The organism is Nonomuraea coxensis DSM 45129 (genome assembly GCF_019397265.1).
In the GTDB taxonomy this organism is placed as follows: Bacteria; Actinomycetota; Actinomycetes; order Streptosporangiales; family Streptosporangiaceae; genus Nonomuraea; species Nonomuraea coxensis.
Genome location: NZ_CP068985.1, coordinates 3,150,996 through 3,207,586, shown reverse-complemented (window position 1 = coordinate 3,207,586; position 56,591 = coordinate 3,150,996). Strand labels below are relative to the sequence as shown.

The following is a 56,591-nucleotide window of genomic DNA, read 5'->3' as shown; positions in this document are numbered from 1 at the left end:
GTTGGAGCGCAGGGGGAAGCGCTTGTCGCGGCGGCGCGAGCGGACCGCGAAGCGGGCGCCGCGTTTGGCCTCCTCGGTCTCGCCGACCAGCTCCACGCCGGCCTTGAGCACGGCCTCGGGGTCCTTGGCGACCCGCCAGGCCCGGTGGATCCAGACCAGCCCGGGCACCTCGGCGACGCGCTGCGCGACGGCCTCGGCCTGCTCGACGGTCGTGCCCTCGGGCAGGAAGATCGCGATCACGCCGTGCCGCTTGCGCACGTCGGTCTTGAGGTCGACGCTGCCCTCCAGCGCGTGGCGGATGTTGGCGATCAGGCGGCGCTCGAACAGCTCGCGGTTCTTGCCCTTGAGGACGATCTCGCCCAGCTTGAGCAGAACGCACGGCTCGCCCAGGGCGGACATCGTCATGGTGGAACCTCCGGGGAACGGGGATACGGCGGCCTTCATGGCAACGCCGTGGCCCACCGAGTTTAGTCCGCGCGGGGCCTGCGCCGTTTCCGACAGATCATTTGACAGATAGTTCAGATATCCATGCGAAAGGGACATCCGTGATGGCAGACTTCGGTGACCCCTAACCCCGAGGATCTTCGCTCCATGACCTCTGCTGTGAACCACTTCACCCACGGCCCGCTCACCCCGGCGCTCGCGTACGTGATGTCGTGCCTCGGGTCGATGCTGGGACTGCGGCTCACCGCCCAGGCGCACGCCTCACGCGGGGGCGCGCGGACCCGCTGGCTGCTCGGCGCGGCCGTCTCCATCGGCGGCACCGGCATCTGGGTGATGCACTTCGTCGCGATGATGGGCTTCGCCGTGGACGGCACCAGGATCAGGTACGACGTCCCGCTCACCGTGGCGTCCGCGGCCGTCGCGATCGTGGTCGTCGGCACCGGCCTGTTCCTCGTCACCTACGGCCGCGGCCGGCTCCCCGCGCTGCTCGGCGGCGGCCTGCTCACCGGCCTCGGCGTGGCCTCCATGCACTACCTCGGCATGTACGCCATGAACATGTCCGCCCACGTCTCCTACGACCGCGCCACCGTGGCGCTCTCGGTGGCGATCGCCGTGGTCGCGGCGACGGCGGCGCTCTGGTTCACGCTGCGGGTCAGGAAGCCGATCTGGATCACCGGCGCCGCCCTCGTCATGGGCCTCGCGGTCGCCGGGATGCACTACACCGGCATGGCCGCCATGCGCGTCACCGTGCACGCGACGGCGGACGGGCGGTCCGCCCCGGTGGAGGGGGCCGACGCCCTCGACTTCCTCGTCCCGCTCATGACCGTGATCAGCCTGATCACGCTCACCATGCTGCTCATGGTGCTGCTGTCCCCGTCGGAGGAGGAGCTGCACGAGGACGCCGAGCTCGTGGCCAAGCTGGAGCTGCGCCGGCGTACGGCCCGGCAGGAGCGCCTGGCCCGCCCGCGCCCGCCGGTCCCCGCTCCGGCGCCGCGGGAGCAGCGGGAGCCGGGAGTGCCGCACGTCTCCTAGGCACGTCTCCTAGGCACAGTTCTGCGACGGGCGGTTGCGCCCGCGGCGACTCCCTGTGCATACTCCCTTGTCTCTGCGTAAGGGACCGGTGAGTCATGTCACCTCTTGACCATTTCTCCTTCGGGCTGCTGACGCCTGTCGTCGCCTACCTCATCTCGGCCGCCGGCAGCATGCTCGGCCTCATGCTCACCTCCCGTGCGCGGCTCATGGGCGGGCGCGAGGCGACGTACTGGCTGCTCGGCGCCGCGCTCGCGATCGGCGGCACCGGCATCTGGACCATGCACTTCATCGCCATGCTGGGCTTCTCCGTGAGCGGCACGGTCATCCGCTACGACGTGCCGCGCACGGCCGCCTCCGCGGCGCTCGCGATCGTCGTCGTGGGGCTCGGGCTGTTCCTCGTGTCCCGGCGGGGCGAGCGGCTGCCGTACCTGCTGGGCGGCGGCCTGCTGACCGGGCTCGGCGTCGCCGGCATGCACTACCTCGGCATGTCCGCCATGAACATGTCCGCCCACCTCTCCTACGACCCGGCGGTCGTGGCGCTGTCGGTGCTCGTCGCGATCGGGGCGGCCACGGCGGCCCTGTGGTTCACGCTGCGGGTCAGCGGCGCGCTGCGGATCGGCGCGGCGGCGCTGGTGATGGGCGTGGCGATCTCCGGCATGCACTACACGGGCATGTTCGCCCTGTCGGTACGGGAGCACACGGAGCTGGTGACGCTGCCGGGCGCGCGCGGCATCGACTTCCTGCTGCCGCTGATCGTCGGCCTCAGCCTGGTCACCGTGGGGCTGCTGCTCGCGCTCATCCTGTCGCCGTCGGAGAAGGAGCTGCGCGGCGAGGCGGAGTTCCGCGAGCGGCTGCGCGGGCGCGCGGAGGAGGGCGTGCCGGAGATGAACCTGTTCGGCACGCCCCGGAGGTGACGTCGCTCCCCCGATATCTACGGGGTACGGCCTGCGACACGTGGTGGGCCGCCGACTCTCCGCGGCGCAAGCCGTACCCTTGAGCGGGTTGTAGCGGAAAACCCCGCTGGCTCAAAGGTACGGCCGGCGCTTGCAGGCGGCTTGCAGCCGGCGGTCTAGCCGAAGAAGACCTCGGCCTCGGCGTAACGCTCGACCGGCACCGTCTTCAGCTCCGACGTCGCCTCGTCGAGGCCCACCCTGACGATGTCGGTGCCGCGCAGCGCGACCATCGTGCCGTAGTCGCCCTCGTGGGCCGCGTCGATCGCCTGCAGCCCGAACCTGGTGGCGAGCACCCGGTCGTAGGCCGTCGGCGTGCCGCCGCGCTGGATGTGGCCGAGCACCGTGGTGCGGGCCTCCTTGCCGGTGCGCTTCTCGATCTCCCTGGCCAGGGTCTCGCCGATGCCGCCGAGCCGCACGTGCCCGAACGCGTCCAGCTCGCTCGCCTGCAGCGCCATCTGCCCCTCGACGGGGTGGGCGCCCTCGGCGACGACGATGATGGGCGAGTAGCGGGTGCGGAAGCGGGACTCGACGTATTCGCAGACCCGGTCGATGTCGAACGGCTTCTCGGGGATGAGGATGACGTTGGCCCCGCCCGCCATGCCCGCGTGCAGCGCGATCCAGCCGGCGTGGCGGCCCATGACCTCGCAGATGAGCGCCCGGTGGTGGGACTCCGCGGTGGTGTGGAGGCGGTCGATGGCCTCGGTCGCGATGTTGACGGCCGTGTCGAAGCCGAAGGTGTAGTCGGTGCCGGACAGGTCGTTGTCGATCGTCTTGGGCACGCCCACGACGTTGACCTCGCGCTCGTAGAGCTGCCTGGCCACGCCCAGGGTGTCCTCGCCGCCGATGGCGATCAGCGCGTCCACCCCGCCGGCCGCCAGATTCTCCTTGATCCGGTCGACACCGCCCTCGATCTTGATGGGGTTGGTGCGCGAGGAGCCCAGAATGGTGCCGCCACGCGGAAGGATGCCGCGGACGGCCTGGATGTCCAGCGGCATGGTGTCGCCCTCCAAGGGCCCGCGCCAGCCGTCGCGGAAGCCCACGAACTCGTGGCCGTAGACGCTCACCCCCTTACGCACGACAGCCCTGATCACCGCGTTGAGCCCGGGGCAGTCGCCGCCCCCTGTGAGCACTCCTATACGCATGGCGGGTTCCTCCCGTTGGGGTTCACGAACCTGACCTCAGTATTCAGACTCGCATTCTGCCCGTATCCCTGGCCAGTGGTCTAGACCAAACGCCGAACCAGCACGCAGGCGGGGCTCTCCACCGCGTACGACTCCCCGGTGGGCGCGGGCACGCCGCCGGCCAGGGCGAGGACGGTCACCGTGCCCGCGTGCTGGTTGGCGACGTAGAGGCGGTCGCCGTCGATGGCGAAGTGGCGCGGCCACGCGCCGCCGCAGGGCACCTCGGCCACCGGCGCCAGGTCGGCGGCGCTCAGCACGGCGATGGTGTCGGGGCCGCGGTTGGCGACGTAGACGTGGGCGCCGTCGACCTCGAGGTGCGAGGGGGCGTTGGCGACGTCCGCGACGCGGGAGGCGGGCGCGATCGTGCGCCGGCCGTCCTCCTCGATCATGGTGACGGTGCCGTCGAGCTCGCCCGCGACGTAGAGGCGGCCCCCGGCGAAGGCGAAGTGGCGCGGGCCGGTGCCGGGAGGCAGGGTGAGGGGCTCCAGCGGCGTGCCGTCGGGCAGGTAGCGCCGGATCTCGTCGGTGCCGAGGTCGGAGACGTGCAGCACGCCGTCGTGGAAGACGGCCTGGTGGGCGTGGGGGCCCTCCTGGCGCTCCCGCACGGGGCCGGAGCCCTCGTGGCGCAGCACGATCGGCTCGCCCTCGAACGCGCCCCGCGCGTCGAGCCGGTGGAGCACCGCCGTGCCGTCGCCGTAGTTGGCCGCGGCCAGCAGCGTGCCCGACGGGTCGACGGCCACGTGGCAGGGGCTGGAGCCCTCGCTGGGCCGCTCGTCGAGGGGCGCGAGCCCGTCGTCGCGGACGGCGAAGGCGGTGAGCCAGCCGCGTTCGAGCTCGCCGGCGGCGTAGAGCACCGGAAGCGTGGGATGGGCGGCGAGGAACGACGGCGCCGCCACCCGGGTGAGCTCACCCTCGCCGCCGCCGGCGAAGGTGAGGATGCCGGGGCCGTAGCCGCCGATGTGCAGGAGCTTCACAGGTCCCATCCAATCATGGTTGACTGTGGCAATGAGTTCGTTGACGGAAGCAAGGGTTTCTGAGGTCAGAGCGTTCAACCGCTTCTACACGCAGCTGATCGGCGTGCTGCAGGCGGGCATGCTGGACTCGCCGTACTCGCTGACCGAGGGCAGGGTGCTGTTCGAGCTGGCCCACGCCGAGCCGATGGAGACCGGGGAGCTGCGCTCGCTGCTCGACCTCGACGCCGGCTACCTCAGCAGGATCCTCACCCGCTTCGACGCCGAAGGGCTGATCCGGCGCGAGCGTTCGGCCGCCGACGCGCGCAAGCAGGTCGTCCGGCTCACCGACAAGGGCTCGGCCACGTACGCCGACCTCGACCGGCGCTCGGCGGCGCAGATCGAGCGGCTGCTGTCCGGGCTGCCCGAGGCCGACCAGGGGCGGCTGGTCGGCGGCATGGCCACGATCAGGTCGCTGCTGACCGCCGGGGAGCGCCGGCCGGAGCCGTACGTCATCAGGCCGCCGCGCACCGGCGACCTCGGCTGGGTCGTCCAGCGGCACGCCGACCTCTACAGCGGCGAGTACGGCTGGGGCACCGCCTTCGAGCAGACCGTCGCCGGCATCGTCGCGGGCCTCGACTTCACCAAGGACGCCGGCTGGATCGCCGAGGCGGGCGGCGAGCGCCTGGGCTGCGTCTTCTACGTGCGCGAGGACGACGGGCAGGCGAAGCTGCGGATGCTGCTCGTGGAGCCGTCCGCGCGCGGCATGGGCATCGGGCGGCGGTTGGTCGAGGAGTGCCTGCGGCACGCCAGGGCCGACGGCCGCGAGCGGATCACGCTGTGGACGCGCGACTGCCTGGTGAGCGCGCGGCGCATCTATCAGGCGGCCGGCTTCCGGCTGGCGGCGGAGGAGAAGGGCGCGGAGAACGGCGTCGAGGTCACCGAGCAGTGGTGGACGCTCGACCTGTGACACCCGCCGGTCAGGACTGCCCGCAGCCGCGGAAGGGACCGGCGATCTCGAACGTGCGGCCCTCCGCCCGGCCGCGCCGGGCCGAGAGGTAGAGCCGGTCGCCGCGCGGCGAGAACGCCAGCCCGGTCAGCTCCGCCCCCGCCTGCCCCTCCAGGCGCAGGAACGGCGTGACCTCCCTGTCGGGCGCGATGACGTCGATCTGGGTGCTGCGCCGGGCCGCGTAGAGGTCGCCGGAGGGCGCGGCGGTGATGGCCCGCACCCCCTCGCACAGCCGGTCGAGGGTGCCGCTCTGCCCGTCGTAGGCCCACAGGCCGGTGTCGCCCTTGGTGGTGAAGTAGCAGACCCCGCCCGCGTAGTGGCAGGCGTCGCCCCCGTCGAAGCGGCGCGCGTCGGCCACCTGGTGGCGGGTCTCCTGCAGCAGCCCGGCCGGCGACGGCACCACCCGCCAGTGCCCGGAGCCGCACAGCACCTCCAGCGTGCCCTCGGTGAGGTCGCCCCAGTCGGAGGGGCTGAAGCGGTAGAAGCAGCCGTCAGGCTCGTCCTCGGTCATGTAGACCACGCGCCGCTCGGGGTCGCAGGCGGCGGCCTCGTGCCGGAAGCGGCCCATGGCCAGGCGCGGCCGGGCGGCCCGCGCGCCGTACGGGTCGCACTCGAAGACCCGGCCGCGGTGGCCGAGCTCGCACGACAGCCAGGTGTGCCACGGCGTGGCGCCGCCCGCGCAGTTGAGGTCGGTGCCCGACAGGATGCGGTAGGCGTCTCCCACCGTGCCGTCGGCGCGGAAGCGGAGCGCCGACGCGCCGCCGAGCAGCGGCAGCTCGGAGTTGGAGACGTAGATCCAGCCGTCGCCGTCGGGGAAGCAGGCGCCGCCGTCGGGCGCGGCGTGCCAGGTCAGCCCGGCGACCTTGTGGCCGCTGCGGGCCACCACCCGGCCGGTGAAGCCCGAGGGCAGCGCGAGACCTTCGGCGTCCGGCAGGCCGAGCGGTCCGTACGGGCTGGTGCCGCCCTGCGTGAGCGGGCCCGTGCGGAGGAGAGTCTTGTGGGACATCGTGGGGCCTCCCTCTAGGTGCCACGCTAGTCGACCGCACGGACATGAATGGCAGGGATTCGCGAGTTCAAACTCTGCGCAAACCTCGCCAGGGGGCGGGCACGCGCGGAGCCCGGGGCCGCTTCCTCGGTCCCCGGGCTCCGGGCGTGTCGGGCGCCGTCCGCTCAGGCCATGGCCTGGAACATCCAGTGCTGCTTGTCGATCTCCTGGACCGCGGCGATGAGCAGGTCCTGGGTCGCCGGGTCGGACTCCTCGGTCTGCTCGATGCGCTCGTACATGCGCTTGCTGATCCCGCCGAGGCAGTCCGTGATGGTCGCGACCACCTTGCCGTCCTCCAGCCAGCCGCTTTCGAGCTGGGCCAGCTTGGTCGTCTTGGCGACCGTGGCGGCCCGGCCGTCGGGGTTGATCCCGAGGGCGGCGGCGCGCTCGGCGAGGGTGTCCATGTGCGTCCTGGCGAGCGCGACGACCTGGTCGAGCTGGAGGTGGACCGAGCGGAAGTGGCTGCCCACGAGGTTCCAGTGCGCCTGCTTGGCGACCAGAGACAGGTCGATCAGGTCGACCAGGGCGCCCTGCAGGCACTCGGCGACGGTGTGCCTGGCGTCGTCCGAGAGCGGACCTTTGATCGTGGCCATTGTCGAGATTCCTCCCCGTCCGTCGGTTTTGTTCCTTCTTGCCGTTGATTGGCAACGTCTGTCCCCATGCCCAGCTCGGCGGCGCCCTAACATTGACACTGCAACAGTGACAGTGTCATTGTGGAGGTATGAGCGAGACCTGGACCATCGGCGAGCTGGCCGAGCACGCGGCGCGCGCACTGCGCGACGGCGCCGCGCCGCTCAGCGGGCGGGTCCGCGACGTGCCCGGGGAACGGCTGATCCGGTGGTACACCACGATCGGGCTGCTCGACCCGCCGCTCACCCGGCGCGGCCGGGTCGCCCGTTACGGGCGGCGGCACCTGCTGCAGCTCGTCGCCGTCAAGCGCCTGCAGGCGGCGGGGCGGTCGATCGCCGACATCCAGGTGGCGCTCGCCGGAGCGACGGACCACACCCTGGAGGAGACCGCGTCCCTCCCGGCCCTTCCCCCGATCGCGCCCCCAGTCCCTCCGCCGGCCCCTCCGCCTGTCTCTCCCCCTGTCCCTCCGCCGGTCGTGCCCGGCGTCACGCGGCCCGCGCCCCCCAACGGCGCGCAGGCCGGGCGCGGGCGGTTCTGGGCGGATCGTCCGGCGGCGCCCGGCCCGGCGAACGCGGGCGCCGCGACCTCGGGAACGGCGGACACCGCGACCCCGGGGAGCACGCGCGCGGTCACGTCCAGGGAGGCGGGCGCGGCGGCCGGGGACACGGGGATCGTGACGGGGATCAGCTTGGGGGGCGGGGTCCGGGTCGTGTGGGACGGCGGGCGCGTCCCGTCGGAAGAGGACGTCCAGGCGGTGCTGGCGGCGGCGGGCCCGCTGCTCGCGGTGCTCGCAGAGAGGGAGCTGACATGAAGATCACTTCGCTGGAGCCCGCCCGGTGCCTGCCGGTGCCCGAGGCCGGGTTCGGCGCCTTGCTCACCGAGCGCGGCAACCTGCCGCTGGAGAGCGTGGACGTCACGGCGGACATCTCGGGCCTGATCGCCGGGGTCGAGGTCACGCAGGGCTTCCGCAACCCGTACGACGTCACGCTGGAGGCGACCTACGTCTTCCCGCTGCCCGACCGGGCCGCCGTGACCGGCTTCCGCATGGAGGCCGACGACCGCGTCGTCGAGGGCGTGCTCAAGGAGCGCGCGCAGGCCAGGGCCGACTACGACCGGGCGCTGCGCGAGGGCAGGCGGGCGGCCATCGCCGAGGAGGACCGTCCCGACGTCTTCACCATCCGGGTGGGCAACATCCTGCCCGGCGAGCGCGTCTCGGTGCGGCTGACGATGAGCCAGCCGCTGCCGTACGAGGACGGCGCGGCCACGTTCCGCTTCCCGCTCGTCGTCGCCCCGCGCTACATCCCCGGCGACCCGATCGACGGCCCGCCCACGGGCGGCGGCGTCGCGCCGGACACCGAGGCCGTGCCTGACGCCTCCAGGATCACGCCGCCGGTGCTGCTGCCCGGCTTCCCCCACCCGGTGCGCCTGTCGCTGGCCGTGACCGTGGACGCCGCCGGGCTGGAGCTGCGCGAGCTGGCCTCCAGCCTCCACGTCGTGGAGGAGGAGGGCGGCACCGTACGCCTGCGGCCCGGCGAGCGGCTGGACCGCGACTTCGTCCTGCGCCTGTCGTTCGAGGCGTCCACGTCGCTCCAGATCTGCGGAGGGACGGGCGAGGAGGCGCGGACGTTCGCGCTCACCGTCGTGCCGCCGCCGCTGCAGGCCGCCCGCACGCCGCGCGACCTGGTGCTGCTGCTCGACCGGTCGGGCAGCATGAGCGGCTGGAAGATGGTGGCCGCGCGCCGGGCCGCCGCCCGCATCGTGGACACGCTGACGCCGCGGGACCGCTTCGCGGTGCTGACGTTCGACTCGGTGGTGGAGCGGGCCTTCGAGGGGCTGGTGGAGGCGTCCGACCGCAACCGCTACCGCGCCGTCGAGCACCTCGCCCGCGTGGACGCCCGCGGCGGCACCGAGCTGCTGGAGCCGCTGCGCCAGGCCGTCGCGCTGCTGGGCGGCGGCGAGGCCGGGCGGGAGCCGGTCGTGGTGCTGGTCACCGACGGCCAGGTGGGCAACGAGGACCAGATCCTGGAGCAGGCGGGCGGCGCGCTCTCGGCCATGCGGGTGCACGCGGTCGGCATCGACCGGGCCGTGAACGCCGGTTTCCTCGGCCGCCTGGCCGGGCTCGGCGCGGGCCGGTGCGAGCTGGTCGAGTCGGAGGACCGCCTCGACGCCGCCATGGAGCACATCCACCGTCGCATCGGCGCCCCCCTGGTCACGGACCTCTCCCTCAGCGGCCTGGACGTCGAGCCCGGCACCGTCACGCACCTCGGCTCGATCTTCCCGGGCGTGCCGCTGCGCGTGTACGGGCGGTGCCGCGAAGGCTCGGCGGTGACCGTCCGCGGCACGGGCGCGGACGGTCCGTGGGAGGAGCGGGTCGAGGGCACGCCGGCCGGCACGCCGGCCCTGCGCGCCGTCTGGGCCCGCGCGCACCTGCGCGAGCTGGAGGACCGCTACGCCATGGGCGAGCACGACCTGGAGTCCCGCATCGTGCGCGTCTCGCTGGAGAACGGCGTGTTGTGCCGCTTCACGGCGTACGTGGCCGTGGACACCCGCCAGGTCGCCGGCGGCGAGCCCGAGCACCACGTCATCCAGCCGGTCGAGCCGCCGAGCGGGTGGGAGCTGCCGGCCCCGCCGGCGGGCGGCACCTTCGCCGCGGCGGCCCTGATGGCCATGCCGGCCGCCGCGCCCCGGATGCGGGCCCCGGAGCCGGGGCTGGGGGCCGAGAGCTTCGGCGGGCCGGACCTCCCGGACTTCCTCGCCTCCGGCCAGGACACCTCGGCGCCCGGCCGCCCCGCTCCGGGAGGACTTCCCGGAGGTCTTCCTGGAGGCGGCGGGCCCGGCGTCCCCGGGCGTCCTCCGATGCCGCCGCCGATGGCCCCCTCCCCCGCCGGTCCGCCCGCGGGCGGCCTGCGCGGGCGCGGCAGGTCGCGCCCCGCGCCGCGCCGTACGCAGGGGCTGGAGGCGGTGCGCCCGCAGCTCGTGGCCGAGCTGGACCGGCTCAGGGCCCTGCCCGTGCCCGACCTGACGTACCTGGCCGACCTCGGCACGCGGCTGGCGGCGCTGGCGGCGTACCTGGGCGGCGAGGAGCGGCTGGAGGCGCTGGCCCGCGACCTGGAGGCGGCCGAGCGGCCGGGCGCCGACGCCCGCGCGCTCCACGACCACGCCGTCGCGTCCCTGACCGCCCTGCTCGGCTTCCCGGCCACCCCGCCGGACGCCCCGGACGGCCCCGGCGTCCCGCCGCCGGGCACCCCGCGCCGCGGCCCCTTCTGGAAGCGCTCCTGAGGCGACCCCTCCGCGCCCGGGAACACGCCACGCTCCCGGGCGCGCAGGCTGGAGCGGGCCGGGGCGCAGATACCCTCGCCGGAGGGGGCCGGGACGCACATACGCTGTACGGGTGACTGCACTTGTCCTCGACGGCGGCCTGTCCACCCACCTCGAACGCCTCGGCGCCGACCTCAGCGACGAGCTCTGGTCGGCCCGCCTGCTGCTCGAACGCCCCGAGCTGATCCGCCAGGCGCACGCCGACTACTTCGCGGCGGGCGCCGACGTGGCCACGACGGCCAGCTACCAGGCGACGTTCGAGGGCTTCGCGCGCCGCGGCCTCGACGCCTCCCGCGCGGAGGCGCTGATCAGGCTGTCGGTGGAGCTGGCCAGGCAGGCCCGCGACGCGGCCGGGCGCGGCCTGGTGGCGGCGTCCGTCGGCCCGTACGGCGCCTTCCTCGCCAACGGCGCCGAGTACACCGGCGACTACGACCTCGACGAGGACGCCCTGTACGCCTGGCACCGCCCCCGCTGGGAGGTCCTCGCCTCCGCCGGCGCCGACCTGCTGGCCTGCGAGACCGTCCCCTCATACCCGGAGGCGCGCGCCCTGGCCCGGCTGCTGGAGGGCACGCCCGGCGTCAAGGCGTGGGTGAGCTTCTCCTGCCGCGACGGCGAGCGACTGAACGACGGCACCCCGATCCGTGAGGCCGCGGCGCTGTTCGCGGGCAACCCGCGGGTGGTGGCCGTGGGCGCCAACTGCACCGCGCCCCGCCACATGCCCGCGCTGATCGCGGCCCTGCGGGGCGGCCTGCCGGTCGTGGTCTACCCGAACTCGGGCGAGAGCTGGGACGCGGGCCACCGGCGCTGGCTGGGGCTCGCCGATCCGATGGAGTTCGGGCAGGCCGCGGCCGAGTGGCGGCAGGCGGGCGCGTCGCTCATCGGCGGCTGCTGCCGTACGACGCCGGAGCACATCGAGCAGATCCGCGCCCATCTCGGCTGAGCCCGCCCGGGGACCCGGGGGCCGATGGTCAGGTGGTGGCGGGCTGGGCGGGGCGGCGGCGGGCCAGGGCGTTGTCCAGGGCGAGGGCGCCGCCGCCGGTGAAGCCGACCGCCAGGCTCGCGGCGGCGAGCGCCAGGACGAACTCGTAGCCGCCGTCGCCGGCCAGCCCGTTGGCGCCGTGGACGAAGACGATCGCGCCGATCATGTCGAGCGCGAGCAGGGAGCCCGCGACCGGCAGCGCCGCGCCGAGCACGAGCGCAAGGCCGCCCGCCACCTCCAGCCCGGCCACGGCGGGCGCGGCCAGCCCGGGCAGCGGGATGCCGGCGGCGGCGAAGAACTCGGCGGTGCCCGCGATGCCCATGGTCACGAACTTCTGGTAGCCGTGCACCAGGAAGATCACCCCGATGGCGATCCTGGACACCAGCAGGACGACGGGACGGGTCTGGTCGATCATGCGATCTCCTCGGCTCCGGACAGCGCTCATCACTCTACGCCACCGGACCGCCACCGTCAGTTCACTGCTGCGCCGCGCCGCCCGCGCGGGCGGCCCGCTCCATCTCGATGCGGGCGCTGACGGCGTACTTGTCGACGTATTCCTGGCCGGACAGCTCCATGAGGGCGTACATGATCTCGTCGGTGACGGCGCGCAGCACGAGCCGGTCGTCCTCCATGCCGTAGTAGCGGGAGAAGTCGAGCGGCTTGCCGAACCTGACGCCGGGCCGGATGCCGAGCTTGGGCAGCGGCCGTCCGGGCGGCATCATCTCGTAGGTGTTGACCATGGCCCAGGGGATGACGGGGGCGCGCGACTCCAGCGCCAGCCGGGCGACGCCGGTCTTGCCCTTGTAGAGCCGCCCGTCGGGAGAGCGGGTGCCCTCGGGGTAGATGCCGAGGATGTGCCCTTCACGCAGGATGCGCAGGCCGGTGCGGAGCGCCGCCTCGCTGGCCTTGCCGCCCGAGCGGTCGATCGGCACGGTGCCGACGCCGCTGAAGAACAGCCGGGTGAAGAAACCCTTGACGCCGCGCCCGGTGAAGTAGTCGGACTTGCCGAGCGAGATGACCTTGCGCTTGAGGTGGAGCGGGCCGAAGAAGTGGTCGGCGAAGGACAGGTGGTTGCCGGCCAGGATCACCCCGCCCTCCCTGGGCACGTTGTCGACGCCCTCGGCCCACGGCCTGAACACGAGGTGGAGGAACGGCCCCAAGATGGCCTTGACCACCCAGTAGAACACTCCGGCACCTCTTTTCCAGCATGTTTGTCCGCGGGCAGAGTCATCTTCCCATCCCGAGCGCCTTGCAACTACACCAGCTCTCGCACAAACGCCCTTGAACGTGCGACGATCGGGCCGTTCCAGGATGAAATGCTGGAATGAAACTGCATGGAGGAGCTGTTATGCCGCTCATGCCAGGCGCGGAGCCCTACCACCACGACGGAGGCCAGATCGGCGTGCTGTTCTGCCACGGGTTCACCGGCACGCCGCAGTCGCTGCGGCCGTGGGCGGAGTTCCTCGCGGCGCGCGGGCTCAGCGTCTCGCTGCCCCGCCTGCCCGGCCACGGCACGCGCTGGCAGGAGATGAACCGCACCCATTGGGAGGACTGGTACGCCGAGGTGGAGAAGGCGTTCGAGGACCTCCAGGGACGCTGCGCCGAGGTGTTCGTGGCGGGGCTGTCGCTCGGCGGCTGCCTGGCGCTGCGGCTCGCCGAGGTGCACGGCCCGGCCGTACGCGGCGTGGTCGTGGTCAACCCGTCCATCGCCAACGACGTCCCGCTGCTGCGGCTGGCGCCGCTGCTGAAGTGGTTCGTGCCGTCGGTGCCCGGCGTGGCGAACGACGTCAAGAAGGCCGGCGCGCGCGAGCTGGCCTACGCCCGCACCCCGGTCAAGGCGGCGGCCTCGCTGCCCGGCCTGTGGGCCCTGGTGCAGTCCGACCTGGCGAGGGTGACGCAGCCGCTGCTCGTCTACCACAGCATGGACGACCACGTGGTGAAGCCGACGAGTGTGGCGATCATCCGCAGGAGGGTCCCGCACGCCACGATCGAGGAGCTTACCGATAGCTACCATGTTGCGACGCTCGACAACGACGCCGACACGATCTTTGCCGGCAGCCTCGACTTCATCCGTACACATGCCTCGGTACCCTTGCAGAGGGACTGATCGCACCCAGGGGGAAGTCGCGATCACTGTGGAGAGGCCCATCTAGGTGACGCCCCAGAGTGACGAGGACGAGGTCTGGCGGCAGATCGTCGCGTCCTTCAACGACACCGCCGAGCGCGACTCGGCCGATCAGCCGTGGCCGGACAGCGAGAACGTCCCCGCCGAGCCCACCCGGAGGGTGGTGAAACCCTCGGAGGAGCTCGAGGAGGACCTCGACGAGCCCGAGGACAAGCAGGACGAGGGCGAGGACGGCGAGGAGGAGGGGCACTACGTGCCGCCGCCGCCCCCGCCGCTGCCCAAGCTGGACCTGGCGACGAAGGTGGCGTGGGTGGCGCTGTTCGGCGGCCCCGCCTATCTCCTGGTCGCCGCCATGGCCGACTGGCACATGGAGGGGTGGGCGCTGTTCACGGCGGTGGCGGCGTTCATCGGCGGGTTCGTGGCGCTGGTGGTGCGCATGGGCGACGGCCCGCCCAACGACTCCGGCTGGGACGACGGCGCGGTGCTCTGACCGTCGCGCCGCCGGCTCAGGACCTCGTCCCGGCGCCGGACGCGGCGGCCGCGGTGGTCTTGGGGGCGAACGACTCCACGACGTCGGTGTAGCGGTCGGAGGTGTCGACCGCGTGCCCGACCGCCCACACCGCGCCCTTGCCCGAGAGATAGGTGACGGCCTGCAGGCGCACCCTGCTGCGGTCCTTGTCGGCGCCGCCGCGGATCACCGAGCACGTGCCCTTCTCGCAGCGCGCCACGAACGGCTCGGCCGCCCGGTCGGGGTCGTAGCCGGTCATCCAGTAGCGGCCCTTGCCGTCGCCGGTCACGCCGTAGAGCCGGGCGCCGGTGACGGGCAGGCTCTGCCGCTTCCAGCTCTTGCCGTTCCAGACGAGCACGAGCGGCGAGATGTCGCCGGGGCCGCCGTAGACGCCGCCGACCGCGACCGCCCGCTTGGCGTTGTCGGTCTGGATGTCGCGGAGATAGCCACCGGGGATCGAGGGCAGCGGCATGGACTTCCACGTGCCGCCCGCGTTGTGCGCGATGAGCGGCTCGGTGCCGGTGTCGCCGACGGCGAAGCCGCCCGCGACCGCGTAGAGCGCGCCCTTGTCCTTGAGCTGCTGGACCGTCCAGGAACCGCCCTGGCCGGTGAGGACGAGGCCGCGCTTCTCGCGGCTGCCGACCGCCACGACCTTGCCGCCCTTGGCGTCGACGCCGCCGAGCCAGTCGCCCGAGCGCAGCCCCTGCGGGCGGACCCGGTCGAACCCGGTCACGTCGCCGTGCGCGAGGTAGGGCAGCCCGTCGTGGCCGTCGCCGACCGCCCACACGTCGGACGGTCCTGCCGCGGCGAGGCTGCGCAGGTTGCCGGCCGCGGTGGCGTCGCGGATGGCCACCTCGCTCCACCGGGAGCCGTCCCAGTGGCGGATGGTGCCGCGGTTCTTCCACACGTCCCAGATCTCCTGCTGGCCGACCGCCCACACGTCGCCGGGCGAGACGGCGAGCACGTCGGAGAGCGAGCCGTCGGCCTGCAGGCGCACGCTGGTCGACTGCTGCCACGCCTCTATCGCGGCGGGGCTGCGGGGATCGGCATGCGCGGCGGGCGTGACCTGCGGCAAGGCCACGGACGTCGCCAAGATCAGAAAGAGCGCACGCCGCCGAGAGCGACGGGTCATGAGCAAATGCTACGGGTTGGCCGCCGGTCTCCGCCCGCCCGGTGCCCGAGTCGGGCGCCAGAATGTCCCGCGATGTCCCTCCGTGCCACCCTCCTGGGGCCTCCGGGCCGTCCTCAGGCGCCGGGGAGGCACAGCTCTGCCACCACCGGCAGGTGGTCGCTGGCGGCGGCGAGGTCGGCCGCGGCGGCGTCCACTTTCCCGCAGGACACGACCCGCGCCTCGGGCGCGGCGAACACCCCGTCGATGCGCGCCGACGGCCGCGCGGCCGGGAACGTCAGCCCCCCGGGCGGTCCTCCGCCCGCGGGCCTGGCCGCCGCCGCTGCCGCGTGGCAGTCGGACAGCCGCCCGGCCAGGTAGCGCCAGGCCGGCTGGTGCGGCCGCTCGTTGACGTCGCCGCCGAGCACGATCGCCGCCCCGTACGGCGCCGCGGCCCGCTCCATCAGCGTCACCGCCTCGGCCGCGTGGTGCACCCGCGCCGGGTCGTGCAGGTCGAGGTGGAGCGAGCCGACCGCGAGCCGCGCCCCGCCCGCCTCCACCACGGCGATCGCGAGCCCGCGCAGCTCCAGCCCGAGGAAGACGCGCAGCGCGTGGCTGCGCGCCTCCAGCACCCGCACCCGGGGCCCGGTCAGCACGGCGACGCCGCCGAGCCGGCCCGGGGTGGCCAGCCGCATCCCCGCCGCGGCGGCGAACGCGCGCCGCCTGGCCCGCCACCGGCCGAACCTGGGCGCCTCCTGCACGCACAGCACGTCGGCCCGCAGGCCGGCGATCACGCGGGTGAGCGCGGGCACGCTGTCGCGCAGCCCGTGCAGGTTGTACGTGCCGATCCGGACCGTCACGTCCGGGCCGCTAGCGCTGCCTGGCCAGGTCGGCGGCGCCGACGACGCCGGCGGCGGCACCCAGCTCGGCCAGCCGGATGTCGGCGAGCGGCCGGTGCCCGCGCCCGGTGAGCCGGCCGGCGAAGGACTCGCGGGCCCGGTCGATGAACAGGTCGGCGGCCCTGGACACGCCGCCGCCGACGATGAAGCAGCCGGGGTCGAGCACCGCGGCGAGGTCGGCCATGCCCTGCCCGAGCCAGTCGGCGAACGACGCGAACGCCCGCAGCGCGACCTCGTCGCCCCGGCGGGCGGCCTCGGTGATCTCCTCGCCCTCGATCTTGCCGCCGGCCAGCCCGAGCAGGATGCCGGCCCGCTCCGGCACGGCCTCGGCCAGCTCTCTGGCCTCCTTGACCAGGGCCTGGCCGCTGGCGTACTGCTCCCAGCAGCCGATGTTGCCGCAGCCGCACGGCCGGCCGCCCGGCTGGACCTGCATGTGGCCCAGCTCGGCGCCCATGCCCCAGCGGCCCCGGTAGAGCGCGCCGTCGAAGACCAGGCCGCCGCCGATGCCGGTGCCGAGCGTCACGCAGACCACGTGGGACTGGCCGCGCCCGGCGCCGAATCTGGTCTCACCCCAGGCCATGGCGTTGGCGTCGTTCTCGATCACGACGGGCAGTCCGACCAGGTCGCTGATCTTCTTCTGCAGCGGCTCCTCGCGCCAGGCGAGGTTGGGGGCGAAGCGCACGACCGAGCGGGTCTCGTCCACGAAGCCGGCCGCGCCCACCCCCACCGCCTCGATCGGCCGGCCCGCGGACAGCTCGCGAACGACGCCGGCCACCGTCTCGGCCACCAGGTCGGGGCGGTCGGCGGCGGTGGGCCGCAGCGTGTGTTCGACGATCTTCCCTTGGTCGTCGACCACACCCGCGGCGACCTTGGTCCCGCCGATGTCGACACCGATCGTGAGCATGCCCGTCGTTCTCCCTATCCCAGATCTATGTGTTCCACGTCGTCGCGGCCGGCCCGGTCGTCCTGCCGCGGCTCCCTCCGGGGGTCCGTCCTGGCGCCGCCCTGCGGGGCCGGGCGGCTCAGCGCGTCGAGCGCGCCCCGGACGGCGGCGAACAGCTCACCGCCCGCGGCCATCAGGTGACCGGTCACGTCGGCGGTGGAGGCGGCGGAGCCGGACTCCCGCTGGGCCGCGATCGCCCGGCAGATCGGGCAGGCTCGGCAGACGTACTCGTCGTGGGGCTCGGACACGGCCTCCTCCCACACGTCGCGCTCCCGCCGCCCGCCGCCGCCGGTGAACGAGTTGAACACCTGCTTGCCGACCTGGCGCGTGGCGCGTCCCTGGATCGAGTCGAACAGCTTGCGCGCCTCGTCGGCGACGGTGCCGATCGGATCCCTGTCGTTGCTCTCGGTCATCTGGCCCTCCCTGAACCGGCGGCCCTGCCTGCGGGGTCGCTCATCCTCCTCAACTCCTCAGGAGCCGGATTCGCTCCCCGGGCTGAACGCTACCCGCAGCACGCCGTCGCGGAGCGCCGCCCCGCTGATCTTCCTGCGGGCGAGGGCGGCGGGCAGCGCGAGGATCCTGCGGTACTGGCCGGCCGTGACGATCAGCTCGTCGCCCTTGCGGGCCAGGTCGACCTCGGCGCGGTCGGCGCCGGGCAGGTCGAGGGTCAGCTCGTCGGCGCTCATCCGCAGCGGCGGGGGGCCGGCGGGCGGCGCGAACGGGTCGCTGCCGCCGTAGAGCCGCTCGCCGACCTCCGTCAGCGCCTGCCTGCCGACGGGCTCGGCGGGCAGGTAGGGGACGACATGGACGGGCAGCGACGCGAACGACTGCTCCGCCTCGGCCAGCAGCCGCGACTGCGCCGCCACCCACTGGGCGCGCCACTCGTCGGCGCCGCCCGGCGGGAAGACGCGGTTGGCGATCACGCCGTCGACGCGGTAGCCGTACAGGTTGAGCGAGGTAAGGGTGCGCCGGGCCTCGGCCAGCACCACCGACTCGGGGGTGAGCACGAGCCGGACGGAGGACCGGTCGCCGGTGAGCAGCTCGCGCACCTCCATGAGGCCGCGGTGGAAGCGCTCGCCGGCGCTCATGACCTCCTCGCCGGGCGCGCTGACCCGGGCCACGCCGCGGACGAACGGCGCGACCAGCCGCACCAGCCGGCGGCCGACCGGCAGGAGCCGGTTGACGTGCCAGTCGAGCGCCTCGGGCAGGGCGAGCAGGCGCAGCGTCTCGGCGGTGGGCGCGCAGTCGACGACGATGACGTCCCAGCGGCCGGAGCGGGCGTGCTCGCGCAGCTCCAGCAGGGCGATGACCTCCTCGGCGCCGGGCAGCACCGTGATCTCCTCGGAGGTGACCTCGTCCAGGCCCAGCTCCGACAGCACGCCCCGCGCGTAGTCCTGCAGCTCGCCCCAGTGCCGCTCCAGCGTCCGCTGCGTGTCGACCTGGTGCAGGTGCAGGCCGGGGGCCACCTCGCCGGGCTCGACGGCGAGCGCGTCGGCCAGCGAGTGCGCGGTGTCGGTGGAGACGACGAGCGTCTTCATGCCCCGGCTCGCGGCCAGGGTCGCGGTGGCCGCGGCGGCGGTGGTCTTGCCCACGCCGCCCTTGCCGGTGAACAGCAGGACCCTGGGGCTCACCTCAGCGGCCTTCGACGCGCTTCTTGAGGCCCTTGAGCGCGGTGTCCACGATCACCTTCTCCGCCTTGCGCTTGATCATGCCGATCATCGGCACGCTGAGGTCGACGGCCAGCTCGTACGTCACGCCGGTGCCACTGCCCGAGGCGGCGAGGCGGTAACTCCCGCGCAGCTGCGAGACCATCTTGCCGGGCTCGACGACCTCCCAGCCGACGCCTTCGTCACCGTCCCAGGTGTAGCCGAGGGTGTAGGTGTCGCTGATCATGCCGGCGTCCAGGACGAAGCGGACCCTGCTCGCCCGGCCGTCGTCGCCCGTGGCGAGGACCTCGGCGCTCTTGATCGACCCGGCCCACTCGGGGTAGCGGGGGAAGTCGGCGATGACCGCCATGACGTCGGCGAGGGCGGCGTCGATCGTGATGCTCGAACTGGTGCGATCAGCCATGAGGACACCGTACCGGGAAGGTCACCATTCGAGGATGAAGGGAACGCCCTTCCCCCGGAAGTGGCCCACGTTGACGCATTCGGTGCGGCCCACCCGGGCGCGGGAGTGCAGCGGGTTGTGGACGTGGCCGAAGAGCGCGTAGCGGGGCTGGGTGCGCCTGATGGCCTCCAGCGTGGCCTCGCTGCCGCGTTCGAAACGCCGGGCCACGACGTCGTAGAGCAGCTCGGGCAGCGCGGGCGGGATGTGGCAGCACAGCACGTCCACCTCGCCGACCGCCTCGACCTTGGCGGCGAACTCCTCGTCGCTGATCTCGTTGGGGGTGCGGTAGGGCGTCTTCAGCCCGCCGCCCACGAACCCGAAGCGCAGCCCGCCGATCTCCACGGTCTGGCCGTCGAGCACCTGGTGGCCGGGGCGCACGTAGTCGGCCCACAGGCGCGGGAGGTCCACGTTGCCGTAGGTGAGGTAGGCGGGGGTGGGCATGGCGGCGAAGAGGTTCGCGTACTGGGCGCGGACGTTGCGCTCGATGTGCTCGCGCGGGTCGCCGTCGAGCGTCGCCCACAGGGCCGCCGACATGGCCCTGGCCTCGTCGAACCGCTTGGCGGTGCGCAGCCCGATGAACTCGGCGGCCTTCTCCTGGCCGAACAGGTCGGCGAAGATGCCCTGCGCGTGGTCGTCGTAGTCGATGAACAGGATCAGGTCGCCGAGGCAGATCAGCGCGTCGGCGCCCTCCCCGGCGGCGGCGAGGGCGTCGGCCCTGCCGTGGACGTCGCTCACCACATGGACCCGCATGGGGCAAATCCTACGAGCGGTGGCTGCTAGCGTGATGAATGCCCTTCATAACGCCTCCATGACGACGTGACCTGCGAGGCTACCGGCGCGTAACTTAACGCGATAACGTCCAGGCGTCCTTCGAAGAGGAGTTGATCCGTGCGCGAGTACAGCGTCCCGATCCTGGTCGACGTGCCTGATTCGGCCAGCCTGGCCGACACGGTCTTCCGGCGGGCCGAGCAGGACCCCGGCGTGGTCGTCATGCGCCGCAAGACCGACGACGGGTGGCCGGCGGTCACCGCGTCGGAGTTCCGCGACCAGGTCGTGGAGGTGGCCCGCGGGCTGATCGCGGCCGGGGTGGAGCACGGCGACCGGGTGGCGCTGATGTCCCGCACGCGCTACGAGTGGACGCTCGTCGACTACGCGATCTGGTCGATCGGCGCGGTCACCGTGCCGATCTACGAGACCTCCTCGGCCGACCAGGTGAGCTGGATCCTCTCCGACAGCGAGGCCAAGGCCGCGTTCGTGGAGCTGGACGCGCACGAGGAGACGGTGCGCGAGGCCGCGCCCGGGCTGAAGGCCGTCTGGCGCATCGACGCGCCGCCGTCCGGCGGCGACGTGCCCGCCGCCGAGGTGGACGAGCGCCGCGGCCGCGTCCGCGCCGCCGACCTCGCCACGATCGTCTACACCTCCGGCACCACGGGCCGCCCCAAGGGCTGCCGGATCACGCACGACAACCTGCTGTTCACCGCGCTCAACGTGCTGCGGGGGCCGCTGGAGCCGCTGTTCTCCCGCAAGGAGCCGGCCGCGCTGCTGTTCCTGCCGCTGGCGCACATCTTCGCGCGGATGATCCAGGTCGTGCTCGTCGAGGCGGGCGCGGTCATGGCGCACACCCCCAACATGAAGAACGTGGCCCCCGACCTGCAGGACTTCCGGCCGACGTTCCTGCTGGGCGTGCCGCGCGTGTTCGAGAAGGTCTACAACGGGGCCGAGCAGAAGGCCATCGCGGGCGGCAAGGGCAAGATCTTCGCCCGCGCCGTCGAGGTGGCGGTGGCCTGGAGCCGGGCCGAGAGCGCCGGGGGCGCGCCGCTCGGGCTGCGGCTGCGCAAGGCCGTCTTCGACCGGCTCGTCTACTCCAAGCTGCGCGCCGCGACCGGCGGGCGGCTGACCGCCGCCGTGTCGGGCGGGTCGGCGCTGGGCGAGCGGCTCGGCCACTTCTTCAAGGGCGTCGGCATCGAGGTCTTCGAGGGCTACGGCCTCACCGAGACCTCCGCGCCGTGCTCGGTCAACATCCCGGGCGCCAACAAGATCGGCACCGTGGGCAAGCCGCTGCCCGGCGTCACGCTGCGCATCGGCGAGGACGGCGAGGTGCTGGCCAAGGGGCGCAACGTCTTCGCCGGCTACTGGAAGAACGAGGCGGCGACCGCCGACGCCCTCGACGACGACGGCTTCTACCGCACCGGCGACGTGGGCGAGCTGGACGACGACGGCTACCTGCGGATCACCGGGCGCAAGAAGGAGATCCTCGTGACGGCCGCCGGCAAGAACGTCGCGCCGGGTCCGCTGGAGGACCTGCTCCGGGCCCATCCCCTGATCTCCCAGGCGATGGTCGTGGGCGACGGGCGCCCGTTCGTGGCCGCCCTCGTGACCCTGGACCCGGAGGCGGCGCCCGACGGGCGGACGGTCGCCGAGCTGCGTACGGACCCCGAGGTGCTGGCCCAGGTGCAGGCCGCGGTGGACCGGGCGAACCAGTCGGTGTCGAAGGCCGAGCAGATCAAGAAGTTCACGATCCTGGAGCAGGACATCACGGAGGAGAGCGGGCACCTGACGCCGACGCTCAAGGTCAAGCGCAACCTCGTGCTGCGCGATTTCGCCGCGCAGATCGAGGAGCTGTACGGCGGGCACTGATCCGGCCCCGGAGAAAGGCTCCCGCGGAAAGAAAGAGCTCTGCACCGTAGCCCGAGGTTGTCGAGACCCCAGGAGGTGCAGGGCTTTCGCCGGCCTCGCCAGTGCGCTGCCGGTGTCGTAGCGCGCGGCGATCCCGGGTGACCCGGCCCAGCAGGGCAAAGTCCAGTGTCTCCGCATGTGGACGTTCCCTCGTGAACGCTCATGGGAGCGTCGGCTGCTCAGCGCGGAGCGGGCCGCCGAGACGTTGGAACCGCATGCACGGACGCCGCTCGGGCTGCAGGCCCGCACTGCGGCGATCGGCCGGGAGTCGCGAGGGAGGGCAGCGCGAATGGGAATCCCCACTGACGTTCGCGCGGTTCCGCTTGCGTCGGCGACGTGCCAGTGGTCGCGGATCGCATCATGCACGTGCTGCGGCTGGTCGGATCATGACCGACGCCGACGCCGATCTACGCGCTCTGCTCCAGACCGCCCGCCGGCATGCACGCGAGGTCGTCCAGCAGGCCGAACTGTCGGCGGACCTGCGTGAGCTGCAGCTGTCCGTACTGCCCGCACCACCCTTCGGACCGCCCCACCCTCGCTTGAAAGAAGGCCACTGCTCAGGATGAAATGGCTCTTGTTGTGTCGGTGGGTGCTGCGAGCATGAGGAGATGATCGCGACTCCTGACGACTACTCCTGGTTGTCCCCCGAGCGCTTCCCCGGCCTGGCGGACGCCTACTGCTTCACCTACGTCCGTGGCCTGACGCCCGAGGAAGTGGTGACCCGACTCGGCGTCCGGGTTGACGACTGCTCTCGCGTGACGCTTGACGGGCTGATCCGGCGGCAGACCTTCGGAGCCGTCGCCATCGGAGATTGGGTCCTCCTCGTCGAGGCCTACAGCGGGCTTGGAGTCACCGAAGAGATCATCATGCCGCTGTCGGCGGGCACCCGTCTCGTCTCCCACTTCTACCTCGACGTCGACGACATGGACTACTTCTACTGGATCGACGACGGGAAGATCCGGTTCGAGTTCGCGCACCAGGAAGGTTATTCCCACTGGATGAAGGACGGGAAGATCGAGTTCATGTTCAGGCCCCATGAAAGCTACTCGGAGGAGAGGCCGGACGAACTCGTAGAGATCCTGGAGCGGATCGACTCCCCCGCCTACGCGGTCGCCGGCCCCCACGAAGGACCGGCGTTCCTCCTGGCCGAGCGCCTCACCGGGATCACGATGACACCGCGGTTGCTGGAGGAGTCCATTTACCTGTGCGGAGTCGTTCCTGGAACGAGGTGAGCAGAACCCACAGGTCCGTACGCAGCCCGGCGACCGTCCGCCCGACGGGCACCGCCTCCGGCTCCAGGGTCACGAGGGCGGCGGAGAGCGGGCACCTGACGCCGAGGCTCAAGGTCAAGCGCGACCTCGTGCTGCGCGATTTCTCCGGGCAGATCGAGGAGCTGTACGGCGGGGGGAACTGACCTTTTCAATAGGGGCGAATTTAGTCCGATTTAATCGCCCATATACCGCCTGACCAGGGGAATGTTCTTTCGATTCCGGCTTTCTCGCCGTCCCTTCCGGGGTATTCTTGCGGCAAAGAAAACGGGACCGGGAATCTCTACCATCCCCGGTCCCTTGCCTCACGGTAAGGGAGAACAGCATGGACATCAAGGAAGCGGGCCCCGCGTTCACCACGGCTCTGGAGAACGAGCTCATCCAGATCCGGGCGGACCAGCGTGAGCTGGCACAGGATCTCACCGAGCGCATCAACGGCGTCGGCAGGCGGCTCAAGAGCCTCGACGCCAAGGCCGAGCTCAGGTTCTCGTCGGTCGACGCCCAGCTCCAGGTCCTCGACTCGCGCATCAAGGTCATGGACGCCAAGTTCGAGGGCAAGTTCGAGACGGTGAACAACCGTCTCGACTCGATGGATGCCCGCCTCGTCGCCGTGGAGACCGAACTCGGGGCGGTGGGGACCCGGCTCGAAGCGATCGGCGACCGGCTCGGGGTGGTGCGGGAGACGCAGCAGCAGATGCTGGGCGTGCTGGTCGGCATTCAGCGGAGGCTGGAAGCCGCCTGATCCACAGGGGCACTTCGAAGGGGCGGGTCCACGTTGAGCGGGCCCGCCCTTTCGCATGAGCGCGGAACTGCGATGTGGGGGCTTTGTCATGAAACCGTGCTTTGACAAGTGGGAAATGTTGGCTTTTCGATGTATGAAAGTGCGCGAAGTCGGGGGAATCTGAAGGTTCGGGTAGGAGGACCTCACATGGACCATCGGCTGCCGTTGACCCGCCATGTCTCAGCTCCGTCGTCGATCTCGTCATCCTCCAGCGGTTCGATGCCGCTGTCCCGCCGATCCCTGTTCCTCGGCGCCGCCGCGTTCGGCGTGCCGGCCGTCCTCGCCGGATGCGGGTCCGAGGACCCCTCCCCCGCTACCGGCGGCTCGGCCTCCGGCGGCCTCGGCACCGTCACCCTGGGCTCCAACGCCTCCGACGAGGTGCCGAAGAAGTCGCTGGAGGCCCAGGTCAAGGCGTTCACCCAGGGCGCCGTCAAGGTCAACACCGTCGACCACAACACGTTCCAGGAGAACATCAACCGCTACCTGCGCGGCACGCCGGACGACGTGTTCACCTGGTTCGCCGGCTACCGGATGCAGTTCTTCGCCGAGCAGGGCCTCGCCCTCGACATCTCCGACGTGTGGCGCGACATCGGCGGCGACTTCACGCAGGCGTTCAAGGACCAGTCGACCGGCGTGGACGGCAAGCAGTACTTCGTGCCGTCCACCTACTACCCGTGGGCCGTCTTCTACCGCAGGAGCGTCTGGGAGGAGAAGGGCTACCAGCCGCCCAAGACGCTGGACGAGCTCACCGCGCTGGCGAAGAGGATGAAGGCCGACGGGCTGATCCCGATCGCGTTCGCCGACAAGGACGGCTGGCCGGCCATGGGCACGTTCGACATCCTCAACATGCGGACGAACGGCTACGACTTCCACATCCAGCTCATGCAGGGCAAGCAGTCGTGGACCGACCCGAAGGTCCGGCAGGTGTTCGACACCTGGCGGGGGCTGATGGAGTACCACCAGCCGGCGGCGCTGGGCCGCACCTGGCAGGAGGCCGCGCAGTCGCTGGCCCAGAAGAAGACCGGGATGTACCTGCTCGGCATGTTCGTCGCCCAGCAGTTCCCCGAGGCCGACCGCGACGACCTCGACTTCTTCACCTTCCCCGAGATCAACCCCGCCTACGGCACCGACTCCATCGACGCCCCCATCGACGGCTACATGGTCTCGGCCAAGGCCAGGAACGTGGACGGCGCCAAGGCGCTGATCAGGCAGCTCGCCCAGGCCTCGTCCCAGAACATCGCCACGGGCCTCGACCCGGGCACGCTCGCCTCCAACTCCAAGGCCGACACCTCCGGCTACAGCGCGCTGCAGAAGCGCGGCGCCGAACTGGTGTCGCAGGCCAAGCACATCGCCCAGTTCCTCGACCGCGACACGCGGCCCGACTTCGCCTCCACGGTCATGATCCCCTCGCTCCAGACGTTCGTCGGCAAACCGGCCGAGATCGATCCGCTGCTGGCGAGCATCGAGAAGCAGAAGGCCGCCATCTTCCGCTGATGGCCGCGAAGACCCGTCGCTACTCCGCCCGCGACGTGACCGTCCTGGTCGCCGGGCTGGGGGTGGCCATCGTCGTCAACGTGGGCCTCGTCTGGGGGCCCACGCTGGCCAGCGTCGGCCTGTCGGCCACCGACTGGAACGGCATCGGCCCGATCGAGTGGATCGGCGCCCGGAACTACGAGGACCTGGCCGGGACGTACCCGCCGTTCTGGTCGGCGGTCCGCAACAACGTGCTGTGGCTGGGCTTCCTCGGGCTGGTCGCCACGCCGTTCGGGCTGTTCTGCGCGGTGCTGCTGGACCGGCGGCTGCGGATGTCGCGCGTCTACCAGAGCGCGCTCTACATGCCGGTCGTGCTGTCGCTGGCCGTCGTGGGCTTCATCGCCCAGCTCGTCTTCTCCTCCGACTACGGCGTGCTGAACGCGGTCAGCGGGCTGCACGTGGACTGGCTCGGCGACCGCGCGGTCAACATCTGGGTCGTCATGGTCGCGGCGGGCTGGCGGCACGTCGGCTACGTCATGATCATCTACCTGGCGGGGCTGAAGGCGGTCGATCCGGCGCTGAAGGAGGCGGCGGCCATCGACGGGGCGAACGAGCGCCAGGCGTTCTTCCGCGTGGTGTTCCCGACGTTGCGGCCGGTCAACGTGATCGTGCTGGTGATCACGGTGATCGAGGCGCTGCGGGCCTTCGACATCGTCTACGCCATCAACAAGGGCAGGAACGGTTTGGAGCTGCTGTCGGTGCTGGTCACCGAGAACATCGTGGGCGAGGCCAGCCGGATCGGGTTCGGCTCGGCGATCGCGGTGATCCTGCTGGTCATCTCGCTGGGGTTCATCGTGACGTACCTGTCGCAGCTGTTCCGGGGGGAGGAGGAGCGGTGACGGCCGTCCCGGCCGCGCGGATGCGGCCGCTGCGCGTGCTCCTGCACGTCTTCCTGGCGCTGGTGGCGCTGGGCTGGCTGCTGCCGCTGGCGCTGGCGGTGTACGCGTCGCTGCGCCCGTACGACGAGACGGCCCGCCTGGGCTACTTCTCGCTGCCGGAGGAGCTGACGCTCGGCTACTACGGCGAGGCGTGGAGCCAGGCCGAGCTGCCCCGCTACTACCTCAACACGCTGATCATCGTGATCCCGGCCCTGGTGGTCACGCTGCTGATGGCGTCGTTCACGGCGTTCGCGATCGCGCGGCTGCGCATCCCGGGCCGCCGGACGCTGCTGATCGTGTTCACGGCGGGCAACCTGCTGCCGCCGCAGGTGCTCATCACGCCGCTCTACACGCTCTACACGATGGTCCCGCTGCCGGCGTGGCTGTCGGACTCGCAGTCGCTCTACGACTCCTATCTCGGGCTGATCCTCGTCCACGTGGCGTTCCAGTTCGGCTTCTGCGTGTTCGTCATGGCGAACTTCATGCGCACGATCCCCGAGGAGATCAACGAGGCGGCGCTGGTGGACGGGGCGAGCGTGTGGAAACGGTACTGGCGGCTGACGATGCCGCTGTGCCGGCCGGTGCTGGCGGCGCTGGCCACGCTGCAGTTCACGTGGATGTACAACGACTTCCTGTGGGCGCTGGTGCTCATGTCGTCGGGCGACAAGCTGCCCGTCACCTCGGCGCTGAACAACCTGCGCGGCCAGTTCTTCACCGATTACAACCTGCTGGCCGCCGGCTCGGTGCTGGTGGCGCTGCCGACGCTGATCGTCTTCCAGCTCCTGCACAAGCACTTCGTGGCCGGGCTGACCCTGGGCGCGACCAAGGGGTGATCTCCGGCCGCGTCACAGGAGGGCGTGGAAGCGGGCCGCCACCTGCTCCCACGTCCACTCCCGCATGATCCACTGGCGGCCGTTGACGCCCATCTTGCGCGCCTTGTCGGGATCGGTGAGCAGTTCGACGAGGGCTTGGGCGATCTCGGCGGGGTTCTCGCCGTCCACGACCAGGCCGGTCTCGCCGGGGCGTACGGCGTCCGGCGCGCCGCCCGACGCCCCGGCCACCACGGGCAGCCCCGTGGCGGACGCCTCCAGGAACACGATGCCGAGCCCCTCCACGTCCACGCCGTTCCAGCGGGTACGGCACGGCATCGCGAACACGTCGGCCGCCGCGTAGTGGCCCGGCAGGTCGGCGGCGGGGACGGTGCCGGTGAAGCGGATGGAGGGGTGCCCGCCCGCCAGCCGCTCCAGCTTCCCGCGGTACGGCCCGCCGCCCACCAGCAGCAGGACGGCGTCCGGCACCGCCCGCAGCACGCGGGGCCAGGCCGCGATGAGCCGGTCCTGGCCCTTGCGCGGCACCAGCCGCGACACGCAGGCCACCACGGGACGGCCCGCGAGCTCGGGCACGGCCCGCGGCAGGCCGGGACGGAACTGCTCCACGTCCACGCCGGGGGCCAGCCGGACGAGCTTGCCGGGCGGGATCGCGGCCTCCAGCCGGCGGCGGGTGTAGTCGCCGAGGTAGGTCACCACGTCCGCGTGCGCGCCGATCCTGCGCAGCACGGCGCGGAAGCCCGGCGCGCTCGCCCACGACGCCTCGTGGCCGTGGGTGAGCATCACCACCCGCCGCGCGCCGGCCCGGCGCAGGTGCGGCGCGAGCAGGCCGAGGGGCGCCGCCGCGCCGAAGACGACGGTCTCGGCCCCGTGCTCGGCCACCAGCCTGGCGGCCCTGCGCGCCACGTCGGGGGTCGGCAGCATGAGCCGCGTCGGGTGCCGGACGACCGGGTACGGCTGGCGCCGGTCGAACTCCTCGCAGCCCGGCCAGGCGGGGGCGTAGACCGCGACGCCCGGTGTGCGGAGCGCGAGCCCGTGCACGAACGACTGGATCCCGCCCGGCCGCGGCGGGAAGTCGTTCGTGACGACGACCACCCTGGTGTCGGGGCCTGTGCCGGAGGGGGTCACGGCGCGGGGACGCCGTTCAGTCTCGCCCACGCGCGGGCCAGGGCGATGCGTTCGGGACCGGAGGGATGGGAGGCATAGAGGACATATTCCACCGCATCGGGTGACAAGTCGGAAATGTTGGAAATGGCGAGGCGTTTCTGCATCGCCACGAACGTCGCCGGGTCTCTCGTCAGCTCCAGCGCGTGCAGGTCGGCCCGCGCCTCGACGTGCCGGCTGACGACGTTCTGGACGGGGCCGGCGAGGAGGGTGCCGACACTCATCAGGCCCAGGAGCGCGCCGGCCGCGCGGGGATCGGCGATCGAGGGGACGGCGGCGCGGCGGCGTACCAGGTCGAAGATCAGGAACAGCAGGACGGCGCCCAGCGCCGCGCCCAGGCCGGCGAGGAGCGTGCCGTGCAGGACGTCGTCGTGCCCGGCGTGGCCCAGCTCGTGCGCGACCACCAGCTCCACCTCCGGCTCCGGGGCCCGCAGCAGCGTGTCGTAGACGACGACGCGGCGGGTGGCGCCGAAGCCGGAGACGTAGGCGTTGAGCGCCGTCGTCCGGCGCGAGGCGTCGGCGACCAGCACGTCCTCCACCGGCACGCCGTCCCGGGCGGCCATCTCCAGCAGGCTCGTGCGCAGCGGGCCCTCGCGCATGGGGGTGAAGTCATTGAACAGCGGCTCGACCACCACGGGGTAGACGAACGAGGCCGCCACCGTGAGCGCGAACGCGCCCGTGGCCGCCGGGATCCACCAGCGCCGGAACCGGCGCGCCAGCGCCACCAGCACCGTGGTGGTCAGGGCGAGCAGGAACGTCTCCACGGCCGCGTTCTTCAGCCGGTCGGCGGTCCAGGACGGCCAGGTCTGGGTGGACAGGCCGTACTCCCTCAGGATCGACTCGAACCACATGCCGAGCGGCCAGCGGAGCGCCAGCGTGGCCGCGGTGATCACCACCACGCCCAGGATCACCCGCAGCCACCACGGGCCGCGCAGCCACCCGGTCGCCCGCGCGCCGAGCGGGGTGGCGACCAGGAGGGCCGCGACGAGGACCGTCAACGCCAGGGAGAGGTAGCTCGGGAGGCTCGTCGCGGCGTCGAACGCCTGGGCGCGGGCGAGCTGGGCGGCGGTGAAGTCGCGGGCCGGGTCGGGCGGGTCCGTGACGGCCGGCGCCCGCCAGGGCGTGGCGAAGGCGGCCACGGCCAGGATCAGGGCGGCGAGGGCGGCCAGGGCGAGCGCGGCCTGGCGGCGCAGGCGGCCCTCGTCGTCCTGGCGGTCGTCGTCGTCCTTGCCGTCATAGGCGGGCCCGCCGCTCACGGCCCGATCACCGCCGTCGTCCACGGACCGGGCGATGCCGTCGTCCGCGGACCGGTGACCGCCGTCGTCCGCAGACCGGTGACCGCCGTCGTCCGCAGACCGAGCGCCGCCGTCGGCGGGGTCGCCGGTCGGGGGCCGGCCCGTCCTGGGCGTGGCGCCGTCCGTGTCCTGCCGTTCGCTCATCTGCCTCCCCCTCTTATCCGAGCTGTTCGCGCACGTACGCGCGCCACCGTGCCGTCAGCGTGGCCGTGGAGAGCCCGAGCCCGGCGAGCGCCCGGTCGGCGCCGATCACCTGGGCCTCACGGTAAAGCCGTACCAGGCTCCCCTCACCGAACCGGTCCGCGAGGAAGCGACACGCCAGCCAGGCCTCCTGGTACGCCCGCGCGAGCCGCGCCGGGTCGCTCCCGTCGGCGGCGAAGGCGGCGGAGCCGGGCAGTGCGCCGGGCAGACGTCCGGCGCGCACCTCGTCCGCCAGCTCGGCGGCGGCCGTGCGCACCGGCAGCCCCGAGTCGCGGTAGCCGACGTAGTCGGCGAAGCCCTCGTACAGCCAGACCGGGAGGCGGTCGGTGCCGGCGGCGACGTGGGTGAGCTCGTGGGCCAGGACGACGTCCCTGCCGGTGGGGTTGAGGCGGGCGAAGACCTCGGGGACGACGATCACCCGGTCGCCGTCGGCCAGCGCGGCCAGCCCGTCGATCGGGCCCGTCCCGGCCAGGCGGGCCGCCTCGGCGGCCGAGGCGGGGACGACGACGAGAGGGCGTACGGGCTCGCCGAGGACCGCCCCGACGCGGAGCGCGGCGGCGTCGGCCAGCCGCGCCAGCTCGGCGAGCGAGACGGACGAGGCGGACACAGCGGGCGGGGCCGGCGAGGCGGGCGGGGCCGGCTCGGAAGTCTGCCCGACGACCACCGATCGCGTCCCTCGGACGGTGACGGTCTCCCCCGGCCACGGACCGGGCGCCGCGCCCTGAGGCGGCGCGGGAGCGGGCGCGAGCGGCGCGCTCGCGGCCGGGACGACGGCGAGGGCGGCGAGGAGCGGCACCAGGAGCACGAGGGCCGCCGGTGCGGCTCGCCGGCGTCGGCTCACCTGCTCGGACACGATGCACGATGGTAGCCGGGCGGGACGGGTGCCCGGGTGCGGAAAGGCGACAGCCCCGCCCGATCCCGTACGGGGATCGGGGCGGGGCTGTGGTCACATACCGGGACGTACCGCGCCGACGAAGGACGATTTACGCCATCCGCTCAGCTTGTCGATGCGCACCCGTTCGCCGGTCCTGGGCGAGTGGATCATCTTGCCCTTGCCGACGTACATGCCTACGTGGCCGAGCCCGCTGAAGAACATCAGGTCGCCTGGCTTGAGCTTCTTCCAGGAGACCTTCGTCCGGGTGCGGGCGAACTGGCTGCTCGCCACGCGCGGGAGCCTGACCCCGGCCTTCTTCCAGGCGTACTGGACGAGTCCGGAGCAGTCGAACGAGCCGGGACCCGTGCCGCCGTAGCGGTAGGGGTCGCCGATCTGGTTCTTGGCCACGGCGACGGCCCGGTGGGCCTTCGCCTGCTGCCGAGCGACCTTGCGCGCCTTGGCCGACCTGGCGGTCTTGACGGCTTTGGCGGTCTTGGCCGACTTCGACGACGTCGTGATGGTCTGCACCGTGGTCGCCGAGGTGATGGCCGCGTCGCTCGTCGTCGCCGCCTGAGCCGTCGGGGCATGGAGGATGGCGCCTCCGGCCGTCACGGTCATGGTGAGCGCCACGCCACCGAGGGCAAGGCGGGACAGACGGGGGTTGTGCGGGGAGGTAGACAGGATTTCTCCTTGAGACTTCCACGAACGCCTACCGGGTTAGCTGACGGATTCGGGCCTGGAAGTAGCCCTACGGCGCTTTCGAGCAGCGCCGATTCACCCCTGATCCCCTAGGGAGTGGGATCGGTGGTTCCCCGGCTCCGTGCTCCTGGCCGCACGGATTCGGCAGGTCGCCGCCCCTGCGAGGTGTCCTCAAGGGGATGTGCGGGGGGCGACCGGCGGATGAAGATCGCGGCGACATGGCGTGTCACCGCGAGGCCAGAAGCTACGCCGACAGGTCACGGATCGGCAAAGCGGACGGCGGCTTGTCAAGATCAGACAGGGGGTCGAGTCAGGACGGAAACCCCTGCTGGAACCCCGAGCTCCGTTACCGGAATGTGACCATACTCACACTTCTCAGAACACAGCCGAGTAAGGTGTGATTTGCCGGGTTTATGGCAGTTTGAGGGGCGTCAAGGGCGGATGGCGCCGACGAGCCGCCGCCCGTACGCGGACAGCTTGACGATCTTCACGACGTCGCCCGTCTGAGGCGCGTGCACGATCTGCCCGTTGCCCGCGTAGATGCTGACGTGTCCCAGCCCCTCGCTGAAGATCAGGTCACCGGGCTGGAGCGCGTCCAGGCTCACCCGGCGGCTCGCCCCCCACGCCCACTGCTGCCACGTCGTACGCGGCAGCGAGACGCCCGCGGCCCGCCAGGACGCCTGCGTCAGGCCGGAGCAGTCCCAGCCGCCCGGGCCCGTCCCGCCGAACACGTACGGCTTGCCGACCTGCGCGTAGGCGAAGCGCAGCACCGTGGCCGCGTTCCCCGACGCCGAGCCGGTGTACTTCACGCCGGCGCTGTTGGGGTTGCCGGGGTTGTAGGCGTTCAGCTTCTCCAGCAGCTTCTTCTGCTGGGCGATGAGCCTGAGGATCTCCGCGCGTTCCTTCTGGACCCCGTCGCGTTCCTTGTCGGCCACTTCCAGGGCCTTCTCCGCCTTGTCCCGCTCCGCCTTGAGCCCGCGGTTCTCCCGGTCGAAGGCGTTCAGCTTCTCGGCCCGCTCCTTGGAGACCTGGCCGGTCAGCGCGAGGCGGGCGAGGAAGTCGTCGGGGTCGTCGGCGCCGAGGAATCCCGGCAGGGACGTGATGTCGCCGCCGAGCTGGTAGCTGTCGACGGCCATGGTGATCACCTGCGCGCGCAGGTCGGCGACGGTGGCCAGCTTGCGCTTGTAGCTGTCGTTGAGGCCGGTGTAGGTGGATTTCGCCTTCTTGTACCGCTCGGTGGCCGTGTTGTAGCGGTCGACGACCTTGTCCGCCTTGTCGTTGAGCTTCTCCAGCTTGGCCTTGGCCTGGGCGAGGGTGGGTCTGGGATCGGCGATCGCGGCCCCGGTGGGGGAAAGCACCAGTCCGAACACGATCCCCGCGGCCACCGGCACCCGGCCAAACCTCACTGCGTCGCCTCCCAGGGGGTAAACATCTGGGGCGAATAGTACAGAAGTGGCGGGTGGGGTCTCACCTCAACGGGTAAAACCCATGATTCGTAATCTAGGCGCGACCAAGGCGGCGCAGCAGCAGGGCAGACGGAACCGGTCTGGCTCCCATGCGCCGCACCGATTCGGCCACCTCGCGGTCGGAGGACACGACGGCGATGGCCCGCCCCGGCGGCTCGACCCGGACGAGCTGCCGGATGAGGTCGTCGGCGATCTCCCCGGGGTCGCTGAAGAGCACCCGCACCCCGCGCGGCGCCACGACCTGCACGGGAGCGTTGAGCTCGGCCCCGTCGAAGACGACGGTCATCTCGACCCTGGTCTGCGCGGCCAGCCCGCCGAGGTTGGTCATGAGCCGGTTGCGCTGGTCGGCCAGGGTGAGCGTGCCGTAGCCGGTCTTGGTGACGTTGTAGCCGTCGATGATGAGGTGGATCTGCGGGATCGCGAGGAGCTGGTCGAGCAGTTGCGGGTCGTCGTCGGCCAGCGCCCGCGCGGGCACGCCGCGCACGCCCGGCCGCTCGCCGGGATGGGCCGCGACCGAGTCGGCGGGGCGGCTGATGGTCGCCGGCAGGCCGAGCTCCCTGCGCAGCCCGGCCGAGGCGTCCTGAAGGGCGTCGAGCAGCACCCTGATGCGGGCGTCCTCCAGGCTGCGGCCCTCGCGGGCGGCCCGGCGCGAGGCTTCGAGCTGCTTCTCCACGTCGGCCAGCCGCTCGCGCAGCCGGCGCAGCTCGGACTCGCCCGCGCTGCCCGCGGCCACGGCGGCGGTGCGGGCCTCCTCGGCCGCGCGTTCCATCTCCTCGGCCCTGGCGAGCGCGGCCTTGGCCCGCTCGCGGGCGTCGTGGAGCTTGCGCCGCAGGTCGGAGTTCTCGGCGCGGGCGGCCTTGATCTGCTCGCGCAGCCGGTCGGTCTCCTCCTTGGCGGCGCTCTTCTGCGCCGCGAGCTGCTCGCGCAGCCGGGAGACCACCTCCTCGCGCTCGGAGCCCTCGGCCGCCGCGGCGGACTGCTGGAGGTCGCTGCGGGCGAGCTCGATCATCTCCTCCCAGCCGGGCGGCCGGGTGAGGTAGGCCGCCGCGGCCACCAGCACGGGATCGGCCGCGGGCGGGACGTGGCCGTCGGCCAGCGAGGCGACCAGCTCGGGCCAGCCCGCGGCCACCGACTCGGCGACCAGCTCACGGAACTTCTTGTCGTTCTCCAGCTGGGCGGCGATGGGGGCGCTGCCCAGCTTGGCTCTTTTGCGCGCCTCGAACTTGGCGATGCCACGCAGCGGCGGGGGGACCGAGACAGCGGGCAGCGTCCCGAGAACCGTGGCCGCCAGGTCGACGACATTGAGCCGGACCTGCTCGGGAAGCGGGCGAGACAAGCCTTCACCCGCTGAACTCATCCCACTTGTCCCTTCGTGACATGCCCTTTCAGACAAGGGTACGGCTGCCGCGTACCTGACCGTAACGGCCACCCGTGTATGGACGAGCGCTTGGTCGGGGGTGTACGACAGGTGAACGGCAGGTGTTCACCAGGGAGGCCGACCGTGACCGAGCAGATGCGCACCTCCACCCGTGACCTGGAGGAACTCCGCGAGCAGGTGACCGCGTGGCTGCGCGGCAAGGTCGGCCAGGACGCCTCCGTCTCGGAGCTGGAGCGCCCGACCGACAACGGCATGTCGAGCGAGACCCTGTTCTTCACCGCGGACTGGGACGGACGGCGAACCCGCTGCGTGGCACGGCTGGCACCTGCGGGAGAAGCGGTTCCGGTCTTCCCCGAGTACGATCTGCGGTCACAGTTCGAGATCATGCGCTTGGCCAGGGAAAAAGCTGGAATCCCAGCGCCGAGGACCCTCTGGTTCGAGCCGGACCCGGCGCCGCTCGGCACCCCGTTCTTCGTCATGGAGCGCGCCGAGGGGCTGGTGCCGCCGGACCTGCCGCCGTACACGTTCGGCGGCTGGCTGTGCGAGGCGGCCCCCGAGGACCAGCGCAGACTCCAGGAGGCCGGCGTGGCCGTCGTGGCGGCGCTGCACCGGACCCCGTTCACCGCGGACGAACTGGCCGGTTTCGGACCGCCGGGCCTGCGCGCGCACGTGGACGCCCAGTACGCCTACTACCGGTGGGCGCACGGCCGGCGTCCCATCCCGCTGCTGGAGCGGGCCTTCGCCTGGCTGGAGGCGCACTGGCCGGAGCGGACGGGCCCCGACGTGCTGCTCTGGGGCGACGCCCGCATCGGCAACCTGATGTTCCGTGACTTCACGCCGGTCGCGGTGCTCGACTGGGAGATGGCCGCGGTGGGGCCGCGCGAGCTGGACCTCTCCTGGATGATCTTCCTGCACCGCTTCTTCCAGGACCTCACCGTCACCATGGGCCTGCCGGGCATGCCGGGCTTCATGCGCGCCGGGGACGTCTGCCGCACCTACCGGGAGCTCACCGGCCACGAGCCGCGCGACATGGGCTTCTACGAGATGTACGCCGCCCTGCGCCACGGCATCATCATGGCCAGGGTCTGGCAGCGCAGGATCCACTTCGGCGAGCAGCCCGACCCGGACGACCCCGACGACCTCGTGCTGCACCGGGCGACGATCGAGGCGCTGCTCGCCGCCTGAACGGGTCAGCCGGCGGCGTCGTAGACCAGCAGCGCCACCTGGACCCGGTTGTTGAGCGCCAGCTTGGTGAGGATGCGCGAGACGTGCGCCTTGACCGTGGGCACGCTCATGTACAGCTCGCGCGCGATCTCGGCGTTGGAGCGGCCCCGCCCCACGGCCAGCGCCACCTCCCGCTCGCGCTCGCTGAGCCGGGCGAGCAGCCGCCGGGCCCGTCCCGCGCGCTCCCCCGCGCCGCCGTCGGAGACGTGCGTGATGAGCTGCCGCGTCACGGCGGGCGACAGGATCGGCTCGCCCGCCGCGACCTTCCTGATCGCCCGCACGAGGTCGGCCGGGGCGATGTCCTTCAGCAGGAACCCGGCCGCCCCCGCGCGCAACGCCCGCAGCACCTGCGCGTCGGCGTGGAACGTGGTCAGCACCACCACCTCGGGCGGCGCGGCCGTCGCCCGCAGCGCCTCGGTGGCGGCGAGGCCGTCCACGGCCGGCATCCGGATGTCCATGAGCACCACGTCCGGGCGGTGCTCGGCGACCAGCGGCGGCACCTCCGCCCCGTCGGCGGCCTCGGCCACGATGGCGATGTCACCGGCGCCGCCCAGGATCATCGACAGGCCGGCGCGGACCATCGCGTCGTCGTCGACCACGAGCACCTTGATCACGATCTCTCCCCCGCCGCCCGCTCCGCCATCGGCTCCGCCGTCTCCTTCTCCGGCCAGGGCAGCCGGGCGCGCACCACGAACTCCCCCTCCGGCGTCGGGCCGTGCTCCAGCCGGCCGCCGGCCAGCTCCGCCCGCTCGGCCAGCCCGATGAGCCCGGCGCGCGCGCCCGGGATGCGCGGGAGGTGGCGGGCGCCGAGCGGGTTGCGGACCTCCGCCGACAGCTCCGCGCCCGGGACGCCCGTCACGGTCACGGTGACCGGCTGCCCCGCGGCGTGCTTGCGCGCGTTGGTGAGCGCCTCCTGCACGATCCGGTAGACGTTGCGGCCCAGCCCGTCGGGCGCGTCGTCCGCCCGCTGCTCCAGCCGGACGTCCATGCCGGCCTGCCGGCACTCCTCGACCAGCGAGGGCAGGTCGGCGAGCGTGGGCTGCGGCCGCTCGGGCACCTGGCCGTCGCCGTCGCCGTCGCCGTCGCCCGAGCCGGGGTGGCGCAGCACGCCGATCACCTGACGCAGGTCCTGGAGGGCGAGGTGGGCGCTGGCCCTGATCGCCCCGGCCGCGCGGGCGACGTCGGCGGCGGGAGCGTCGGGGCGGAACTCCAGCGCCCCGGCGTGCAGGCTGAGCATGGAGATGCGGTGGGCGAGCACGTCGTGCATCTCCCTGGCGATGCGCTCGCGTTCGAGCCGTTTGGCCTCCTCCGCGGCGCTCGCGGCGCGCTGCCGCAGCGACCAGATGAGCTGCCGCCTGGCCCGGACCACGATGCCCCAGGCGTAGACGGTCAGCAGCATGGCCGTCACGACGATGCCCCACGCCAGCGGCTCCATCCCGTCCTGCGGCCTGACCAGCAGGTACGGCGGGATCGTCGCGAGGTAGAGCAGCACCATCGGCCCGGAGACCTTGAACGGCCGGTGCACGGCCACGGTGAACAGCGCCACCAGCCCCGCCCCGCCGGCCAGCTCCAGGAAGGTCGAGACCACCATCAGGACCAGCGCGAGCGCGACCGGCCAGCGGCGGCGCAGCCACACCGACACGCACGACAGCGCGCCCGCGACCTGCTCGGTCAGCAGGAGCGCCGCCGGCTCGTCCTGCACCTCGGGCAGGCCGAGCAGCGTGATGGCGCAGGCGACCAGGAAGACCGCGACGTCCACGATCCAGTCGCGCGTGGAGCGGCGCACCGGCCGGCCCTCACCGCCGTCGCCGAGCAGCACCGACGGCAGGACCCATCGGTACTCGGGCACCGGCCCGTCGTCCACCCGCGCGTCGCTCACGTTCATCGAGGCTAGGCCCTGCCGAGGTCGCGGCGGTAGCGACCAAAGTCGATGCTCGCGAGACCTGCGGACGATGCGGGCCCGGCGGCCGGCGGGCGAGCCTTGTCCCGTGAGAACGATGCTGACGGTGCCCGGCTGGCTGCTGCTCCTGCAGGGCGCGGCCGGGCTGGGCAACTCGCTGCTCGGCCTGTGGCCGTGGACCGAGCGGCTGCTCGTGGTCAACCATCTGGGGTTCCTGCGCGGGCACGAGGTGTTCGCGGCCATCGTGATCGGCGTGCTCGGCTTCGTGCTGCTCGCCGTCGCGGACACGGTGTCACGGACGCGGGACGAGAAGGAGGGCGGATGACGGGGACGTCGATGCGCCCGCCGCGCAACCGGGCCGATCCGCGGGCGGTCGCGTGGTGGACGGCGCAGTGGCTCGTCCTCATGGTGCCGGTGACCGCGGCGGCGGGCTGGGCGTACTGGACGCTCACCGACCGGCCGGTGTGGCTGGGCGTGGTCGTGGCGGCGTTCGGGGCGGGCTGCCTGGCGCTGGCGGTCGCCGCGCCACGGGCGTCCTACCGGGTCGAGCGGTGGGAGGTCACCGACGACGCCGTCTACACCCGCAAGGGATGGCTGACGCACACCTGGCAGGTGGCGCCCATGTCTCGCGTCCAGCGGATCGACACCGCGCGGGGGCCGGTGCAGCGGTTGTTCGGGCTGGCGGACGTCACGGTGACCACGGCCTCGTCGGCGGGCGCGATCACCATCGCGGCCCTCGACCACCGGCTCGCCGCCGACCTGGCCGAACGCCTGACGGCCCGCACCCAGGCCACTCCAGGGGACGCGACGTGACCGCCGCGGGCGAGACCGGGCGGCAGGCGCCCCCCGGGCACACAGGGACCGGGCGCGCAGGGACCGGGCGCGCAGGGGCCGGGCGCGCAGGGACCGGGCGCGCAGGGGCCGGGCGCGCAGGGGCCGGGCGCGCAGGGGCCGGGCGCGCAGGGGAGGAATCCGGCTGGCGGGCGCCGGCCGGGCGGTCGGTCGTGGCGTCGGCGGTCAAGTCGCTGGCGCTCGTCGCACCCGCCGTGATCGGGCTGGTGCGCCTGTTCACCGGAGCCGGGTGGCCGGTCTGGGGGCTGGCCGTGGCGTGTGCGGCGGCGGCGGTGCTCATCGTGGGGGGCGTGGCGGCGTACGACGTGGCCCGGCTCAGGTCCACGCGCTGGCGGCTGACCGGCGAACGGCTGGAGCTGCGCACCGGCATCGCGGTGCGGCGGGCCCGCGCGATCCCGCGCGACCGGGTGCGGAGCGTGGACCTGCGGGCCGACCCGGTGCTGCGGATGCTCGGGCTGACCGTGGTGAAGGTCGGCACCGGCGAGCGCGCGGCCGACGGCGACGAGCTGACGCTGGACCCGCTGACCAGGGGGGACGCCGAGACGCTGCGCCGTACGCTGCTGCGCGGCGCGGCGGCGGACGAGCAGCCGGGCCGCGACGCGCCGCTGGCCGAGCTGCGGTGGTCGTGGATCCGCTACGCGCCGCTGACGGTGTGGACCTTCACCGGCGCGGTGACGGTGCTGGGCGTGGCGTACCAGGCGGCGGAGCGGCTGGGGCTGGAGGACCTGGCCGAGCGGGCGGCCGGGCCGGTGTGGGAGTGGGTGGCCGGCCACCCGCTGCCCGCCGCCGCGCTGCTGCTGGCCGCGAACCTCGTCGCGGGCGCGCTGGGGGCGGTGCTGCTGTTCGCCGAGTCGTGGGGGCGCTACCGGCTCGACCGCGAGCCCGGACGGCTCCGGCTGCGGCGCGGCCTGCTCACCGCCCGCTCGCTGACGCTGGAGGAGCGGCGGCTGCGCGGCGTGGAGGTCAGCGAGCCGCTGCTGCTCCGGCTGGGCGGCGGGGCCCGCGTCAAGGCGATCGCCACCGGCCTCGGCACGGCCGCCGACGGCGGGACCGAGGACGTCGGCGCGCTCGCCCCGCCCCTTCCTCGTCTCCTGGCCTGGGGCCTGGCCGGCGCCATCGCGGGGAGGGACGGCGGGGAGGCCGGGCTGGTACGGCATCCGCCCGCCGCGCGGCGGCGGCGGGTCGTGCGCGCGGCCGTGGCCGTGGCGGTGCCGGCCGCCGTGGCGGGGGTGGTGTCCTGGTCTCTGCCGTGGCCGTCGGCCTGGGCGTGGGCGGTGCCGGCCGTGGCGGCGCCGGTCGCGTGGTGGGGCGCCGTGACCGGGGCGCGCAGCCTCGGGCACGCCCTCGCCGGGCGGCACCTGATCACCCGGCACGGGGCGGTGGTCCGGCGTACGGTCGCGCTGGAGCGGGCGGGCATCTCGGGCTGGACGATCACCGAGTCGTTCTTCCAGCGGCGGGCCGGCCTGGTGACGGTCTCGGCCGCCACCGCCGCGGGCGACGGCCACTACGAGGTCCTGGACGTGGGCCGCGGCGACGGGCTCGACCTGGCCGCGCGGGCGGTCCCGGGCCTGCTGGAGCCGTTCCTGACCAGGCCGGCGGGCGAGCCTGCCTCAGGGGGAAAAGGGAGAGCCGCGTGACCTCGTCGTTTGCCCATGCCCCTGTAGTGGGCAAATCAGGTCCCGCGGCTCAAAGCCTGCAGACATAACGGTATTTGGCCCACTTGCAACCGAGTTGCAGCCGTATTAACCGTTGACGGCAGATCATCGGTCAGGAGATGATCCGCGAATGGCGCCAGGACCCGCGCTCGCCTGCCGCGCCCTGAGCTGCCAGGCAGGCGGGCGGACGATCGTCGAGGATCTCACCCTGGAGTTCGAGCCGGGCGAGCGCGTAGCGCTGATGGGCCCGTCAGGCTCCGGGAAGACGACGCTGCTCACCACGCTGGCCGGCCTCCTGCCCCCCGCCGCCGGCCGGGTGCTGGTCGGCGGCGTGCCGCTGGACGAGCAGCCCGAGCTGCGGGCCGGGCTCGCGCTCGTCTTCCAGTCGTACGGGCTGCTGAGCCTGCTCACGGCCGCCGAGAACGTCGAGGTCGCGCTACGGGCGGCCGGCCGCCCCCCGCGCGAGGCGATGCGGCTGGCGGCGGAGGCGCTGGACCGGCTGCGGGTGGCGCGGTTCGCCGACCATCTGGTCGAGGAGCTGTCCGGAGGCCAGCAGCAGCGCGTGGCGGTGGCGCGGGCGCTGGCGCTGCGGCCCCGGGTGCTGCTGGCCGACGAGCCCACGGCCGAGCAGGACGCCACACACCGCGCCCTCGTCCTGGACGAGCTGCTCGCGATCGCCGCGCGGGGCACCACGCTGGTGCTGGCCACCCACGACCCTGAGGTGGCCGAACGCTGCGACCGGGTGGTCGAGCTGCGGGCGCTGGCCGCCTCCCGGCGGGCGAGGAGGAGCCGGTGAGCCTCGTCAGGTGCGACGGCGTCGTACAGATCTACCGGGCGCAGGACGTCGAGGTCGTCGCGCTGCGCGACGTGGACCTGACGATCGCCGCGGGCGAGACGGTCGCGCTGCTCGGGCCGTCGGGCGCGGGCAAGTCGACCCTGCTGTGGCTGCTGGCCGGGCTGCTGCGGCCGAGCGCGGGCCGCCTGTGGCTGGACGGCGCGGACCTCGGCAGGCTCGACCAGCGCAGGCTGGACCGGCTGCGGGCCACGCACATCGGCATGGTGCTGCAGAACCCGGCGCGCAACCTCATCGGCCACCTGTCCGCCGCCCAGAACGTCGCCTTCGCCCAGCGCGCCGTCCGCCGCGACCGGCGGCGGGCGCGCGAGCTGCTGGGCCGGGTCGGCCTGGCCGACGCGGCCGACCGCCCCGCCGGGCGGATGTCGGGCGGCGAGCAGCAGCGCCTCGCGCTGGCCGTGGCGCTCGCCAACGCCCCCAGACTGCTGCTCGCCGACGAGCCCACCAGCCAGCTCGACGAGGAGTCCGGGCGGCGGGTGATCGAGCTCGTCCGGGACGCCGCCGCCGACGGCACGACCGCCGTCGTCGTCACCCACGACCCCGCCGTGGGTGAGGCGCTGGACCGTACCGTGACGATCAGGGACGGCCGGGTCGGCGCGGAGGGCCGGCGCGGCGAGGACTTCGTGGTCGTCGGCAGGGAGGGCGCCGTGCAGGTGCCGCCCGAATACCACCATCTGCTCCCGCCCGGCTCCATGGCGAGGATCGAGGAGCTCCAGGACGGCATCGCGCTGCGGAGGGCCGAACCGTGATCCTGCGCGGTCTCTGGGAACGCCGCACGCTCTCGCTGGTCGTGCTGCTCATCGCGGTCGTGCCGATCGCCTCGGCGGCCGTCGGCCCGATCTACGCCGCCGCCGCCCGCACCACCATCGCTCGCGAGGCGCTCGCGGCGGCCCCGGTCGAGGGCCGCGGCTGGCGCTACACCACGACCGAGGGCGACATCGAGGCCAAGGTGGCCGCGTTCACGGCGGGCGCGGACTTCACCACGCCGCCGATCCACGGCATCGAACTCACCAGCGGCCGGCGCGACGACGAGCGCTCGTTCTCGCTGGTGTGGCAGGACGGGCAGTGCGCGCACCTGACACTCGTGGAGGGCCGCTGCCCGCGCGCCGGCGGCGAGGTGATGGCGAGCCAGGCGACCGGGTTCGCGGTGGATGACACCGTCGAGCTGACCACGGTCATGAAGAGCGGCCCCGGCACCACCGGACGCGAGTCCGCGCCGCTGACCGTCGTCGGCCTCTACCGGCCCGGCTCGGCGGCCGACCCGTTCTGGTTCGGGCGGACGCTGTTCTCCCCCACCGGCGAGGCGAGCCAGGACAAGGCCGACGCGCTGTTCACGGTGCCGGAGACCCGGCTTGAGACGTACATCGTCAGCTCCGGCGTCGCCATCGGCTCCACCGCCGCGTCGGGCGGCTGGACCGACTACGCGGTCATCGGCATCGATCCCGCCCGCTTCGACGGCGCCGACCTGGACCGGCTGACCGCCATGCAGGCCGCGGCCGAGGCGGCGGGCCGCGACAGCCGCGTCATCGTCTACTCCCGGCTGGCCGACACGCTCAAGGTCATGACCGACAACGCCGGCGCGCTCGGCGTCCCGACGCTCCTGGTGATCGCCCAGCTCGTCGGGCTCGGCTGGATGCTGCTCTTCCAGACCGTCGGCGATCTCGTACGCGCCCGCGGCCCGGAGATCGCGCTGGCCCGGCTGCGCGGCCTGCGCAGGGCGCGGGTGTGGCTGTTCGCGCTGGCCGAGCCGCTGCTGCTGCTGGCCGCCGCGGTGCCGCTCGGGCTGCTCGCCGGGCACCTCGCCGCGGGCGCCATGATCGGCGCGCTGCTGCCGCCCGGCATCCCGGCGTCCTTCCCGCCCGAGGCCGCGCTGGCCGGGGTGGCGGCCATGCTGGGCGGGCTGCTGGCCGCCGCGCCGGTCGCGTGGCGGGTGGCCACCCGGCCGGTCACCGAGGAGTGGCGGCGCACCCCGCGCCGCTCGGCGCGCGGCTGGGTGCTGGACGCCGTGGTCCTCGCGATCACCGCGCTGGGGCTGGTCGAACTGCTGGCCACCGGCGTGCTCACCGACGTGTCCGGACGCGGTTCGAGCGCGCTGGCGGTGCCGGGGCTGATCGCGCTCGGCGTGGCGCTGCTGGCCGGGCGGGCGCTGCCCGTGCTCACCCGGCGGCTGTTCGGGGTCACCCGCAGGCGGGGCGGGCTCGGGCCGTTCCTGGCGCTGCGGCAGGTGGCGCGGGGGCCGGTCACGGCGGGCAGCGTGGTGGTGCTGGGGGCGGCGTTCGGGCTGGCCACGTTCGCGGTGTCGGCGTGGAGCGCCACGTCGGGCGACTACGCCGAGACGGCCAGGTTCCACAACGGGGCGGTCACCGCGATCACCGTGCGGCCGGTCGAGCCGCGCGAGCTGATCGCCGCCGTGACCGCCGCCGATCCGGGCGGGCGGACCGCCGCGCCCGTGATCACCGTGCCGGGGCCGCCGCAACTGGTCGCCGCCGATCCCGCGCGGCTGGCCGCCATCGGCGCGGCCTGGCGTCCCTCGCTGGCCGGGGGCACGTCGCTGGAGCGGGCCGCCGCCGCGCTGGAGACGCCGCGGACGCCGCGCGTGTGGGTGCGCGGCGACCGCTTCCGCGTCCGGCTCCAGCACGACCTGCCGCCGGAGGGCTGGCGGATCCGGCTGTCGGCGGTGCTCCGCGTGCCGGGCACGCTGCGGCCTGCCCAGCTCCCGCTCGGCGAGCTGTCCGGCACGTCCGGCACGCCCGCGTGGAACCTGCCGCCCGCCTGCGAGCGCGCGGCGTGCGAGCTGCGCGCCCTGCGCGGGGAGCCGGTGCCGCCGCCCGAGTACGAGCGGCCCGCCTACGTACGGGTGACCGTCGCCGGGCTGGACGTGCGCGAGCAGGGCCGCTGGCGGTCGCTGGAGCTGCCCGCCTGGCGGGTGGACGAGGACCCGGACGCGCGCGACGGCACCTTCGCCGTCACCGACAACGGCAACCAGACGCTGCGCCCGGACACGTACGCGCCGGAGCCGGCCGCCGTCGTCGTCGGTCCCGTCGGCAGGAAGGCGGTGCCGGGCCTGGACAGCGGCTACGCCACGCCGGTCCGCGCCGCCGTCACCTCCGCCGCCGCGCCGGGGTTGACCGAGGCGGGCGTCCTGATGGACCTGGAGCAGGCCGACAGGATCGCGTACGGGGTGCACGAGAAGGCCGTCCACCAGGTGTGGACCCGGCTGTCCGACACCGCCGCGCTGGAACGCGAGCTGGAGCGCCAGGGCCTGTCGGTCGTGTCGCGGCGGACCGTGGCGGAGCTGACCGCGTCCTTCGCCGGTCAGGGGCCGGGGCTGGCGCTGTTGCTGCTGCTGGTCTCCGCGCTCGCCGCCGCCGCGCTCGCGCTCGGGCGGACCGTCCTCGCCCTGCACACGGCGGCCAGGAGACGCGGCTACGAGCTGGCCGCGCTGGAGGCGGCGGGCGCCCGGGCGGCCGCGCTGCGGGTCTCGCTCCTGCTGGAGCAGGTGATCACGGTGGCCGCCGGCACGCTCGCCGGGCTGGCGGCCGGACTGCTCGCGGCCTGGGCGGCGCTCGGCCGCATCCCGCAGTTCGCCGCCGCGCCGGTGACGCCGCCGCTGCCGCACGACGTGGCGGCGGCGCCCGTCGCGCTCGTCGTGGGCGCCGCCCTGCTGGTCAGCCTCGTGGCCGCGGCGGTGGTGTCGGAGCTGCTGCTGCGCGGCGTACGGGTCGAACGCCTGCGCGACGCCCCCGCCTGACCGCGGCCTTCAGCTCCCGACGGGCCGCCTGGTCATCTCCGCCATGAACGCCCTGGCCATCGTCAGCGCCCCGCCCATGGCCTCCTTCTCGGACATGAACCGGACCTTCGGCGAGTTGGTCGGCACGTCCTTCGGCCGCTGGTGGCCGGAGTAGTCGACGCGCACCACCACCGCGCCCTTGCGCATGAGCACCGTGCCGCTGGAGGCCGCCACGTCACTGCGCCTGGTCTGCACGAACTGCTGGTACGCCTGGTCGCCCAGGTCCGTACGGTCGACCAGCTTGCCCCAGGTGATGCCTCCCAGGGACGAGCTCGCCATGTTCTTGTCGCCGCCGCGCTCGGTGGCGTAGTACGACTTGGCGCCGCTCTCGTCGGTCTGGCCGGTACGGTCGCTGAAACGGTGGATCGTGATCAGCACGCTGCGGATCTTCTTCGTGTCCGCGTCGTCGCCCGGCAGGTCGAGGTTGAGCCAGCGGCACTCGGTCTGGCTGTCGCCGCCGTCCTCCAGGCCGCGCGCCCGCGTGGCCGGGCTCGGCACCAGCTCGGTGGCCTTCGCGCCGACGGCCGTGCAGGCCGTGGGGAACGCGGCCAGCACGGTCGGCGAGGCCGACGCCTTCGGGCTGGGTGAGGCGGTGACGGCGGGCTGGTCGGCCTTGGCCAGCACGTCCGGGTTCTTCGCCTGCCAGGCCGCCACGCCCTTGGCGAAGTACGCGACCAGGCCGCTCACCTCGCGCAGCGCGTTCTCCTCGGTGATCGACTGCCGGGTCTCGGCCGACAGGATCCGGGCGTCCTTCTTCTGCTGGTCGGCCTGGAACCTGACCTTGATCGTGAAGTCGCCGACGCGGGCGGTCGCGGTGCCGTACGAGTACCACAGCAGCTTGTCGCGCCGCCACGTGTACTGGGCGAACGCGCCCTCGCCAACGCCGGGGACGTCCTTGAGCGGGGAGACGTACTCCTTCTCGTCCGGGTCGAGGGACGGCTTCGCCGTGGCGGCGTACTTGCCGCCGCGGTACTCCACCTCGTAGGAGTTCTGGGCCATCGTGCGGCCGGTCTTGGCGCCCTCGCCGCGGTACTGCGCGAGCTTGACGTCGATCTCCCTGCTGCGCCAGTACTCGCCGAAGGAGATGCGGCGGTTGACCCAGTTGCAGCCGAAGTCGACGGTGTACTCGCTGTCGCGGGAGGACCTGGCGACGGTGGCGCCGGGCACCAGGCGGTCGGCCTCCTCCTTGGGCAGCATGGCGCACACGTCAGGGCCCTTCGCGCCGGAGCCGGCGGCGGTGGCCGAGGACGACGCCGCCGTCCGGCCGCCCGCGTCCGGCGAGCCCGCGGGGCCGTCGCCGGAGGTGAGCACGAACACGCCCACGCCCCCGGCCGCCACCAGCACCACCACGCCGGCGGCCAGCGCCGGCATCAGCCACCCCGGCCGCCGGCCCGGGCCGGGCGCCGACGGCACCTGCGGCACGGTGGGAGCCGTGGGCGGCATCTGAGGCGACGCCCCCCACCCCTGCCCCCCTGCCTGGGGGGAGTCCCACCCCTGCGGCCCCGACGAGTACGGACCAGACGCCTGCGGCCCCGACGGCTGTGGGCGGGGTGCCTGGGACCCGGGCTGCTGTGGGCGGGACGCCTGCGGGCCCCATGGCTGCTCGCCCCACGGTTGCTCGCCCCACGGTTGCTCGCGCCAGGGCTGCGCGTCCGGCGGCGGTGGGTCCGACGGCTGGTAGCCCTGCTGGGGCGTCCCAGGAGGCGGCGGCCCGTAGTACGGCGGGCCTTGCGGAGGCGAGCCCGGAGGCGACCCGTGGAACCCACCCTCCTGGGCGGCCCCGGGAGGCGGCCCCTGAGCAGGACCGTAGGGCGCGCCCTGCGGAGGTAAGGCGTAGGACGGGCCCGGGGAAGGGGCGTAATCGCCTTGAGACGGGCTGTAGGGAGCGTGCGGCGGCGTCGCGGGAGGCGGCGGTGGCCCAGGGTGGGCGACCGCGCCGGGCGGGGCCGGCAGCACGCCGGGGCCTCCACCCCCTGGGCTCATAGGCGGTACGCCGGGACCTCCGGCCCCTGGGCCGGCCGGCGGCACGGCCTGCGGCACGGCCGGCGGCACGGCCTGCGCGCCATAGGGCCCGCCCGCGCCGCCCTGCGGGTTGTAGCCGTCCGGGGGCCCGTAGCCGCTGCGGGGCCCGTACGGCGTGTCCTGGGGGCCGGACGGCGGGTCGTCGCCGGGGTCGCCGTCCTGCCCAGGGTACGGGTACGGGGTCGTCGGCGGCTCGTACGCGCTTCCGGGGTTCACTGGGACTCCTGGGGTCGCCCTGACTTGCGGGAGAACATGCTAGTCACACCCCTTGCAGGACGCTGCGACGTTCGTCACGGCGCGGGTCATCTGTTCAGGGCCGCGGCCACCAGCCGGGCCGCGGCGACCGCGGTCTCCTTGTCCGCCGCTCTCGACGCGGGGACGTCTTCACGGTGCCACACCACTTCGCCGAGCAGGTTACTCGTCCGGAAGAGCAGCACGCTGTCGGATCGACCGGTTTTGTTGGTGTTGATGTAGAACGTGAAGCTGTTCTGCAGGATGGCCGCCTCCGCGATCCCCGGCACCTCGGACACCCCGCCGCGCACGCCACGCCCTTCCTGACCCTTGCCCGCCGCGCGGGTGGCCTTCTCGCTGGCGAAGCGCCGCTGCGCCACCTGCGGCCCGCCGAGGTCGCCGTCCGGCTTCTCCGCCCAGGCGCGTACGGTGAGCGTGCGCCCCGGCTCCTCGCGCACGATCCACTGGCACTCCCCCGGCCGGCTCGCGTTGCGCGTCGGCGCGACCTTCGTGAGCTCCGCGGCCTGGGCGTCGGTCAGCAGCGTGCACGGGTCTGGCGCGGCGGCGTACCGGCCGGCGTCGGGCTGGGGGCGGAGGGCCGAGAGCGCGTACCAGCCGCCGGCGCCGAGCAGCACGACGGCGGCGGCACCGAGCGCGGCGGGCAGCAGCCACCGGGGCCGGCCCCGCGGCTCGGGGGCGGCGTCGACCAGGGGCGTGAGCGCCTGCCTGATCTGCGGCGCGGTGGGACGTGCCGCGGGGTTCTTGGCGAGCATGGCCATCAGCAGGCCGCCGAGGCGCCGCCCCGCCCTGGCCGGGAACGGCGGCTCGTGCAGCAGCACCGCCGCCGTCACCGCGGCGGGCAGGTCGCGCTCGAACGGCGCCCGCCCCTCCACCGCCGTGTAGAGGCTCGCGCCGAGCGACCACAGGTCGGAGGCGGGTCCTGAGGGCTGCTCGTTGAGGCGCTCAGGGGCCATGTAGCCGGGCGAGCCCGCGGTGCCCGCCGGCTCTCCCTGGCCGCCCTGGCCGCCCATGGGGGCCGCGATGCCGAAGTCGGTGAGCATGGCCGAGCCGTCGGCGTCGAGCAGGATGTTGCCCGGCTTGACGTCCTGGTGCAGCATGCCGTGGGCGTGCGCGACCTCCAGCGCCGACAGCACGCGCAGCCCGATCCTGGCCACGGCGCCGGGCGGCAGCGGGCCCCGCTCCTTGATGAGCTGGTCGAGCGAGCGGCCGGTGACGAGGTCCATGATGATCCACGGCTGGTGGCCCTCCAGCACGACGTCGTGCACGAGCACGATCGCCGGGTCGCGCAGCCGGCCGGCGGAGCGGGCCTCGTGGATGGCCCGGCCGGTGAACCGCGCCCGCTCGTCGGGGGTGAGGCCGTCGGGGACGCGCACCTGCTTGACCGCGACCTGGCGGTCGAGCATCTCGTCGATGGCCCGCCACACGGTGCCCGCGCCGCCCTGGCCGAGCCGCTCGATCAGCCGGTAGCGGCCGGCCAGCAGGTAGAGGTCATGCGGCATGGCGCAACGCCTGCTCGCTCGCCCGGGCGGCCTTCAGCGCCGTCTGCCTGACGTCCTCGTCGGTCGGCCGGTCGGACAGGGTGGAGTACTCGACGCTGACGACGAGGTTGGCCAGCCGGTAGTAGACGTGCGCGGAGTGCACCCGCCCGGTGGGCCCCTTCAGCTCGAAGCCGAACGCCTCCTCCCCGACGCCGGCGATCGGCCGGATCGGCGTGAGCGTGGCCTTCCTGGAGGTCTTGACGCCGATCTCCGGCCAGGTCCAGTCGACGCTGGTGTACTTGCCCCAGTAACGCCTCTGGTTCTGGAACAGCGTGCGGGCCGTGGCCGGGGTCATCGACCACGGGTCGACGGTGTCGGAGTCCTTCTGCACCTGCAGGCCCACGCCGGAGCCGGAGACGGGCCAGCCGCACTTGGGCCCGACCTCGTCGGAGCCGGGCTGCGGCTCGGGCGGGGCGGCGGTGAGCAGCAGCCGGCCCACCTCCTCGGCGGCGAGCAGCGTGCACACGTCCATGGGGGCGGTGAACGCGGCCGGCACGTCGTCGCCGCCGCTCAGCCCGCGTACGGCGAGGAAGCCGCCGGCGGCCAGCACCGCCGCGAGCGCCACGGACGCCGCGACCCACACCACGGCCCGCCCCCGCCCGGGGGCCTTGCCAGGCACGGTGACGCTCTGGTCGGCGGGCAGCTCGGGGAGGGGGCGTCCGGCGGCGACCTGGCGCAGCGCGGACACGACCGCCCGCGGGCCGGGGCGGGCGGCCGGATGGTGCGCCATCATGGCGGCGATCAGCGGGCCGAGCGGGCCCGGCGCGACCGGCGGCGGCGACAGCAGCGTGGCCTGCACCCGCTGGGCGGCCGAGCCGCCGTAGGCGGGCACGCCGGCGACCGCGACGTAGAGGGTGGCGCCGAGCGACCACAGGTCGGCGGCCGGGCCGCCGGGCCGGCCCTCCAGCCGCTCGGGGGCGATGAAGCCGGGCGAGCCGATCATCAGGCCCTGCTCGGTGAGCGTGGCCTGGCCCTCCTGGCGGGCGATGCCGAAGTCGGTGAGCACGACCCGGCCGCTCTCGGTCAGGAACACGTTGCCCGGCTTGACGTCGCGGTGCTGCATGCCCTGGGCGTGCGCGGCCGTCAGCGCCTCCAGCACGTCGGCGCCCACGCGGGCGGCGTGCTCGGCGGGCATGGGCCCGAACTCGCGGACGGTGTCGCCGAGGGTGCGGCCCCGCAGCAGCTCCATGACCAGCCACGGACGGTCGTTCTCGACCACCACGTCGTGCAGGGCGACGATGCCGGGGTGGCGCAGCCGCGCGGTGGCCTGCGCCTCGCGCACCGCGCGCTTGACCGAGTCGGCCCGCTCCTTGGGAGCCATGCCCTCGGGCAGTGTGAGCTCCTTGACCGCGACGTCGCGGTCGAGCATCTCGTCCCTGGCCAGCCACACCTTCCCCATGCCGCCCGCGCCCAGCGGGCGCAGCAGGGAGTAGCGGCCGGCGAGTCTTCCCGCCGACATAAAGGGAAGGGTAACCAACGATCAAGAGGGATGGTTATTCCATCCTGTCGGTCGGTCTCTCTATGGTCTTGGTTCGTGGAAGCGGTTCAAGGCACCCTCGACGAGCTCGGCACCCCGCTCAGCGAGGTCACGTTCGTCGTGTTCGACCTGGAGACGACAGGCGGCTCGCCCGCGGAGGACGCGATCACCGAGATCGGGGCGGTCAAGGTGCGGGCGGGCGAGGTGCTGGGCGAGTTCTCCACGCTGGTCGATCCCGGGGGGCCGATCCCGCCGTTCATCTCGGTGCTGACCGGCATCACCGACGCCATGGTGGTGGCCGCGCCGCGGATCGAGGCGGTGCTGCCGAGTTTCCTGGAGTTCGTCCGGGGGTCGGTGCTGGTGGCGCACAACGCGAGCTTCGACACCCGTTTCGTCAAGGCCGCCTGCGCCGCCCACGGCTACCCCTCCCCCGCCAACCCGGTGGTCGACACCGTCGATCTCGCCCGCCGGGTGCTCACCCGCGACGAGACGCCCAACGCCAAGCTGGCGACGCTGGCCCGCTTCTTCCGCAGCCCGGTCGAGCCGTGCCACCGGGCGCTGCAGGACGCGCGGGCCACGGTCGACGTGCTGCACGGGCTCATCGAGCGGGCCGGCTCCTTCCAGGTGCACACCCTGGAGGAGCTCAAGTCGTTCGTCCGCGCGCCGACGCCCGAGCAGCAGCGCAAGCGCCACCTGGCCGACTCCGTGCCGCACGCGCCGGGCGTCTACCTGTTCGAGGACGAGCGCGGCGAGGTGCTCTACATCGGCAAGAGCACCAACCTGCGCAACCGCGTGCGCTCCTACTTCACGGCCAGCGAGACCCGGCCGCGCATCAGGGAGATGATCGGGATCGCCGACCGGGTCCGGCACATCGTCTGCGCGACCGCGCTGGAGGCCGAGGTCAGGGAGCTGCGCCTGATCGGCGGCGCCAAGCCCCGCTACAACCGGCGCTCCCGCTTCCCCGAGAAGATGGTGTGGCTCAAGCTCACCTCCGAGCCGTTCCCCCGGCTGTCGATCGTGCGCGAGCTCAAGGACGACGCGGCCACCTATCTCGGACCGTTCACCAGCGCCCGGCAGGCCGACGACGCGCGCATCGCGCTGCACGAGGCGGTGCCGCTGCGCCAGTGCACGCAGGCGCTCGGGCCGCGCACCCGCAGGGCGGCCTGCGTGCTGCACGAGATGGGCCGCTGCGGCGCGCCGTGCGAGGGCAGGGAGAGCCCGGCGGACTACGCCGCGCATGTCGAGGCCGCCCGGCGGGCCATGACCCTCGACGCGACGCCCGTGTTCGCCGCCGTCGCGGCGCGCATGGAGCGGCTGTCGGTCGAGCAGCGCTACGAGGAGGCGTCGGTCGACCGCGACCGGCTGGCCTCGTTCGTCCGGGCGGCGGCCCGCATGCAGCGGCTCAGCGCCCTCACCCGCATCCCGCAGCTCGTGGCCGCGGCGCCGGCCTTCGGCGGCGGCTGGGACGTCCACGTCGTCCGCTACGGGCGGCTGGCCGGGGCGGGGGTCCTGGCCAAGGGCGCGCATCCCACGCCGTTCGTGGCCTCGCTCACGGCCTCGGCGGAGGCCGTGCTGCCGGGGCCCGGCCCCGTGCACGCGGCGAGCGCCGAGGAGACCGAGTGCATCCTGCGCTGGCTGGAGTCGCCGGGGGTCCGGCTGGTGGAGGTCGACGGCGAGTGGAGCCTGCCCGCCCAGGGGGCCGCGCGGCACAAGGCGCGCATCGACCTCGCCTACCGCCACCTCGATCAGGGCCGCGGGCGGGAGGGGCGGCCTTTGCGGTAAACCGATACAGTTGATGCATGGTCACGGCTATCGTCCACATCAAGGCCGAGGTAGACCGGATCACGGAGGTCGCCGAGACGATCGCCGAGATCGACGGGGTCAGCGAGGTCTACTCCATCACCGGCGACTACGACCTGCTCGCCATGGTCCGGGTCCCGGTCTACGAGCAGATCGCCGAGGTCGTCCCCGGGCGCGTCAACAAGGTCGAGGGCGTGCTGCACACCGAGACGCACATCGCCTTCCGCGCCTACTCCAAGCACGACCTCGACGCCGCGTTCTCCATCGGCTTCCCCGAGGCCGACTGACCCCTCCCCTGACCCGCCGCCCGGAGCCGGACCACCGTCCCCCGGGCGGCTGACGCATGCCCGCGTCCAGGGCGCTCTCAACCCCCGGGAAGACCGGCGGGCCCGGACGACCAGTGGTCGTCCGGGCCCGCGCGGTGTGGCGATGCGGTGGATCGGTCAGTGCGTGAGGCTGCGGTCCTCGTCGCCGCCGGTGCCGATGGCGGCGTGCTCGTCCTCGCCGTGACCGTGGCCGTGCCCCTCGTCCAGCGGGATCTTCTCCCCGCCGTACGCCCGGGACATCCGCGCCCGCAGCTTGCCGAGCGGCCCGCGCATGCCCTTCGGCGGGATGCCCGCGCGGTCCTCCTTCACCGGGAGCATCAGCACCGGCTCCTTGCCGCGCATGTGGGCCTCGATGTCCTCCGCCGGCGGCGTGTGGACCTCGATGAACTCACCGTGCGGCAGCCGCTTGATGACACCCGACTCCACGCCGTGCGAGATGACCGCCGCGTCGGAGCGCTGCAGGCCGAGGCACATGCGGTAGGTGATCAGGTAGGCCAGCGCCGGGCCGACGAAGATCAGCACCCGGCCGATGTAGGTCGTCCAGTTGAGGCTGATGTGGAAGTTCGCCGCGATCTCGTCGTTCGCGCCGAGCAGCCACAGCAGACCGTAGAACGTGATCGCCGAGACGCCGATCGAGGTGCGGTGCGGGTTGTTGCGCGGGCGGTCGGCGACGTGGTGCTCACGCCGGTCGCCGGTCACCCATTGTTCGAGGAACGGGTAGAGCGCCAGGCCCGTCATGACGATGCCGAGCGGCAGCAACGCCGGGATGATGACGCTCAGCGGCAACGTGCCCGCGTGGGCCGTCCCGAAGAGGTTCCACTCCCATGGCGGCATGATGCGCAGGGAGCCCTCGAGGAAGCCCATGTACCAGTCGGGCTGCGACCCCGCCGAGATGTCGGCCGGTGTGTACGGCCCGAACAGCCAGATCGGGTTGATCTGCGCGAACGTCGCCAGACCCGCGATCACGCCCAGCGTGAACAGGAAGTACGCGCCCGCCTTGGCCATGAAGGCCGGGTAGAACGGCGCGCCGACCACGTTGGTGTTGGTGCGGCTCTTGCCCGGCATCTGCGTGTGCTTCTGCACCCACATGAGCACCATGTGGGCCGAGATCAGCGCCAGCAGGATGCCCGGGATGAGCAGGATGTGCAACGAGTAGAAGCGTGGAATGACGTCCTCGCCCGGGTACTCGCCGCCGAACAGGAAGAACGTGATGTACGTGCCGACCAGCGGCAGCGAGATCGCCACGCCCTCCGTGATGCGCAGACCGGCGCCGGACAGCAGGTCGTCGGGCAGCGAGTAGCCGGTCAGGCCCTCGGCCAGCGCCAGCGTCAGCAGCAGCACGCCGATCAGCCAGTTGATCTCACGCGGCTTGCGGTAGGCGCCCGTGAAGAACACCCGCAGCATGTGGACCATCATGCCGGCCACGAAGAGCAGGGCCGCCCAGTGGTGCATCTGCCGCATGAGCAGTCCACCACGGACCTCGAAGCTGATCTCCAGCGCCGAGGCGTAGGCCTCCGACATCATGACGCCCTTGAGCGGCGCGTACGGGCCGTCGTAGGCGACCTCCGTCATGCTGGGGTTGAACCACAGCGTCAGGAACGTGCCGGTCAGCAGCAGGATGATGAAGGAGTAGAGCGCGATCTCGCCCAGCAGGAACGACCAGTGGTCCGGGAAGATCTTGCGCAGGTTGCGCTTGAGGAAGTTGGCGCCGCCGAGCCGGTCGTCCAGCCAGGTCGACGGCCCCGCGATGCCCTTGGGCACGGTGTTCAGTTCGCCGCTCACTGCTGGCCTCCCTGCATCCTGACGGCGGCCTCCGCGTCGCCGCGCTCCCAGTAGCTCGGGCCGACCGGCACGTCGAAGTCGCCCTTGGCGATCAGGTAGCCCTGCTCGTCCACGGTGATCGGCAGCTGCGGCAGCGGCCGCGCGGCCGGGCCGAAGATGACCTTGGCGCCGTCGGCGGCGTCGAACGTCGACTGGTGGCACGGGCAGAGGATGTGGTGGGTGTTCTGCTCGTAGAGCGCGGCCGGGCAGCCCACGTGGGTGCAGATCTTGGAGTAGGCGACGATGCCGTCGTGGATCCAGTTCTTGTTGACCCCGTCCTTGAGCTCCTCGGGACGGAACTTGATCAGGATCAGCGTGGCCTTGGCCAGGGCGTTGAGGTCGTGCTCGTAGCCCTCGGGGACGACCGACAGGATGCCGCCGGGCGAGTTGAAGTCGGCGGCCCTGATGGGCTGGCCGGTGCCCTCGACGACGAGCCTGAGCGGCTTGCCCTCCTTGGTCTTCTCTCCCCAGACCGTGTGGCGCAGCAGCTTGTTGAACTTCGAGGCCGGCATGTTGCTGTTGTCGAGGTCACGCAGCAGCACCAGCGGCACCAGGCCGAGCGGGGCCGCGGCCAGCAGCAGGGTGCGGCGCAGCAGCCTGCGCTTGACGAAGCCGCTCTCGTTGGCGCCCGCCACGAAGGTGTCGGCGACGACCTCGCGGTCGGGCTCCGCGGAGGCCATCTCGTGGCGCTCCTGGATGAGCGAGTACTTCGGCATGATCATCCGGACCCAGACCACGATGCCGATGGCCAGGCCCATGATGGCGACGGTGAGCGAGGCGCCCAGCGCGAGGTTGGAGTTCCCCGTCGACTCGGGCGTGCCCACCTGGAACACCACGTAGGAGATGATGAACGCGATGGTCGCGAGGAAGGTGATCGTGAAGCAGAGCGCCACGATCTTCTCCGCCTTGCGGGCCTTCGCCTCGTCCTGCAGCGTCACGCCGGGGACGTCCTTGCCGGCGGCCTCGGCCGCCTCCGCCTCGCCGAGCATCGAGGTGCCCGGTGCGGGAGTGCCGATCACGCGCTTGGGGACGCGCTCGTCCGGCTGCTCGATCTCGTGCTCGTTGTCAGTCATGACTTCTGTCGCTTCTTCGCGGTGATCCAGATGGCGGCGAGTACGAGGGCGACCATGCCCACGACCCACGCGACGATGCCTTCCGTCACGGGGCCGATGCGCCCGAGGCCGAAGCCTCCCGGGTCCTTCTGCTCACGGACCTGGACGATGTAGGCGATCATGTCACGCTTCTCTTCCGGCGTGATCGTGGTGTCGTTGAAGACCGGCATCGCCTGGGGGCCGGTGACCATCGCCTCGTAGATCTGCGTCGGGGACGATGAGTTGAGGTTGGGGGCGTACTTGCCCTGCGTCAGCGCGCCGCCCGCGCCCGCCCAGTTGTGGCACTGGATGCAGTTGGCGCGGAACAGCTCGCCACCGCGGCCGGCGTCCCCGAGCTTGGCGTCGACCTGCTCGGCGCCGGGCACCTGCGGGCCGCCGCCGAGCGACTGCACGTACGCCGAGATCTGCCGGATGGAGTCCTCGTTCACCCAGGGGGCCAGCGGCTTGCGCGGGGCCTGGGGGCCGGGGTTGGCTGCGGGCATGCGGCCGGTGCTCATCTGGAAGTCGACGGCCGCGGCGCCGACGCCGATGAGCGTGGGGGCGGTGTTGGTGCCCTCCGCGTTGAGGCCGTGGCAGCTCGCGCAGTGCGCGACGAACAGGCTCTTGCCCTCGGCCACGTCATCGACCTTGCCTGCCGCCATCGCCGCGTCGGCAGGCTTACCCGCCTGGACAAAGGCGGCGTATACCATCCCGACCAGCGCCAACGCCAAAATCAGGACGGCATATCTCGCGAGGGGATGCCGCCGCCAAGCGGTGATCCTAATCACAGAGATCCCGTTCCTTACCGAATGATGTAGATGGTCGCGAAAAGACCGATCCAGACGACGTCGACGAAGTGCCAGTAGTAGGACACGACGATCGCGCTGGTGGCCTGCTCATGCGTGAAGCGCTTCGCGGCGTACGTGCGTCCCAGCATGAACAGGAACGCGATCAGGCCACCGGTCACGTGCAGGCCGTGGAAGCCCGTCGTCAGGTAGAACACCGAGGTGTAGGCGTTAGCGGACAGGGTCGCGCCCTCTGACGCCAGCTCCATGTACTCGTACAGCTGCCCGGCCACGAAGACCGCGCCCATGAGGAAGCTGACGATGTACCAGAAGCGGAGCTTGCCGACCTGCCCCTTCTCCGCGGCCCACACGCCGAGCTGGCACGTCACACTCGACAGCACCAGGATGATCGTGTTGACCGTCGCGAACGGGATGTTCAGGTGAGCGCCTTCGGCGGCGTGCGCGCCTGCGGGCAGGAGCGCGGGACCCCAGTCGAGGCCCTTGCCGATGCTCACCGACCGGATGGTGAAGTACATCGCGAACAGCGCCGCGAAGAACATGAGCTCGGAGGACAGCCAGACGATCGTCCCGACGCTGACCAGGTTGGGTCTGCGGAACGGCTGTGCTGTCGTCGTCGAAGTTATTGCGGATGCTGTCGCCACGGGCAGCATTATTGCGGCTCCCTGGGTCGGTCCGGCGCACGACCCCCCGTTAGGAGGTACAAACCGGCCACCAACCTGGGATAATTGCCGCAAAACGCCCCTCTGGGGCGGCGGCCTGGGTCTGCACGCCGGAGCACCGGTACCATCCAGGGTGACCATACCGCTACGACCGATAGTGAGCGCGACAGTGACGTCATCAGGCAGCACCGACGACACGATGAGGGTCCTCGTCTACAGCGACGACGCCGCCACGAGGGCTGAGGTGATCCA

At 72.9% G+C, this 56,591-nt stretch carries 54 protein-coding genes and 1 riboswitch (2 of these 55 cut by a window edge); of the genes, 25 read left to right on the top strand and 29 right to left on the bottom strand.

Annotated features, from left to right (window positions below; translation table 11 throughout):
- Positions 1-405, bottom strand: the 5' end (the start) of a protein-coding gene (gene thiI, locus Nocox_RS14930) for a tRNA uracil 4-sulfurtransferase ThiI (RefSeq protein ID WP_020541652.1). 795 nt of this gene lie to the left of the window's left edge; the window shows 405 of its 1,200 coding nt (coding positions 1-405); the start codon lies at positions 403-405; the stop codon falls past the left edge of the window.
- Positions 406-591: 186 nt separating this feature from the next.
- Here thiI and Nocox_RS14925 point away from each other — a divergent pair, with 186 nt between their 5' ends.
- Both Nocox_RS14925 and Nocox_RS14920 read left to right on the top strand, forming a co-directional pair.
- Positions 592-1,476 (top strand): MHYT domain-containing protein, encoded by an 885-nt coding sequence (locus Nocox_RS14925; RefSeq protein WP_033408326.1) that lies wholly within the window; start codon positions 592-594, stop codon positions 1,474-1,476.
- 95 nt (positions 1,477-1,571) lie between these two features.
- On the top strand, positions 1,572-2,390 hold the full coding sequence (locus Nocox_RS14920) for an MHYT domain-containing protein (protein ID WP_020541650.1): 819 nt from the start codon (positions 1,572-1,574) through the stop codon (positions 2,388-2,390).
- 155 nt (positions 2,391-2,545) lie between these two features.
- Here Nocox_RS14920 and Nocox_RS14915 read toward each other — a convergent pair whose 3' ends face one another.
- Together Nocox_RS14915 and Nocox_RS14910 are read right to left on the bottom strand one after the other, a co-directional pair.
- Positions 2,546-3,571, bottom strand: coding sequence for a 6-phosphofructokinase (locus tag Nocox_RS14915; RefSeq protein WP_026214012.1), 1,026 nt, complete (start codon positions 3,569-3,571; stop codon positions 2,546-2,548).
- An 80-nt stretch (positions 3,572-3,651) separates the two neighbouring features.
- On the bottom strand, positions 3,652-4,593 hold the full coding sequence (locus Nocox_RS14910; protein WP_026214011.1) for a lactonase family protein: 942 nt from the start codon (positions 4,591-4,593) through the stop codon (positions 3,652-3,654).
- 22 nt (positions 4,594-4,615) lie between these two features.
- Between Nocox_RS14910 and Nocox_RS14905 the strand changes: the two genes are divergently transcribed.
- On the top strand, positions 4,616-5,530 hold the full coding sequence (locus Nocox_RS14905; protein ID WP_026214010.1) for a bifunctional helix-turn-helix transcriptional regulator/GNAT family N-acetyltransferase: 915 nt from the start codon (positions 4,616-4,618) through the stop codon (positions 5,528-5,530).
- 10 nt (positions 5,531-5,540) lie between these two features.
- On the opposite strand, the gene Nocox_RS14900 is transcribed toward Nocox_RS14905, so the two are convergent.
- Both Nocox_RS14900 and Nocox_RS14895 read right to left on the bottom strand, forming a co-directional pair.
- The gene (locus Nocox_RS14900) at positions 5,541-6,575 is read right to left on the bottom strand and encodes an alkaline phosphatase PhoX (protein WP_020541646.1); all 1,035 of its coding nucleotides are present in this window, start codon (positions 6,573-6,575) and stop codon (positions 5,541-5,543) included.
- Positions 6,576-6,739: 164 nt separating this feature from the next.
- Entirely contained in the window at positions 6,740-7,207 is a 468-nt protein-coding gene (locus Nocox_RS14895) for a Dps family protein (RefSeq protein ID WP_020541645.1), read from the bottom strand.
- Between the two features lie 128 nt (positions 7,208-7,335).
- Between Nocox_RS14895 and Nocox_RS14890 the strand changes: the two genes are divergently transcribed.
- The 3 genes from Nocox_RS14890 to mmuM all read left to right on the top strand — a co-directional run bounded on the left by Nocox_RS14890 (position 7,336) and on the right by mmuM (position 11,502).
- Entirely contained in the window at positions 7,336-8,055 is a 720-nt protein-coding gene (locus tag Nocox_RS14890; protein ID WP_020541644.1) for a helix-turn-helix domain-containing protein, read from the top strand.
- Positions 8,052-10,523 (top strand): VIT domain-containing protein, encoded by a 2,472-nt coding sequence (locus Nocox_RS14885; protein ID WP_020541643.1) that lies wholly within the window; start codon positions 8,052-8,054, stop codon positions 10,521-10,523. The genes Nocox_RS14890 and Nocox_RS14885 overlap by 4 nt, the downstream gene beginning before the upstream one ends.
- 112 nt (positions 10,524-10,635) lie before the next feature.
- Positions 10,636-11,502 (top strand): homocysteine S-methyltransferase, encoded by an 867-nt coding sequence (mmuM, locus tag Nocox_RS14880; protein ID WP_020541642.1) that lies wholly within the window; start codon positions 10,636-10,638, stop codon positions 11,500-11,502.
- 28 nt (positions 11,503-11,530) lie between these two features.
- Here the strand turns inward: mmuM and Nocox_RS14875 are convergent, their stop codons facing one another.
- Positions 11,531-11,956: a DoxX family protein gene (locus Nocox_RS14875; protein ID WP_020541641.1), complete on the bottom strand. Its 426-nt coding sequence runs from the start codon at positions 11,954-11,956 to the stop codon at positions 11,531-11,533.
- A gap of 61 nt (positions 11,957-12,017) precedes the next feature.
- On the bottom strand, positions 12,018-12,728 hold the full coding sequence (locus tag Nocox_RS14870; protein ID WP_020541640.1) for a lysophospholipid acyltransferase family protein: 711 nt from the start codon (positions 12,726-12,728) through the stop codon (positions 12,018-12,020).
- A 161-nt stretch (positions 12,729-12,889) separates the two neighbouring features.
- Here Nocox_RS14870 and Nocox_RS14865 point away from each other — a divergent pair, with 161 nt between their 5' ends.
- Together Nocox_RS14865 and Nocox_RS14860 are read left to right on the top strand one after the other, a co-directional pair.
- On the top strand, positions 12,890-13,648 hold the full coding sequence (locus Nocox_RS14865; RefSeq protein ID WP_020541639.1) for an alpha/beta hydrolase: 759 nt from the start codon (positions 12,890-12,892) through the stop codon (positions 13,646-13,648).
- Between the two features lie 46 nt (positions 13,649-13,694).
- Complete coding sequence (locus tag Nocox_RS14860; RefSeq protein WP_020541638.1) at positions 13,695-14,156, top strand: hypothetical protein; 462 nt, start codon at positions 13,695-13,697, stop codon at positions 14,154-14,156.
- A gap of 16 nt (positions 14,157-14,172) precedes the next feature.
- On the opposite strand, the gene Nocox_RS14855 is transcribed toward Nocox_RS14860, so the two are convergent.
- The 7 genes from Nocox_RS14855 to Nocox_RS14825 form a co-directional block, all read right to left on the bottom strand.
- Complete coding sequence (locus Nocox_RS14855; protein WP_020541637.1) at positions 14,173-15,267, bottom strand: hypothetical protein; 1,095 nt, start codon at positions 15,265-15,267, stop codon at positions 14,173-14,175.
- A gap of 152 nt (positions 15,268-15,419) precedes the next feature.
- On the bottom strand, positions 15,420-16,142 hold the full coding sequence (locus Nocox_RS14850; protein ID WP_026214009.1) for an endonuclease/exonuclease/phosphatase family protein: 723 nt from the start codon (positions 16,140-16,142) through the stop codon (positions 15,420-15,422).
- A gap of 10 nt (positions 16,143-16,152) precedes the next feature.
- Positions 16,153-17,085: an ROK family glucokinase gene (locus Nocox_RS14845; RefSeq protein ID WP_020541635.1), complete on the bottom strand. Its 933-nt coding sequence runs from the start codon at positions 17,083-17,085 to the stop codon at positions 16,153-16,155.
- Between the two features lie 14 nt (positions 17,086-17,099).
- A complete protein-coding gene (locus tag Nocox_RS14840; protein WP_020541634.1) occupies positions 17,100-17,537 on the bottom strand; it encodes a hypothetical protein in 438 nt (145 codons plus the stop codon).
- A gap of 57 nt (positions 17,538-17,594) precedes the next feature.
- Positions 17,595-18,755 carry an ArsA family ATPase gene (locus tag Nocox_RS14835; RefSeq protein WP_020541633.1) on the bottom strand — a complete coding sequence of 387 codons (1,161 nt, stop codon included), beginning with the start codon at positions 18,753-18,755 and terminating at the stop codon, positions 17,595-17,597.
- Position 18,756: 1 nt separating this feature from the next.
- Positions 18,757-19,194 (bottom strand): SRPBCC family protein, encoded by a 438-nt coding sequence (locus Nocox_RS14830; protein ID WP_020541632.1) that lies wholly within the window; start codon positions 19,192-19,194, stop codon positions 18,757-18,759.
- A gap of 21 nt (positions 19,195-19,215) precedes the next feature.
- The gene (locus Nocox_RS14825) at positions 19,216-19,983 is read right to left on the bottom strand and encodes a metallophosphoesterase family protein (RefSeq protein ID WP_020541631.1); all 768 of its coding nucleotides are present in this window, start codon (positions 19,981-19,983) and stop codon (positions 19,216-19,218) included.
- Positions 19,984-20,121: 138 nt separating this feature from the next.
- Here Nocox_RS14825 and Nocox_RS14820 point away from each other — a divergent pair, with 138 nt between their 5' ends.
- From Nocox_RS14820 to Nocox_RS14790, 7 genes are all read left to right on the top strand, one after another.
- Positions 20,122-21,870 (top strand): AMP-dependent synthetase/ligase, encoded by a 1,749-nt coding sequence (locus Nocox_RS14820; RefSeq protein ID WP_020541630.1) that lies wholly within the window; start codon positions 20,122-20,124, stop codon positions 21,868-21,870.
- Between the two features lie 647 nt (positions 21,871-22,517).
- The gene (locus Nocox_RS14815; RefSeq protein ID WP_020541628.1) at positions 22,518-23,141 is read left to right on the top strand and encodes a DUF6461 domain-containing protein; all 624 of its coding nucleotides are present in this window, start codon (positions 22,518-22,520) and stop codon (positions 23,139-23,141) included.
- On the top strand, positions 23,138-23,323 hold the full coding sequence (locus tag Nocox_RS14810) for a hypothetical protein (protein ID WP_020541627.1): 186 nt from the start codon (positions 23,138-23,140) through the stop codon (positions 23,321-23,323). The genes Nocox_RS14815 and Nocox_RS14810 overlap by 4 nt, the downstream gene beginning before the upstream one ends.
- Positions 23,324-23,502: 179 nt before the next feature.
- A complete protein-coding gene (locus Nocox_RS14805) occupies positions 23,503-23,919 on the top strand; it encodes a hypothetical protein (RefSeq protein WP_020541626.1) in 417 nt (138 codons plus the stop codon).
- Positions 23,920-24,177: 258 nt separating this feature from the next.
- Positions 24,178-25,452 carry an ABC transporter substrate-binding protein gene (locus Nocox_RS14800; RefSeq protein WP_020541625.1) on the top strand — a complete coding sequence of 425 codons (1,275 nt, stop codon included), beginning with the start codon at positions 24,178-24,180 and terminating at the stop codon, positions 25,450-25,452.
- On the top strand, positions 25,452-26,330 hold the full coding sequence (locus tag Nocox_RS14795; protein WP_020541624.1) for a carbohydrate ABC transporter permease: 879 nt from the start codon (positions 25,452-25,454) through the stop codon (positions 26,328-26,330). Before Nocox_RS14800 ends, Nocox_RS14795 begins: the two co-directional genes overlap by 1 nt.
- A complete protein-coding gene (locus Nocox_RS14790; RefSeq protein WP_020541623.1) occupies positions 26,327-27,202 on the top strand; it encodes a carbohydrate ABC transporter permease in 876 nt (291 codons plus the stop codon). Before Nocox_RS14795 ends, Nocox_RS14790 begins: the two co-directional genes overlap by 4 nt.
- A gap of 12 nt (positions 27,203-27,214) precedes the next feature.
- Here Nocox_RS14790 and Nocox_RS14785 read toward each other — a convergent pair whose 3' ends face one another.
- The 6 genes from Nocox_RS14785 to Nocox_RS14760 form a co-directional block, all read right to left on the bottom strand.
- Positions 27,215-28,324: a glycosyltransferase family 4 protein gene (locus Nocox_RS14785; protein ID WP_020541622.1), complete on the bottom strand. Its 1,110-nt coding sequence runs from the start codon at positions 28,322-28,324 to the stop codon at positions 27,215-27,217.
- A complete protein-coding gene (locus tag Nocox_RS14780; protein ID WP_020541621.1) occupies positions 28,321-29,799 on the bottom strand; it encodes a M48 family metallopeptidase in 1,479 nt (492 codons plus the stop codon). Before Nocox_RS14780 ends, Nocox_RS14785 begins: the two co-directional genes overlap by 4 nt.
- A gap of 13 nt (positions 29,800-29,812) precedes the next feature.
- The gene (locus tag Nocox_RS14775) at positions 29,813-30,709 is read right to left on the bottom strand and encodes a gluzincin family metallopeptidase (RefSeq protein ID WP_157382875.1); all 897 of its coding nucleotides are present in this window, start codon (positions 30,707-30,709) and stop codon (positions 29,813-29,815) included.
- 93 nt (positions 30,710-30,802) lie between these two features.
- A complete protein-coding gene (locus Nocox_RS14770; protein WP_020541619.1) occupies positions 30,803-31,360 on the bottom strand; it encodes a C40 family peptidase in 558 nt (185 codons plus the stop codon).
- A 61-nt stretch (positions 31,361-31,421) separates the two neighbouring features.
- Positions 31,422-31,586: riboswitch (cyclic di-AMP (ydaO/yuaA leader) on the bottom strand.
- A 274-nt stretch (positions 31,587-31,860) separates the two neighbouring features.
- Positions 31,861-32,835 carry a C40 family peptidase gene (locus tag Nocox_RS14765; RefSeq protein ID WP_026214007.1) on the bottom strand — a complete coding sequence of 325 codons (975 nt, stop codon included), beginning with the start codon at positions 32,833-32,835 and terminating at the stop codon, positions 31,861-31,863.
- A 94-nt stretch (positions 32,836-32,929) separates the two neighbouring features.
- Positions 32,930-34,231: an NYN domain-containing protein gene (locus Nocox_RS14760; protein ID WP_020541617.1), complete on the bottom strand. Its 1,302-nt coding sequence runs from the start codon at positions 34,229-34,231 to the stop codon at positions 32,930-32,932.
- 165 nt (positions 34,232-34,396) lie between these two features.
- On the opposite strand from Nocox_RS14760, the gene Nocox_RS14755 reads away from it, so the two are divergent.
- Entirely contained in the window at positions 34,397-35,458 is a 1,062-nt protein-coding gene (locus Nocox_RS14755) for a phosphotransferase family protein (protein ID WP_020541616.1), read from the top strand.
- Positions 35,459-35,463: 5 nt separating this feature from the next.
- On the opposite strand, the gene Nocox_RS14750 is transcribed toward Nocox_RS14755, so the two are convergent.
- Positions 35,464-36,078, bottom strand: a complete 615-nt coding sequence (locus Nocox_RS14750) for a response regulator (protein ID WP_246649864.1) — start codon at positions 36,076-36,078, stop codon at positions 35,464-35,466.
- Positions 36,079-36,107: 29 nt separating this feature from the next.
- A complete protein-coding gene (locus tag Nocox_RS14745; RefSeq protein ID WP_051112476.1) occupies positions 36,108-37,382 on the bottom strand; it encodes a sensor histidine kinase in 1,275 nt (424 codons plus the stop codon).
- Between the two features lie 103 nt (positions 37,383-37,485).
- Here Nocox_RS14745 and Nocox_RS14740 point away from each other — a divergent pair, with 103 nt between their 5' ends.
- The 6 genes from Nocox_RS14740 (at position 37,486) to Nocox_RS14715 (ending at position 44,508) form a co-directional block, all read left to right on the top strand.
- Positions 37,486-37,722 carry a hypothetical protein gene (locus Nocox_RS14740; protein WP_157382873.1) on the top strand — a complete coding sequence of 79 codons (237 nt, stop codon included), beginning with the start codon at positions 37,486-37,488 and terminating at the stop codon, positions 37,720-37,722.
- Positions 37,719-38,210: a PH domain-containing protein gene (locus Nocox_RS14735; protein WP_020541612.1), complete on the top strand. Its 492-nt coding sequence runs from the start codon at positions 37,719-37,721 to the stop codon at positions 38,208-38,210. Before Nocox_RS14740 ends, Nocox_RS14735 begins: the two co-directional genes overlap by 4 nt.
- Positions 38,211-38,401: 191 nt before the next feature.
- On the top strand, positions 38,402-39,886 hold the full coding sequence (locus tag Nocox_RS14730) for a PH domain-containing protein (RefSeq protein ID WP_020541611.1): 1,485 nt from the start codon (positions 38,402-38,404) through the stop codon (positions 39,884-39,886).
- Positions 39,887-40,034: 148 nt separating this feature from the next.
- On the top strand, positions 40,035-40,700 hold the full coding sequence (locus Nocox_RS14725; protein ID WP_020541610.1) for an ATP-binding cassette domain-containing protein: 666 nt from the start codon (positions 40,035-40,037) through the stop codon (positions 40,698-40,700).
- Positions 40,697-41,506 carry an ABC transporter ATP-binding protein gene (locus Nocox_RS14720; protein WP_020541609.1) on the top strand — a complete coding sequence of 270 codons (810 nt, stop codon included), beginning with the start codon at positions 40,697-40,699 and terminating at the stop codon, positions 41,504-41,506. Before Nocox_RS14725 ends, Nocox_RS14720 begins: the two co-directional genes overlap by 4 nt.
- Positions 41,503-44,508, top strand: a complete 3,006-nt coding sequence (locus Nocox_RS14715; protein WP_020541608.1) for an FtsX-like permease family protein — start codon at positions 41,503-41,505, stop codon at positions 44,506-44,508. The genes Nocox_RS14720 and Nocox_RS14715 overlap by 4 nt, the downstream gene beginning before the upstream one ends.
- A gap of 9 nt (positions 44,509-44,517) precedes the next feature.
- On the opposite strand, the gene Nocox_RS14710 is transcribed toward Nocox_RS14715, so the two are convergent.
- From Nocox_RS14710 to Nocox_RS14700, 3 genes are all read right to left on the bottom strand, one after another.
- Positions 44,518-45,990 carry a hypothetical protein gene (locus Nocox_RS14710; protein ID WP_026214004.1) on the bottom strand — a complete coding sequence of 491 codons (1,473 nt, stop codon included), beginning with the start codon at positions 45,988-45,990 and terminating at the stop codon, positions 44,518-44,520.
- A gap of 881 nt (positions 45,991-46,871) precedes the next feature.
- On the bottom strand, positions 46,872-48,320 hold the full coding sequence (locus Nocox_RS14705; RefSeq protein WP_020541607.1) for a serine/threonine-protein kinase: 1,449 nt from the start codon (positions 48,318-48,320) through the stop codon (positions 46,872-46,874).
- Positions 48,310-49,818, bottom strand: a complete 1,509-nt coding sequence (locus tag Nocox_RS14700; RefSeq protein ID WP_020541606.1) for a serine/threonine-protein kinase — start codon at positions 49,816-49,818, stop codon at positions 48,310-48,312. The genes Nocox_RS14705 and Nocox_RS14700 overlap by 11 nt, the downstream gene beginning before the upstream one ends.
- A 75-nt stretch (positions 49,819-49,893) precedes the next feature.
- On the opposite strand from Nocox_RS14700, the gene Nocox_RS14695 reads away from it, so the two are divergent.
- Positions 49,894-51,618 carry a DEDD exonuclease domain-containing protein gene (locus Nocox_RS14695; RefSeq protein WP_020541605.1) on the top strand — a complete coding sequence of 575 codons (1,725 nt, stop codon included), beginning with the start codon at positions 49,894-49,896 and terminating at the stop codon, positions 51,616-51,618.
- A gap of 17 nt (positions 51,619-51,635) precedes the next feature.
- Positions 51,636-51,923 carry an Lrp/AsnC family transcriptional regulator gene (locus Nocox_RS14690; RefSeq protein WP_020541604.1) on the top strand — a complete coding sequence of 96 codons (288 nt, stop codon included), beginning with the start codon at positions 51,636-51,638 and terminating at the stop codon, positions 51,921-51,923.
- A gap of 156 nt (positions 51,924-52,079) precedes the next feature.
- Here Nocox_RS14690 and qcrB read toward each other — a convergent pair whose 3' ends face one another.
- The 4 genes from qcrB to ctaE are packed head-to-tail and all read right to left on the bottom strand — an operon-like array spanning position 52,080 to position 56,330.
- A complete protein-coding gene (qcrB, locus tag Nocox_RS14685; protein ID WP_020541603.1) occupies positions 52,080-53,744 on the bottom strand; it encodes a cytochrome bc1 complex cytochrome b subunit in 1,665 nt (554 codons plus the stop codon).
- Entirely contained in the window at positions 53,741-54,856 is a 1,116-nt protein-coding gene (gene qcrA, locus Nocox_RS14680; protein ID WP_020541602.1) for a cytochrome bc1 complex Rieske iron-sulfur subunit, read from the bottom strand. Before qcrA ends, qcrB begins: the two co-directional genes overlap by 4 nt.
- A complete protein-coding gene (gene qcrC / locus Nocox_RS14675; protein ID WP_026214003.1) occupies positions 54,853-55,662 on the bottom strand; it encodes a cytochrome bc1 complex diheme cytochrome c subunit in 810 nt (269 codons plus the stop codon). Before qcrC ends, qcrA begins: the two co-directional genes overlap by 4 nt.
- A gap of 14 nt (positions 55,663-55,676) precedes the next feature.
- Positions 55,677-56,330: an aa3-type cytochrome oxidase subunit III gene (gene ctaE, locus Nocox_RS14670; protein ID WP_026214002.1), complete on the bottom strand. Its 654-nt coding sequence runs from the start codon at positions 56,328-56,330 to the stop codon at positions 55,677-55,679.
- Between the two features lie 208 nt (positions 56,331-56,538).
- Between ctaE and Nocox_RS14665 the strand changes: the two genes are divergently transcribed.
- Positions 56,539-56,591: the beginning of a hypothetical protein gene (locus tag Nocox_RS14665; RefSeq protein WP_033408361.1), read on the top strand. The gene runs 346 nt beyond the window's last position; 53 of the gene's 399 nt are visible here — the first part of the coding sequence; the start codon lies at positions 56,539-56,541; its stop codon lies beyond the right edge, outside the window.

Coding starts and splice junctions, on each gene's coding strand:
- Nocox_RS14925 (WP_033408326.1), top strand. CDS start 592: ATGACCTCTGCTGTGAACCACTTCACCCACGGCCCGCTCACCCCGGCG.
- Nocox_RS14920 (WP_020541650.1), top strand. CDS start 1,572: ATGTCACCTCTTGACCATTTCTCCTTCGGGCTGCTGACGCCTGTCGTC.
- Nocox_RS14915 (WP_026214012.1), bottom strand. CDS start 3,571: ATGCGTATAGGAGTGCTCACAGGGGGCGGCGACTGCCCCGGGCTCAAC.
- Nocox_RS14910 (WP_026214011.1), bottom strand. CDS start 4,593: ATGGGACCTGTGAAGCTCCTGCACATCGGCGGCTACGGCCCCGGCATC.
- Nocox_RS14905 (WP_026214010.1), top strand. CDS start 4,616: ATGAGTTCGTTGACGGAAGCAAGGGTTTCTGAGGTCAGAGCGTTCAAC.
- Nocox_RS14900 (WP_020541646.1), bottom strand. CDS start 6,575: ATGTCCCACAAGACTCTCCTCCGCACGGGCCCGCTCACGCAGGGCGGC.
- Nocox_RS14895 (WP_020541645.1), bottom strand. CDS start 7,207: ATGGCCACGATCAAAGGTCCGCTCTCGGACGACGCCAGGCACACCGTC.
- Nocox_RS14890 (WP_020541644.1), top strand. CDS start 7,336: ATGAGCGAGACCTGGACCATCGGCGAGCTGGCCGAGCACGCGGCGCGC.
- Nocox_RS14885 (WP_020541643.1), top strand. CDS start 8,052: ATGAAGATCACTTCGCTGGAGCCCGCCCGGTGCCTGCCGGTGCCCGAG.
- Nocox_RS14875 (WP_020541641.1), bottom strand. CDS start 11,956: ATGATCGACCAGACCCGTCCCGTCGTCCTGCTGGTGTCCAGGATCGCC.
- Nocox_RS14865 (WP_020541639.1), top strand. CDS start 12,890: ATGCCGCTCATGCCAGGCGCGGAGCCCTACCACCACGACGGAGGCCAG.
- Nocox_RS14845 (WP_020541635.1), bottom strand. CDS start 17,085: ATGCTCACGATCGGTGTCGACATCGGCGGGACCAAGGTCGCCGCGGGT.
- Nocox_RS14840 (WP_020541634.1), bottom strand. CDS start 17,537: ATGACCGAGAGCAACGACAGGGATCCGATCGGCACCGTCGCCGACGAG.
- Nocox_RS14830 (WP_020541632.1), bottom strand. CDS start 19,194: ATGGCTGATCGCACCAGTTCGAGCATCACGATCGACGCCGCCCTCGCC.
- Nocox_RS14825 (WP_020541631.1), bottom strand. CDS start 19,983: ATGCGGGTCCATGTGGTGAGCGACGTCCACGGCAGGGCCGACGCCCTC.
- Nocox_RS14815 (WP_020541628.1), top strand. CDS start 22,518: ATGATCGCGACTCCTGACGACTACTCCTGGTTGTCCCCCGAGCGCTTC.
- Nocox_RS14805 (WP_020541626.1), top strand. CDS start 23,503: ATGGACATCAAGGAAGCGGGCCCCGCGTTCACCACGGCTCTGGAGAAC.
- Nocox_RS14800 (WP_020541625.1), top strand. CDS start 24,178: ATGCCGCTGTCCCGCCGATCCCTGTTCCTCGGCGCCGCCGCGTTCGGC.
- Nocox_RS14795 (WP_020541624.1), top strand. CDS start 25,452: ATGGCCGCGAAGACCCGTCGCTACTCCGCCCGCGACGTGACCGTCCTG.
- Nocox_RS14780 (WP_020541621.1), bottom strand. CDS start 29,799: ATGAGCGAACGGCAGGACACGGACGGCGCCACGCCCAGGACGGGCCGG.
- Nocox_RS14750 (WP_246649864.1), bottom strand. CDS start 36,078: ATGGTCCGCGCCGGCCTGTCGATGATCCTGGGCGGCGCCGGTGACATC.
- Nocox_RS14745 (WP_051112476.1), bottom strand. CDS start 37,382: ATGAACGTGAGCGACGCGCGGGTGGACGACGGGCCGGTGCCCGAGTAC.
- Nocox_RS14735 (WP_020541612.1), top strand. CDS start 37,719: ATGACGGGGACGTCGATGCGCCCGCCGCGCAACCGGGCCGATCCGCGG.
- Nocox_RS14725 (WP_020541610.1), top strand. CDS start 40,035: ATGGCGCCAGGACCCGCGCTCGCCTGCCGCGCCCTGAGCTGCCAGGCA.
- Nocox_RS14710 (WP_026214004.1), bottom strand. CDS start 45,990: ATGCCGCCCACGGCTCCCACCGTGCCGCAGGTGCCGTCGGCGCCCGGC.
- Nocox_RS14705 (WP_020541607.1), bottom strand. CDS start 48,320: ATGCCGCATGACCTCTACCTGCTGGCCGGCCGCTACCGGCTGATCGAG.
- Nocox_RS14700 (WP_020541606.1), bottom strand. CDS start 49,818: ATGTCGGCGGGAAGACTCGCCGGCCGCTACTCCCTGCTGCGCCCGCTG.
- Nocox_RS14690 (WP_020541604.1), top strand. CDS start 51,636: ATGGTCACGGCTATCGTCCACATCAAGGCCGAGGTAGACCGGATCACG.
- qcrA (WP_020541602.1), bottom strand. CDS start 54,856: ATGACTGACAACGAGCACGAGATCGAGCAGCCGGACGAGCGCGTCCCC.
- ctaE (WP_026214002.1), bottom strand. CDS start 56,330: ATGCTGCCCGTGGCGACAGCATCCGCAATAACTTCGACGACGACAGCA.